Annotated in this window: 52 protein-coding genes and 1 pseudogene (1 of these 53 running past the window's edge); 23 read left to right on the forward strand and 30 right to left on the reverse strand. The window is 72.7% G+C overall.

Translation table 11 applies throughout. The annotated features are described in order from the left end of the window. The 3 genes and pseudogenes from LV78_RS23740 to LV78_RS23750 all read right to left on the reverse strand — a co-directional run. Positions 1 to 221, reverse strand: a pseudogene (locus LV78_RS23740) (IS5/IS1182 family transposase); the annotation flags it as partial. Between the two features lie 766 nt (positions 222 to 987). Then, the gene (locus tag LV78_RS23745; RefSeq protein ID WP_253847828.1) at positions 988 to 3816 is read right to left on the reverse strand and encodes a sacsin N-terminal ATP-binding-like domain-containing protein; all 2829 of its coding nucleotides are present in this window, start codon (positions 3814 to 3816) and stop codon (positions 988 to 990) included. Next, positions 3813 to 4754 carry a DUF3027 domain-containing protein gene (locus tag LV78_RS23750; protein WP_253847829.1) on the reverse strand — a complete coding sequence of 314 codons (942 nt, stop codon included), beginning with the start codon at positions 4752 to 4754 and terminating at the stop codon, positions 3813 to 3815. The genes LV78_RS23745 and LV78_RS23750 overlap by 4 nt, the downstream gene beginning before the upstream one ends. A gap of 78 nt (positions 4755 to 4832) precedes the next feature. On the opposite strand from LV78_RS23750, the gene LV78_RS23755 reads away from it, so the two are divergent. Genes LV78_RS23755 through LV78_RS23765 form a run of 3 tightly spaced genes read left to right on the forward strand, consistent with a single transcriptional unit; the run spans position 4833 to position 7839 of the window. Further along, positions 4833 to 5612 (forward strand): glutaminyl-peptide cyclotransferase, encoded by a 780-nt coding sequence (locus LV78_RS23755; protein WP_253848094.1) that lies wholly within the window; start codon positions 4833 to 4835, stop codon positions 5610 to 5612. Positions 5613 to 5668: 56 nt separating this feature from the next. After that, positions 5669 to 7330 carry an MFS transporter gene (locus LV78_RS23760; RefSeq protein ID WP_253847830.1) on the forward strand — a complete coding sequence of 554 codons (1662 nt, stop codon included), beginning with the start codon at positions 5669 to 5671 and terminating at the stop codon, positions 7328 to 7330. 23 nt (positions 7331 to 7353) lie between these two features. Continuing rightward, positions 7354 to 7839 carry a DUF2771 family protein gene (locus tag LV78_RS23765; RefSeq protein WP_253847831.1) on the forward strand — a complete coding sequence of 162 codons (486 nt, stop codon included), beginning with the start codon at positions 7354 to 7356 and terminating at the stop codon, positions 7837 to 7839. Positions 7840 to 7908: 69 nt separating this feature from the next. Here the strand turns inward: LV78_RS23765 and LV78_RS23770 are convergent, their stop codons facing one another. Then, positions 7909 to 8295: a cold-shock protein gene (locus tag LV78_RS23770; protein ID WP_253848095.1), complete on the reverse strand. Its 387-nt coding sequence runs from the start codon at positions 8293 to 8295 to the stop codon at positions 7909 to 7911. A 137-nt stretch (positions 8296 to 8432) separates the two neighbouring features. On the opposite strand from LV78_RS23770, the gene LV78_RS23775 reads away from it, so the two are divergent. After that, positions 8433 to 8636 carry a hypothetical protein gene (locus LV78_RS23775; protein ID WP_012783110.1) on the forward strand — a complete coding sequence of 68 codons (204 nt, stop codon included), beginning with the start codon at positions 8433 to 8435 and terminating at the stop codon, positions 8634 to 8636. 16 nt (positions 8637 to 8652) lie between these two features. Here the strand turns inward: LV78_RS23775 and LV78_RS23780 are convergent, their stop codons facing one another. Then, a complete protein-coding gene (locus LV78_RS23780) occupies positions 8653 to 9312 on the reverse strand; it encodes an HAD family hydrolase (RefSeq protein WP_253847832.1) in 660 nt (219 codons plus the stop codon). On the opposite strand from LV78_RS23780, the gene LV78_RS40990 reads away from it, so the two are divergent. Further along, the gene (locus LV78_RS40990; RefSeq protein WP_301307233.1) at positions 9299 to 10912 is read left to right on the forward strand and encodes a TetR/AcrR family transcriptional regulator; all 1614 of its coding nucleotides are present in this window, start codon (positions 9299 to 9301) and stop codon (positions 10910 to 10912) included. The two genes, LV78_RS23780 and LV78_RS40990, sit on opposite strands and share 14 nt — an antisense overlap. On the opposite strand, the gene LV78_RS23790 is transcribed toward LV78_RS40990, so the two are convergent. Next, positions 10890 to 11888, reverse strand: a complete 999-nt coding sequence (locus LV78_RS23790) for a Gfo/Idh/MocA family protein (protein WP_253847834.1) — start codon at positions 11886 to 11888, stop codon at positions 10890 to 10892. The two genes, LV78_RS40990 and LV78_RS23790, sit on opposite strands and share 23 nt — an antisense overlap. Positions 11889 to 11920: 32 nt before the next feature. Between LV78_RS23790 and LV78_RS23795 the strand changes: the two genes are divergently transcribed. Further along, positions 11921 to 12295: a YccF domain-containing protein gene (locus tag LV78_RS23795; protein WP_253847835.1), complete on the forward strand. Its 375-nt coding sequence runs from the start codon at positions 11921 to 11923 to the stop codon at positions 12293 to 12295. 33 nt (positions 12296 to 12328) lie between these two features. On the opposite strand, the gene LV78_RS23800 is transcribed toward LV78_RS23795, so the two are convergent. The 4 genes from LV78_RS23800 to LV78_RS23815 all read right to left on the reverse strand — a co-directional run bounded on the left by LV78_RS23800 (position 12329) and on the right by LV78_RS23815 (position 15544). Next, positions 12329 to 13114: a metallophosphoesterase gene (locus tag LV78_RS23800; RefSeq protein WP_253847836.1), complete on the reverse strand. Its 786-nt coding sequence runs from the start codon at positions 13112 to 13114 to the stop codon at positions 12329 to 12331. Between the two features lie 216 nt (positions 13115 to 13330). Beyond that, entirely contained in the window at positions 13331 to 14080 is a 750-nt protein-coding gene (locus LV78_RS23805) for a maleylpyruvate isomerase N-terminal domain-containing protein (RefSeq protein WP_253847837.1), read from the reverse strand. Positions 14081 to 14274: 194 nt separating this feature from the next. Continuing rightward, on the reverse strand, positions 14275 to 15072 hold the full coding sequence (locus LV78_RS23810; protein ID WP_372494988.1) for an HAD-IIA family hydrolase: 798 nt from the start codon (positions 15070 to 15072) through the stop codon (positions 14275 to 14277). Positions 15073 to 15082: 10 nt separating this feature from the next. Beyond that, a complete protein-coding gene (locus LV78_RS23815) occupies positions 15083 to 15544 on the reverse strand; it encodes a MarR family winged helix-turn-helix transcriptional regulator (RefSeq protein WP_253847838.1) in 462 nt (153 codons plus the stop codon). Between the two features lie 104 nt (positions 15545 to 15648). On the opposite strand from LV78_RS23815, the gene moaA reads away from it, so the two are divergent. The 3 genes from moaA (at position 15649) to LV78_RS23830 (ending at position 18006) form a co-directional block, all read left to right on the forward strand. After that, positions 15649 to 16704 carry a GTP 3',8-cyclase MoaA gene (moaA, locus tag LV78_RS23820; protein ID WP_253847839.1) on the forward strand — a complete coding sequence of 352 codons (1056 nt, stop codon included), beginning with the start codon at positions 15649 to 15651 and terminating at the stop codon, positions 16702 to 16704. A gap of 1 nt (position 16705) precedes the next feature. Further along, positions 16706 to 16969 carry a MoaD/ThiS family protein gene (locus tag LV78_RS23825; RefSeq protein WP_253847840.1) on the forward strand — a complete coding sequence of 88 codons (264 nt, stop codon included), beginning with the start codon at positions 16706 to 16708 and terminating at the stop codon, positions 16967 to 16969. A gap of 362 nt (positions 16970 to 17331) precedes the next feature. Beyond that, positions 17332 to 18006 (forward strand): LysM peptidoglycan-binding domain-containing protein, encoded by a 675-nt coding sequence (locus LV78_RS23830; RefSeq protein WP_253847841.1) that lies wholly within the window; start codon positions 17332 to 17334, stop codon positions 18004 to 18006. 747 nt (positions 18007 to 18753) lie between these two features. Here LV78_RS23830 and LV78_RS23835 read toward each other — a convergent pair. The 5 genes from LV78_RS23835 to LV78_RS23855 form a co-directional block, all read right to left on the reverse strand. Then, positions 18754 to 19179, reverse strand: coding sequence for a molybdenum cofactor biosynthesis protein MoaE (locus tag LV78_RS23835; protein ID WP_253847842.1), 426 nt, complete (start codon positions 19177 to 19179; stop codon positions 18754 to 18756). Then, positions 19176 to 19658, reverse strand: a complete 483-nt coding sequence (locus LV78_RS23840) for a MogA/MoaB family molybdenum cofactor biosynthesis protein (RefSeq protein WP_253847843.1) — start codon at positions 19656 to 19658, stop codon at positions 19176 to 19178. Before LV78_RS23840 ends, LV78_RS23835 begins: the two co-directional genes overlap by 4 nt. Beyond that, the gene (gene moaC, locus LV78_RS23845) at positions 19655 to 20128 is read right to left on the reverse strand and encodes a cyclic pyranopterin monophosphate synthase MoaC (protein ID WP_253847844.1); all 474 of its coding nucleotides are present in this window, start codon (positions 20126 to 20128) and stop codon (positions 19655 to 19657) included. The genes LV78_RS23840 and moaC overlap by 4 nt, the downstream gene beginning before the upstream one ends. A 563-nt stretch (positions 20129 to 20691) precedes the next feature. Then, positions 20692 to 22095, reverse strand: coding sequence for an NAD-dependent malic enzyme (locus LV78_RS23850; RefSeq protein WP_253847845.1), 1404 nt, complete (start codon positions 22093 to 22095; stop codon positions 20692 to 20694). 105 nt (positions 22096 to 22200) lie between these two features. Continuing rightward, a complete protein-coding gene (locus LV78_RS23855) occupies positions 22201 to 22386 on the reverse strand; it encodes a hypothetical protein (protein WP_253847846.1) in 186 nt (61 codons plus the stop codon). Between the two features lie 65 nt (positions 22387 to 22451). On the opposite strand from LV78_RS23855, the gene LV78_RS23860 reads away from it, so the two are divergent. Together LV78_RS23860 and LV78_RS23865 are read left to right on the forward strand one after the other, a co-directional pair. Continuing rightward, a complete protein-coding gene (locus tag LV78_RS23860; RefSeq protein WP_253847847.1) occupies positions 22452 to 24695 on the forward strand; it encodes a helicase-associated domain-containing protein in 2244 nt (747 codons plus the stop codon). Positions 24696 to 24811: 116 nt separating this feature from the next. Continuing rightward, complete coding sequence (locus tag LV78_RS23865) at positions 24812 to 26551, forward strand: hypothetical protein (RefSeq protein WP_253847848.1); 1740 nt, start codon at positions 24812 to 24814, stop codon at positions 26549 to 26551. Between the two features lie 88 nt (positions 26552 to 26639). Here the strand turns inward: LV78_RS23865 and LV78_RS23870 are convergent, their stop codons facing one another. Genes LV78_RS23870 through LV78_RS23885 form a run of 4 tightly spaced genes read right to left on the reverse strand, consistent with a single transcriptional unit; the run spans position 26640 to position 31649 of the window. After that, complete coding sequence (locus LV78_RS23870; protein ID WP_012783091.1) at positions 26640 to 27248, reverse strand: GTP-binding protein; 609 nt, start codon at positions 27246 to 27248, stop codon at positions 26640 to 26642. Continuing rightward, entirely contained in the window at positions 27229 to 27984 is a 756-nt protein-coding gene (locus tag LV78_RS23875) for a DUF742 domain-containing protein (RefSeq protein WP_253847849.1), read from the reverse strand. The genes LV78_RS23870 and LV78_RS23875 overlap by 20 nt, the downstream gene beginning before the upstream one ends. 27 nt (positions 27985 to 28011) lie before the next feature. Then, the gene (locus LV78_RS23880) at positions 28012 to 28431 is read right to left on the reverse strand and encodes a roadblock/LC7 domain-containing protein (protein WP_012783089.1); all 420 of its coding nucleotides are present in this window, start codon (positions 28429 to 28431) and stop codon (positions 28012 to 28014) included. After that, positions 28428 to 31649 carry a nitrate- and nitrite sensing domain-containing protein gene (locus tag LV78_RS23885; protein ID WP_253847850.1) on the reverse strand — a complete coding sequence of 1074 codons (3222 nt, stop codon included), beginning with the start codon at positions 31647 to 31649 and terminating at the stop codon, positions 28428 to 28430. Before LV78_RS23885 ends, LV78_RS23880 begins: the two co-directional genes overlap by 4 nt. Before the next feature lie 469 nt (positions 31650 to 32118). On the opposite strand from LV78_RS23885, the gene LV78_RS23890 reads away from it, so the two are divergent. Then, positions 32119 to 33120, forward strand: coding sequence for an ABC transporter substrate-binding protein (locus tag LV78_RS23890; RefSeq protein WP_301307220.1), 1002 nt, complete (start codon positions 32119 to 32121; stop codon positions 33118 to 33120). Between the two features lie 63 nt (positions 33121 to 33183). On the opposite strand, the gene LV78_RS23895 is transcribed toward LV78_RS23890, so the two are convergent. The 3 genes from LV78_RS23895 to LV78_RS23905 all read right to left on the reverse strand — a co-directional run bounded on the left by LV78_RS23895 (position 33184) and on the right by LV78_RS23905 (position 35403). After that, positions 33184 to 34263: an LppU/SCO3897 family protein gene (locus LV78_RS23895; RefSeq protein WP_253847852.1), complete on the reverse strand. Its 1080-nt coding sequence runs from the start codon at positions 34261 to 34263 to the stop codon at positions 33184 to 33186. Between the two features lie 92 nt (positions 34264 to 34355). Beyond that, entirely contained in the window at positions 34356 to 34814 is a 459-nt protein-coding gene (locus LV78_RS23900; protein ID WP_253847853.1) for an LppU/SCO3897 family protein, read from the reverse strand. Between the two features lie 55 nt (positions 34815 to 34869). Beyond that, positions 34870 to 35403: an LppU/SCO3897 family protein gene (locus tag LV78_RS23905; RefSeq protein WP_253847854.1), complete on the reverse strand. Its 534-nt coding sequence runs from the start codon at positions 35401 to 35403 to the stop codon at positions 34870 to 34872. 126 nt (positions 35404 to 35529) lie between these two features. Between LV78_RS23905 and LV78_RS23910 the strand changes: the two genes are divergently transcribed. Then, positions 35530 to 37182: a DNA repair helicase XPB gene (locus LV78_RS23910; protein WP_253847855.1), complete on the forward strand. Its 1653-nt coding sequence runs from the start codon at positions 35530 to 35532 to the stop codon at positions 37180 to 37182. Between the two features lie 210 nt (positions 37183 to 37392). Here LV78_RS23910 and LV78_RS23915 read toward each other — a convergent pair whose 3' ends face one another. Next, entirely contained in the window at positions 37393 to 38331 is a 939-nt protein-coding gene (locus LV78_RS23915; protein WP_253847856.1) for an o-succinylbenzoate synthase, read from the reverse strand. 554 nt (positions 38332 to 38885) lie between these two features. After that, complete coding sequence (locus LV78_RS23920; RefSeq protein WP_253847857.1) at positions 38886 to 39992, reverse strand: XdhC family protein; 1107 nt, start codon at positions 39990 to 39992, stop codon at positions 38886 to 38888. 283 nt (positions 39993 to 40275) lie between these two features. Between LV78_RS23920 and LV78_RS23925 the strand changes: the two genes are divergently transcribed. The 8 genes from LV78_RS23925 to LV78_RS23960 all read left to right on the forward strand — a co-directional run bounded on the left by LV78_RS23925 (position 40276) and on the right by LV78_RS23960 (position 48331). Continuing rightward, positions 40276 to 41514, forward strand: a complete 1239-nt coding sequence (locus LV78_RS23925; RefSeq protein WP_253847858.1) for a DNA cytosine methyltransferase — start codon at positions 40276 to 40278, stop codon at positions 41512 to 41514. A 12-nt stretch (positions 41515 to 41526) separates the two neighbouring features. Beyond that, positions 41527 to 42321 carry a GIY-YIG nuclease family protein gene (locus LV78_RS23930; protein WP_253847859.1) on the forward strand — a complete coding sequence of 265 codons (795 nt, stop codon included), beginning with the start codon at positions 41527 to 41529 and terminating at the stop codon, positions 42319 to 42321. A gap of 7 nt (positions 42322 to 42328) precedes the next feature. Further along, a complete protein-coding gene (locus LV78_RS23935; protein WP_253847860.1) occupies positions 42329 to 42784 on the forward strand; it encodes a very short patch repair endonuclease in 456 nt (151 codons plus the stop codon). A 226-nt stretch (positions 42785 to 43010) separates the two neighbouring features. Continuing rightward, positions 43011 to 43790: a hypothetical protein gene (locus LV78_RS23940; RefSeq protein WP_253847861.1), complete on the forward strand. Its 780-nt coding sequence runs from the start codon at positions 43011 to 43013 to the stop codon at positions 43788 to 43790. 4 nt (positions 43791 to 43794) lie between these two features. Continuing rightward, positions 43795 to 45111: a ParB/RepB/Spo0J family partition protein gene (locus tag LV78_RS23945; protein ID WP_253847862.1), complete on the forward strand. Its 1317-nt coding sequence runs from the start codon at positions 43795 to 43797 to the stop codon at positions 45109 to 45111. Further along, a complete protein-coding gene (locus tag LV78_RS23950; protein WP_253847863.1) occupies positions 45108 to 46991 on the forward strand; it encodes a DEAD/DEAH box helicase in 1884 nt (627 codons plus the stop codon). The genes LV78_RS23945 and LV78_RS23950 overlap by 4 nt, the downstream gene beginning before the upstream one ends. Positions 46992 to 47001: 10 nt before the next feature. Next, the gene (locus LV78_RS23955) at positions 47002 to 47943 is read left to right on the forward strand and encodes a protein NO VEIN domain-containing protein (protein WP_253847864.1); all 942 of its coding nucleotides are present in this window, start codon (positions 47002 to 47004) and stop codon (positions 47941 to 47943) included. Positions 47944 to 48076: 133 nt separating this feature from the next. Beyond that, positions 48077 to 48331 carry a PspC domain-containing protein gene (locus LV78_RS23960; protein ID WP_253847865.1) on the forward strand — a complete coding sequence of 85 codons (255 nt, stop codon included), beginning with the start codon at positions 48077 to 48079 and terminating at the stop codon, positions 48329 to 48331. On the opposite strand, the gene LV78_RS23965 is transcribed toward LV78_RS23960, so the two are convergent. From LV78_RS23965 to LV78_RS23985, 5 genes are all read right to left on the reverse strand, one after another. Then, a complete protein-coding gene (locus tag LV78_RS23965) occupies positions 48332 to 49684 on the reverse strand; it encodes a beta-N-acetylhexosaminidase (protein WP_253847866.1) in 1353 nt (450 codons plus the stop codon). Beyond that, positions 49681 to 50514, reverse strand: coding sequence for a carbohydrate ABC transporter permease (locus LV78_RS23970; RefSeq protein WP_253847867.1), 834 nt, complete (start codon positions 50512 to 50514; stop codon positions 49681 to 49683). The genes LV78_RS23965 and LV78_RS23970 overlap by 4 nt, the downstream gene beginning before the upstream one ends. Further along, positions 50511 to 51422, reverse strand: a complete 912-nt coding sequence (locus LV78_RS23975; protein WP_253847868.1) for a carbohydrate ABC transporter permease — start codon at positions 51420 to 51422, stop codon at positions 50511 to 50513. The genes LV78_RS23970 and LV78_RS23975 overlap by 4 nt, the downstream gene beginning before the upstream one ends. Continuing rightward, entirely contained in the window at positions 51419 to 52693 is a 1275-nt protein-coding gene (locus LV78_RS23980) for an extracellular solute-binding protein (RefSeq protein ID WP_253847869.1), read from the reverse strand. Before LV78_RS23980 ends, LV78_RS23975 begins: the two co-directional genes overlap by 4 nt. A 215-nt stretch (positions 52694 to 52908) precedes the next feature. Continuing rightward, the gene (locus LV78_RS23985) at positions 52909 to 53583 is read right to left on the reverse strand and encodes a copper homeostasis protein CutC (protein ID WP_253847870.1); all 675 of its coding nucleotides are present in this window, start codon (positions 53581 to 53583) and stop codon (positions 52909 to 52911) included. Positions 53584 to 53965: 382 nt separating this feature from the next. Here LV78_RS23985 and LV78_RS23990 point away from each other — a divergent pair, with 382 nt between their 5' ends. Both LV78_RS23990 and LV78_RS23995 read left to right on the forward strand, forming a co-directional pair. Further along, complete coding sequence (locus LV78_RS23990) at positions 53966 to 54571, forward strand: RNA polymerase sigma factor (protein WP_253847871.1); 606 nt, start codon at positions 53966 to 53968, stop codon at positions 54569 to 54571. After that, the gene (locus LV78_RS23995) at positions 54568 to 55062 is read left to right on the forward strand and encodes a carboxypeptidase regulatory-like domain-containing protein (RefSeq protein ID WP_253847872.1); all 495 of its coding nucleotides are present in this window, start codon (positions 54568 to 54570) and stop codon (positions 55060 to 55062) included. The genes LV78_RS23990 and LV78_RS23995 overlap by 4 nt, the downstream gene beginning before the upstream one ends. 1013 nt (positions 55063 to 56075) lie before the next feature. Here the strand turns inward: LV78_RS23995 and groL are convergent. After that, positions 56076 to 57671 carry the 3' portion of a chaperonin GroEL gene (gene groL / locus LV78_RS24000; protein WP_012783072.1) on the reverse strand. Its footprint extends 27 nt past the window's final position, so 1596 of the gene's 1623 nt are visible here — the last part of the coding sequence; the start codon falls outside the window, past its right edge; the stop codon is at positions 56076 to 56078.

A 57671-nucleotide genomic window follows, 5' to 3' on the forward strand; every position in this document is an offset into this window, starting at 1 on the left:
TAGCGGTAGGCGGTGGCGCGGGAGACGCGGTGGTCGCGGGCCAGGCGGGCGGGGTCGGTGTGGTCGCGCAGCCACCGCAGGCCCAACACGGCCTGGTTAAAGCAGGTCAGGGCGCGGGTTCCGGCGCGGGTGCCCCGGCGGTGGCGTTCGGCATTGAGCAGGCGGGCCAGGTGCCTGGCCAGTGCGTGGGGGACGTCGAGGATGGCAGGATGGGGGATCACAGGGAGTCTTTCCTGGACGGGGTCTTCGCAAATCCAGTCCTACCGGAAGGCTCCCTGTGCCATGCCCGCGGGACCTGACCAGCACAGACCTCACTGAGATCACCTCAAGTGTGCTTACCTGAAAGGAGGCCAAACGGAGATGAGGGACCCCGCCCATCGCAGTGGTAAACGGGACCACCGGACCAACGGTCACCGGCCGACAGGGCTTGTGCCCCTCGTTTTTGGAGGTCTGCCCCGCCGGCGAGGCGTGCTCTTCAGCTCTTGACTTTGGGTTTTAAAGCTTGAAAGTCAAAGGGAAAGCACGAAAGCTTAAAGGCGAAACCCAAAAGCTTAAAATCATCGCCTCGCCGGCGGGGCAGGCCTCCAAAAACGAGGGGGACAGGCTCTACCGGCTGGTCGCTGTTCTGGCGGTGGTCCCGTCTAAAGAAAACTACTGCGGTGGTCCGGGTCCCTCGTCTCCGTTTGGCCTCCTTTCAGGTAAGCACACTTGTCAAGACGCCGTACGATTCGGGCGGTCTTCCGAACAATGCGGCGGCATCTTGACAAGCGCGCTTAGGCTTCGCCAGGCCAAACGGAGACGAGGGACGCGGGATTGGGAGGCTGCGGGCTCGCTGCGCTCGCCCCGCAGCCCGCGAGTGCGGTCAGCTCGACAAACCCGACGGCCCTGCGGGCCCCAAGCCCAGGGCTCTAACCGCCCCAGCCGTGCGGCCCCGCCTTCTCGCCCTCCGCCTTCAGCCCCAGCCGTGCGGCCCCGCCCCTCCAGCCCTCACCCCAGCAGAACCGCAGGCGTCGGCTCCGTGATCAGCGCCGCGAACGTGTGCCGGTCCGCCCACCGGCCCGTCACCCACGCCAGCGCCCGCGCCAGCCCCTCCGGGGTGTCCGCCGCGTGGACCACCTCGCCGTCCACCCACCACGGCACCTCGTGCTCCTCGCCCTCGGCGTGGACCACCAGCTCGTCGTGCACCACCACGGTCCCGGTCGGCAGTTCGACGCCCAGCAGGGCGCACGCCCCGCGCACCGCGCCGAGCTCCGCCCACACCACCTCGTCGCCCTCGCTCCGCAGCGCCCCGACGACCTCCTCGGACGCCAGCGGCAGCTCCAGCAGTTCCGCCAGCTCCGCCGCGCCCCCGTCCGCCGCGAGCACCTGCTCGCCGGGCAGGACCGCCAGCAGCCACGGCAGGTCCGGCACGACCACGTCGTCCGCCGACGCCACCGCGCCCGTCAGCACGCGCACGTGCTCCGGCGGCTCGACCGCGCCCTCCCGCACGTCCGGCGCGACCTCCGCCAGGGCCGCGTGCGCCTTCAGCACCAGCGCGTCCGGCACCGCCCGCTCCGCGTCGCCCAGGCGCGCCAGCAGGTCGACGACGTCGTCCTCGTCGTGCACCGCCAGCTCGGCCCGCACCCCGGCCGCCGCCAGGACGTGCGCGGGCAGCTCCGAGTCGACCTGGTCGTACAGGCCCTCCAGCTCCACCGCGCCTGCCAGCCGCCACGTCCTGGGCGCCCGGCCGCCGATCCTGGCGTACCGGGACAGCCACCAGCCGGTGTACCCGTCCCGCTGCGCGACCGCGCGCCACACCTCGGGGTCGGACACCATCAGCTCCAGCGCCCTGGGCCACCGGTCCTCGGCCACCAGGTCCAGGTCCCGCACGCCCACCACCCGCACTGGCGGCTCGTCGGTCGCGTCCCACCAGTCCGCCTCGTCGGCCAGGTCGTGGTCCGGCTCGGTCGGCTCGTCGTCCACCAGCACCGTGAAGCCGTCCGCCGCGCCGACCGCCGACAGCACCTCGCGCGGCCAGTCCGCCGCGAACTCCGCGTCCAGCACGCCGAACGGCGCGTCGTCGGCCAGCACCTCGCGCAGCGGCGCGTCCGGCAGCAGCAGCTCGTCCGCGCGCCGCCACCCGCCACCGGCCTCGGGCAGCGCCAGCTCGCCCAGCCAGGAACGCCCGCCCGCCCGCGCGACCAGGGACAGCACCCCGTGCACCAGGTCCTCGTCCGGGTCCTCGGCGCTGTGCCGCACGGCGTCCCGGACCGCGTCCGAGTCCAGCACCTCGCCCGCCCCTGCCTCCACCGCGCCCAGGCGCAGCAGCAGCGGGTGCACGGCCTCCGGGTGCGCGATGCGCAGCCCGGTCAGGTCGAAGTCGATCGGCTCGTCCAGCATCAGCACGCCGCGCGGCCCGCTGACCAGCCTGCCGTCCGCGAGCGGCACCGGGAGCGACCCGAGCTCCTCGCGCGCCGACGAGTCCACGTCCGCCCACGGCTGGAGCGCGGTGTACACGTCGTGCCACCAGCCCGGCTCGCCGCCGATGCCCGCCAGCGCGGCCACCACCTCGGCCACCGGCATCCTCGGCACGTCCAGCGCGGCCAGCGCCCGCGCGTGCTCGGGCAGCACCAGCTCGGCGTCCAGCAGGCCGGGGACCACGTCCTCCAGCAGGTCGACCAGGTCCTCGGACGGCGAGTCCAGCACCTTCGCCCGCCTCGGCGACGTCCAGCCGCCGTCCGCCTTGGGCAGCCACTCGGCGTCCCGCAGCGCGGCCAGCACGCCCTGCCTCAGCACACCGTCCACTTCGGACAGCGGGAACCCCGGCAGCGGCACCAGCGCGGTCCGCTCCACGGCGGGCAGCGCGGCCACCAGCGCGGGGTAGGCCTTCGCGGCCATCGCCAGCACGTGCTCCACCGCCGGTCCCACCAGCACCCGGCGGCGCGAGGGCTCGACGGGCAGGGTGGCGATCAGGCGCGCGGGCAGGGACAGCTTCTCGTCGGTGGGCGTCGGCGCGTGCAGCACCTCGCCGTCGAGCGCGCCGTCGACCGGGTAGGCCCAGCACGCCGACCACACCGGCCGCGCCTCGACGCCCTGCGCGAAGCGGTCGGGCAGCTCGCCGCCGACCCGGTGCACCAACCAGGTCCGCTCACCGCCCGGACCGGTGATCACGACCCGGTCGCCGCTCTCGGCGCGCTCCCAGGCCTGCCCGCCGACCTCGACCCTGCGCAGCCCCGGCAGGGCGAGCAGCAGGTCGGCGGCCTGCTCGGCGCACTCGCGCAGCAGCGCCTCGCCGTTCCCGGCGGTGAGCGGCAGCCTGACCTCGGTGGCGAAGCCCTCGGGCGGACCGGCCTCGTCGGTCGGCCACACCAGGCGCAGCACGGGCACGTCGCCGCCGCGCTTGGACGCCAGCTCCGGCACGGCCTCGCGGGTCCGCGCGGCGGAGAACGCGACCCCGCCCGAGGTCGACACCACGCGCGGCGCGTCCGTCACCGCCAGCACGGCGGCGAAGCCGACGCCGAACTGGCCGACCGCGTCGGAGTTCTTCGCCGAGGCGCGCAGCGACGCGAGCGCCGCCACGCCGTCGGCGGTCAGCGGCGCGCCGGTGTTGGCCGCGCGGAACTCGCCGTCCACCAGGGACAGCCGCAGCACGCCCGGTTCCGCACCGGCCGCGTCCGCCGCGTTCTGCGCCAGCTCGACCAGCAGCCGGTCGCGGTAACCGCCGAGCCGCAGGTCCTCCTCGGCGTTGGCGTCCTCCCGGAAGCGGGTGGGCGAACCGCGCCAGGCGGCGAGCACCGACTCCCGCAGGGCCCCGGTGCCGAAGTGGTCCGCGCTCACCGGGCTGTCGTCCCGGCGGAAACCCCGGAAGCGTCGGAAACCCCGGAAGCGTCGGCGGCGCCTGCCGCGCCGTCGGCGTCGGAAACCCGCTCGACCCCGTCCACGGCGCCGGGCGTGTCGCCCTCGCCGGCGGCGCCGTCGGCGGCCTCCGCGACGACCTCGTCGGTGGCCTTGGCGGCGGGCTCGTTCACCTCGACCTCCAGCAGCGCGTCGTCGTACACGACGTCCGCCACCGGCACCGCCGAACCGCCCTCCACCTCGACCTCGGAGTGCGCGCCGCACCCGTACTCGACGTGCACCACGTGCCCGTCCGCAGGCGTCAGCTCGTTCCCGCACACCCCGAACGCCGAACCGAGCGCCCCGGCGATGCGCAGGTAGAAACCGCAGGTGCCGCACGCGGCGGGCGCGCTGCGCGCCATCTCGCTGCGCGGCCCGAAGTCGCCGCCGTGCCAGCGCTCGGCCGCGTCCAGCACGCCCTCGCGGGACAGCACGCGCACCCGGCCGAGCCCGACCTCCAGCGCGACCTCCTCGACCGCCGGGTCCTCGGACTCGACGTAGCCGGGCGCGAGCCTGGGGTCGTCGGGGGACGCGGGCAGCAGGTCGCCGACGCCGAGGTCACCGGCGCGGACCCGCTCGTTCCACGGCACCCACTGCGGGGCGACCAGCGCGTCGTTGCCGGGCAGCAGCACGGCCTCGCTGACCGAGACCGGCGAGCCCTCGCCCGCGTAGGCGACCGTGACGGCCCACTGCCAGCCCCGGTAGCCGGCGTGCTCGGCCTCGAAGAAGTGGGTGACCGACGTCTCGTCCTCGGCGAGGAGCCCGACGTGGGCCCCCACGTGCTCCGATCCGGCTTCCTCCTGCGCCGCGTCGCGCGCGAGCCGCACGGCCGCGGGGTCGGCGAGCACTGGCTGGGGCTGCTGAGTCGGCGTGGCGGTCACAGGTGGATTGTGCCGCACGTCTTCGCCGCGCCGCGCACACGTGCCACCCTTTCGGACGTGCGCTGGTTCGCGGTGTCGATGGTCCCGGTCGTGGTGGTGGCGGTGCTGTCGGGCTGCTCGTCCGGCGGAGACGGCGTTCGGTCGACCGAACCCGCTGGACCGTCCACACCGGCCACCGCCAGGCCCGAGGTCCTGGGAGTGGTCCCGCACGACCCCGACGCGTTCACCCAGGGCCTTGAGCTGTCCGGGGACGTGCTCTACGAGGGCACCGGGCTGGAGGGCCGGTCGAGCATCCGCGAGGTCGACCCGGCGACCGGCGAGGTCCGCAGGAAGGTGGACCTGCCGTCCCCGCTGTTCGGCGAGGGGATCACCGTGGCGGGTGAGCGGATCTGGCAGCTCACCTGGCGCGACGGCGTGGCGATCGAGCGGGACCGGGCGTCGCTGGCCGAGGTGCGCCGCGTCCCGTACGAGGGCGAGGGCTGGGGCCTGTGCCTCGACGGCGGGCGGCTGGTGATGAGCGACGGCACCGCCGAGCTGACCTTCCGCGACCCGGCGACGTTCGACGAGCGGGGGCGGGTCGAGGTCACGCGGGGCGGGGAGCCGCTGGCGGACCTCAACGAGCTGGAGTGCGTCGACGGGCGGGTGTGGGCGAACGTGTGGCAGACCGACGAGGTGGTGCGGATCGACCCGGCCACCGGCGCGGTCGACCTGGTGGCGGACCTGTCGTCGCTGCGGCCGGAGGGCGTTCCCGCGTCGGACGTGCTGAACGGGATCGCCTCGGTGCCTGGCTCGGACGAGTTCCTGGTCACCGGCAAGAACTGGCCGAGCATGTTCCGGGTGCGCTTCACCTCGGGCTGACCGGCGCCCCGCCGCGATCCGCGACAGGGCGTGCCCGTTGCGGCAGGATGGTCGGGATGAGCCCGTCCGACGATCGCGATCACGCGCGGGGGGATCACCCGCGAGAGGACGAGACCCGGCCCGCAGCAGGGGGCGCGGGGCGGAAGCGCTCGGGCAGCGCGCCCTGGGAGACCTACGACCCCGACGGCTACGACCGGCGCAGCCGGGAGCGCGGGCGCGGGCGCGCCGAGCGGGACCACTACGACCGCGACGCCTACGACGAGCGGGGCCGGGAGCGGGGCGGCGCGGATCGGGACACCGAACCGACCGACCCCGCCGGACCCCGGCGCACCAAGCCGATGCCCGGCCACGACGCGCGCACCAAGCCCACCCACAAGCCGACCCAGCTGCCCAGGAAGCTGACCGTCACCCGCGTCGCGCTGTACCGGGCGAAGCTGCTGTCCTCGGTGGGCCTCGGCCGGTTGCGCACCGCCGCGAACGCCGACGGCGCCGGGGAGTCCGGGCTGTCCTCGCTCACCTACGCGGTGATGCTGCACCGGGCCGCCGACGCGGCGCTGGCCGTGGCGCTGGCGAACGCGCTGTTCTTCTCCGCCGGGGTGGACGAGTCCAAGACCCGAGCGGGGCTCTTCCTGCTGGTCACCGCCGTCCCGTTCGCGCTGCTCGCCCCGCTGCTCGGCCCGGCGCTGGACCGGCTGCGGCGCGGGCGGCGGTGGGCGCTGGCCGGGTCGGGCGCGCTGCGCGCGGTGGTGGCGGTGGTGCTGGCGCTGCACTTCGACAGCTGGGCGCTGTACCCGCTCGCGCTGGTCGGCGTGCTGCTGTCCGGGTCGTTCGGCGCGCTGCGGGAGGCGATCACCCAGGGGGTGCTGCCGCCCGAGGTCGCGCGGGCCAGGGCCGACCGCCGTCTGGCGGTGTCCGGGCTGGTCGCGGGCGGGGTGTCCGGGTTGGCGGCGATCGGGCTGGTGAACACGTTCGGCTCGCCGGGCGCGCTGTGGCTCGGCGCCGGGTTGTGCGTGGCGAACGCCTGGTGCTGCCTGCGCGTCCCGGCGGGCGCGGAGGTCGCCGAGGGCGGGGCGCCGGACGCGGCGGGCCGGGAGCGCGGGCGACCGCCGCTCGGCCGCGCGGTGGTGGCCGCGCTGTGGGCGAACGGGTCGGTCCTGGTGCTCGCGGGCTTCCTGGTCCCGTTCGCGGCGTTCCTGGCGCGGGCGGAGGTCGAGTACGACCCGCTCCAGCAGCTGCTGCTGCTCGGCGCGGTGGTGGCGGCGGCGGGCGCGGGCAGCCTGCTGGGCGGCGCGGTCGGCGCGCGCCTGCGGGTCGGCTCACCGGACCGGGTGCTGATCGGCTGCGTCGCGGCGGCGCTGGCCTCGGCGGTGGTGGCCGCGGCGCTGCCGGGGCTGGTGCCGGTGGCGGTGGCCGGGCTGGTCGGGGCGGCGGCGGGCTCGGTGGCGGGGACGACCCTGGACGCGGTCGCGCGGGAGGACCCGCCGGAGCGGTCGCGGGCGTCCGCGCTCGTGCGGCCGGAGGCGCTCCCCGGACTGGGCTGGGTGCTCGGCGGCGCGCTGGGCGTGCTGCTGCCCACCGAGCAGTGGATCGGGTTCGCGGTGGTCTCGCTGCTGCTCGCGCTGGGACTGGCCCAGGTGGTGCTGACCGCGCGGGGCAGATCGCTGCTGCCCCGGCGGGGCGGGGACCGGCCGGTCGGGGCCGGGGCGGCGGACGGCTGAGCGCACCACGTAGGCTCGGGGGCGTGCGCCGAGCCGTCGTCCTCACCGCGTTGCCGCTGCTCCTGGCCACCGGCTGCGGTGCTCCCCCGCACCCCGAGGTGACCTTCCACGCCGACGGCAGGACGATCGTGGTCTCCCCCACGCAGTACTGCGACCTGGACTCGGAGAACTGCGACGTGGACCCGGCGGCGGCGGGCGTGCTGCGGGTGCGGCCGGGCAAGGTGGTGCAGATCTCGGTGCCCGCGCAGCTCGCGGACAGCGTGTGGGCGGTGGCGTTCACCTACCGCGACGCGGCCGGGGTGACGCAGGAGCCGATGCGCAGCAAGGTGTTCACGCCGAACAAGCCGCAGCACGCGTACACGCTCCAGCTCCCGAACGACACCGATCAGCTGGAGAGCGTCGAGGTGCAGCAGCTGGGCACCCGCATCGAGGGCAGCACGACCGCAGCCGTGGACTTCGTGGCGCGCGGCACGTGGGTGCTGTCGGTGGACGACCGGAAGCGGGACTGACCGCTCCCCGCGAGACGGCGGAGGCGCCCCCCTCGGGGATGACGCCTCCGGTCGACCAGGGACGCGGGTCTACGGGTCGAGATCCCGCGCGATGGCGCGGACCGCGTCGGCGATCAGCTTTGCGCTCCTGCGCTCGGGGTAGCGGCCCCTGCGCAGCTCGGGCTGCACCCGCAGCTCCAGCAGCTTGATCATGTCCTCGATCACCCCGTGCAGCTCCTCGGCGGGGCGCCTGCGCGCCTCGGCCACCGAGGGCGCCGGGTCGACCAGGCGCACGGACAGGGCCTGCGGCCCCCTGCGGCCCTCGGCCATGCCGAACTCGATGCGCTGACCGGCTTTGAGCGCCTCGACCCCTTCGGGCAGCGCGGACTTCCGCACGTAGACGTCCTCGCCGCCGTCCTGCGTGACGAAGCCGAAGCCCTTCTCCGAGTCGTACCACTTGACCTTGCCGGTCGGCACCGCTCTCACCGTTCCCTTTGCTCCAACATGGCGAACGCGCCCTCGGGCGTGCCCAGGACGCGTTCCACCAGAGTAGCCAGAAGGCCTCGACCGGGGCACCTCCAAAAGCGCGACCCCCGCGCGGCTACCCTCGTGGCATGACGACCGCGAGGATGATGCCGCTGGCAGTGGGCCTGTTCGCGATCGGCGTCGTGGCCCTGGTGGCCATGTTCGCCGTCGGCTCGCCGGGGCTGCCCGGCTGGGTCTTCGCGCTCGGGCTGCTGTGCTCCCCCGCCGGTCTGGCGCTGGGCGTGATCACGGTGATCCGCGACTCGCGGCGCCCCCGCGCGCGCCAGGGCTGACGCCCGCTCCCGGCTCTCAGGCGGTGCGCTCGCCCGCGATCCCGCCTGCGTGCTCGCCCGCGCGGAGCCGGTCGGCGTTCGCGCGCAGCCAGGCGGGGAAGCCGGTCAGGTCGGGCAGGACCACGTCCGCGCCCGCCTCGGTCAGCTCCTCGGCGCCGCACGGACCGGTGACCACGCACAGGGACAGCGCGTCGGCGGCCTTCGCCCCGCGCACGTCGCCGACGTGGTCGCCCACGTACACCGAGGCCCCGTGCAGCTTGAGCGCCTCGGCCTTGCCGGTCGACCACAGCTCGCCGAACAGGTGGTCCACCTCCCAGCCGAACGCGGCCAGGTGCAGCGCCGCGTTCGCCCGGTACTTGCCGGTGACGACGACCGTGGTGCCGCCCAGCTCGCGCACGGCGTCGAGCGACTCGGCCGCGCCGGGCAGCGCGACGGTCGCCGGGATGACGATCTCCGGGTAGAGCGCGCGGAAGCGGGCGACCAGGACGGGGATGTCCTCCTCGGGCACGCCGTAGCCCCGGAAGGAGACGTCAAGGGGCGGGCCGAGGTTGGCGGCGAAGTGCGCGCCGTCGATCGGGTAGCCGCTCTCGGCGCGGACCGCCTCCATCACGGCGGCCATGCCGGGCCTGGGGTCGATGAGGGTCATGTCCAGGTCGAAACCGATGGTCAGCGGCACGGGGGCCACTCTACGGGCCGGACCGCCCCGGCTCGCCCGGCTTGGGAGCGGGGTCACGGCGACCGGGTCCGGGGGCTCCTGGACCGGTGATCGGGGACGGTGCTCGGGGGCGGTGCTCGGGGCCGGTGATCGGACTCGGCCGGTCGACCAACCCGGTAACCGGGTGATCACGTGTCTTTACAAGGGCACCGCGCTCGTGCCAAAACTGTCCGTCGTGACCGAGTTCTCCGGGACCACGCGCCCCGAGGCCACACCAGCGACGGCCCTCCGGCCGCCCGCCGCGCCCGTCCGCGCGGCCACCCCCGCACCCCGCCCGGCGGGCGACCGCCCGGTCCCGGACCGGTGCGGCGTGCCGACCGTCCCCTTAGCCCGCACCGACGCGCGCCCGCTCGACCCCGCGCCCAGCACCGGGCCGGACCGGCCCGAAACCCGCTCCACCGCAGGTCCGCGCCCACCCGAGGGCTCCTCCGCAGCACACCCACGCCGGTCCGAAGGCGCCGCCGCACGCCCGCACGAGGGCTCCCCCACCGCAGACCCGCCCACACCCGCAGGTCCTGCCGCCGCACGCCCGCACCCGCACGCGGGGTCTGCCGACGCACGCCCGCCCCAGGGCTCCCCCGCCGGAGACCGGCCCGCGCCCACAAGCTCCGCGCCCTCGCCCGAGAGCCCGACCGCCGCGCGTCCACACCCGGCCACGGGCCGTGCCGCCGCGCCCCCGCCCCAGGGCTCCCCCGCCGCAGATCGACCCGCGCCCGAAAGCCCCGAAAGCTCTGCGGCAGCGCACCCGCCCTCGCCCGAGGACCCGAACACCGCGCGTCCACACCCGCCTGCGGGTCCCGCCTGCGCGCGCACGCCTGCCGGTCCCGCCCCCACGCACCCGCAGCAGCCCGGTCTCTCCCCCACGACACCCCCGCCCCACCCGGCAGCACCTCCGGGCGCGACCGGCGCCCCCACCGCACCCCGCCCCACCCGCTGGGAACCCGCCACCGCCCCCATCCCGGCGACCCCGACCACCGGCCCCGGCCCGATCATCGACGCCGCCGTCGCGCTGGTCGCCGAGCACGGCGCGCGCGGGCTGCGGGTCGCCGACGTCGCCTCGCGCGCCGGGGTGAGCAGGCAGACCGTCTACAACGAGCACGGCAACAAGCAGCGGCTGGTCGAGGCCGTCGCGCTGGTCAAGACCGCTGAGTTCGTGGACGCCGCCCGCGCCTGCCTGGCCCGCTCGCCGGGCGCGGTGGAGGGGGTCGCGGAGGCCGTGCGGCAGGTGCACGCGCTCACCCGGCTCGACCCGCTGGCCCGCTCGGTCCTCACCGGCACCGACGCCGACGACATGCTGCCGATGCTCACCACGCGCGGCGGCTGGGTGCTCGACCTCGTGGCGCCCGCCATCGGCGAGCACCTGGCCAGGCACCGGCCGGACCTGCCGCCCGCGCGGATCGCGTTCGCGGCGGACGTGCTGACCCGGCTGGCGCTCAGCCACCTGCTGACCCCCGACCACGGCCCCGACCGCGCGGTCGACCGGGCGGCCGACTGCGCCGTCGAGGCCGTGACGGTGGTCGCGGCGGCCCTGCTGGGGCCTAGCCCGCAGCGGGCGGGGTGACGTCCCTGGCGGGCGCGGGGTAGTGGACGCCGAGCTGCGCGACGCCCTCGGCCAGCACGCGCGCGATGGACAGCGAGTCAGCCCAGGACATGTCCGGGCTCTCGGTGTCACCGGCGCGCACCCGGTCGGCCACCTCGCGCAGCTGCGGCACGTACCCGGAGCCCTCCAGCTCGGCGGTGCGCTCCACGTCGTTGATCACGACGCGGGTCGGGCAGTGCGCGGGCTGGTGCAGGTCGATGCGGCCCTTCGTGCCGAACACCGTCGCGTACGAGCCGGGCGAGGTGGTCAACGTGGAGGTGAGCAGCGCCTGCGCGCCGCTCTCGTAGCCGAGCAGCAGCGCGGCCTCTGCGTCCACCCCGGACGGGGCGAGGGAGCCGGTGACCTGGATGGTCCTCGGGTCGCCGAGCAGCATCTGGGCGATCGAGACCGGGTACAGGCCGAGGTCCATCAGGGACCCGCCGCCGAGCTCCAGGTTCCACAGCCGGTGCTCGGGCTCGAACGGGAGGGCGAAGCCGAAGTCGGCGCGCACGCTGCGCACGTCGCCGATCTCGCCGTCCGCGACGGCCGCGCGGACCTGGCGGATGAGCGGGTTGAACCTGGTCCAGATGGCCTCCATGAGGAACAGGCCGCGCTCGCGGGCCAGCTCGACCAGCTCGCGGGTGTCCTCGACGGTGAGCGTCATGGGCTTCTCGCACAGCACGTGCTTGCCCGCTTCGAGGGCGAGGCGGGCGGCGGAGCGGTGCTGGGCGTGCGGCGTGGCGACGTAGACGACGTCCACGTCGGGGTCCGCGACCAGCTCCTCAACGCTCCCGTACGCGCGCGGGATGCCGTGCTTGGCGGCGAACTCCTCGGCCCGTTCGAGCTTGCGGGAGGAGACCGCGAGGGCTTCGGAGCCCTCCAGCGCGAGCAGGTCTGCGGTGACGACGTCGGCGATGCCACCCGTGGCGACGATTCCCCAGCGAACTGTTTTCAGCACGATGGGTGAGCTTAATCGGGCAGGATGGTGGTATGCGCCTCGTGCTCAACCTCATCTGGCTGGTGATCAGCGGCTTCTGGCTCGCGGTCGGTTACGCGTTCGCGGGGGTGATCTGCTGCATCTTCATCATCACGATCCCCTGGGGGCTCGCCTCGTTCCGCATCGCGAACTACGCGCTGTGGCCGTTCGGCCGGGACGTGGTCGACCGGCACGACGCCGGGGCCGCCTCGCTCCTGGGCAACATCATCTGGATCGTCGTCGCCGGGTGGTGGCTGGCGCTCGGGCACATCGTGACCGGAGCCCTGCTGTGCGTCACGATCATCGGCATCCCGATGGGCATCGCGAACTTCAAGCTCATCCCGGTGTCGCTGATGCCGCTGGGCAAGGTCATCGTCGACCGCCCCTGATCCCCGATCCCCCGCTGGGGCAGGTCGCCTGCCTCAGCGCAGCTCGACCACCAGGCACGGCCCGCCGCTGTACAGGCCCGCGTCGACCGCGAGGACCCGGTCGTCCGCGTACCGCAGCGGGCCGTCGACCTCCTCGGGCATGACGCCGAGCTGGTCGGCGAAGACGCTGTGCCCGTGCACGATCTCCGTGCCGCCCATGAGCTTGAGCAGCTCGCCCGCGACGACCCCGCCCTCGGGGCCCCGGAACGCGTAGCGGGTGGTCATCTTGCGCCAGCACTCCCACCACTGCGGCAGGTCGTCGCCGGTGAGGATCGCGCGCACCGCCTCGTTGACCTCCTCCACGGTGCCGCCCCACTCCAGGTAGGCGAGCGTGTCGGAGTGCATCAGCAGGTGGTCGTCCACCAGGTGCACGACCTCGCGGCTGGTCAGCCACTCGATGTGCTCGGGGGTGAGCCGCTCCTGGTCGCTGCGCAGGCCGCCGTTGAGGTTCCAGCTCTTGGCGAAGCTGCGCGGGGTGGGCGCGCCGGGCACGTCCTCGTCGCCGAAGCGGTGCATCCCGAGCAGCAGCACCTCGTGGTTGCCGACCAGCGAGTCGACCCGCCCGCCGCTCTCGCCCGCCTGCGCGGAGAGCCGCATGACGAGGTCGATGACGCCGATCCCGTCGGGACCGCGGTCGACGAAGTCGCCGAGGAACCACAGCTCCGCGTCACCGCCGCTCCAGTCCCCGGAGTCGTCCACGAGGCCTGCCGCGTTGAGCGCGCGGGTGAGTTCGGCGAGGTGGCCGTGCACGTCGCCGACCACGTAAAGCTGGCGTTCCACACAGCGACGATATGCGACGGCGCGGGGTGGTGCGGGCAAGTCGATCAGATGACCTCCACGACCGCCCCGCCGGTCTCCCCCGCAGGGGTGATCAACTGCGCGGGCGCTGCTCCGCGCCGCGCGGCGCTACCCACGCTCCCGGCCAGGCGAAACCCGAGGGCGCGGTGGCGAAGGACACAGGGCGGCGGAGGTCACGGCGGGCCGGGCCGGACGCCGTCAGCCCAGGCGGGAGGCGGTGATCGCGGCGCGCACCAGCTCGCCGTCCCCCTCGACCACCAGCCGGTCCGGCGCCACCCGCCGCCACAGCGCCAGGTGCAGCAGCTCGGCCGTCCCGGACAGCGCGCCACCGGCCCCTCCACCCGCGCGGACCCGGTCGGCCTCGGCGGCGTCGAGCAACCGGAGCCCGTCGCCCGCCGACCCGATCAGCCAGGTCCGGCCGGTGTCGACGGCCCGCAGCTCCACCACGCCCGGTCGCGCGAGGTCGCCGCCCAGGAGGCGCTCGGCGAACTCGGCCACCCCGTCCTCGGCCAGCTCGGGGGACGCGGTCACCGGCTCGCCGACCGCCGCGCAGGCGTCGTGGCGGTGCACCACCAGCTCGTGCGCCACCCTGCGCAGCACCTCGGTCGCCGGGGTCCGCCCGGTCGGCGACCACCAGGCCCACACCGGCGCGTCGTCCCCGACCCGCCCGGCCGCGTCGCGCAGGCGCGCGGACGCGAGCCACAGGCCGTCCGGCCCCTCGCCGTCGAACAGCTCGCCGACCTCGCGGCGCACCTCGTCGACTTCGGGCGCGGCGCCACCGGCGGGCAGCGCCGCCGCCCACCACAGCTGCACCTCGGCGACGTGGCGGACCAGGTCGCCCACCACCCAACCGGGACAGGCGGGCACGGGCGCGTCGAACCGCCCGCGCGCCGCCGCCTCGAGACCGTCGCCGTGCTCAGCCACCGCTGCCCGCAGATCGATGCCCACACCGGGACGGTAGCGGTGGCACTTCACCCGACCAGGTGGTTCGGCAGCGCGCGCACCGGACGGCGCAGCGCCGCTGCCGCGCTCGGGTCGGCGGGTCGGCGGGTCGCGGCGGACCGCCCGGCCTCCAGCCCGGCTCAGCCTGGTCCGGCTCGGCCCAGCCCAGCCCAGTCCGGCCCAGCCCAGTCCGGCCCGGCTCAGCCCAGCTCGCCGAACGGGTCCGCCGAGTGCCCCACCAGGTCCGCGATGGACTTCAGCACCCGCGTCGGCCGGTACGGGTACAGCTCGGCCGTCGACTCCGCCGAGATGCCGCTGAGCACCAGGATCGTCCGCAGCCCGGCCTCCAGCCCGGCGCGCACGTCGGTGTCCATCCGGTCGCCGATCATGAGCGTGTTCTCCGAGTGCGCGCCCAGCGCCCGCAGCGCCGACCTCATCATCAGCGAGTTCGGCTTGCCCACGTAGTACGGCTCGCGCCCGGTGGCCCGCTCGATCAGCGCCGCGACCGCGCCGGTCGCGGGCAGCGAGCCCTCGCGCGAGGGACCGGTGGCGTCCGGGTTGGTGGCGATGAACTTCGCGCCCTCCTCGACCAGCCGGATCGCCTTGGTGATGGCGGTGAAGCTGTAGGTGCGGGTCTCGCCGAGCACCACGTAGTCGGGGTCGCGGTCGGTCAGCACGTAGCCGACCTCGTGCAGCGCCGTGGTCAGCCCGGCCTCGCCGATGACGAACGCCGAGCCGCCGGGGCGCTGCGAGTCCAGGAACCGGGCGGTGGCCAGCGCGGACGTCCAGATCGCCGTCTCCGGCACCTCCAGCCCGGTCCGCGACAGCCGGGCGCGCAGGTCCCTGGGCGTGTAGATGGAGTTGTTCGTCAGCACGAGGAAGGGGATCCCGGCCGCGGTCAGCTCGGCGACGAACTCACCGGAACCGGGGATCGGGTGCTCCTCGTGCACCAGCACGCCGTCCATGTCCATGAGGTAGTTCCAGCCCATGGCGGCCATGATCCCAGGATCAGGCGTCGGCCACGCGACCGCGGATCGTCTCCAGCAGGGCGAGCTGGTAGCGCTCGACCACCGCGCGCTCCTCGCGGGTGAACCCGCGCAGGGTGGCCTCCAGCACCTCGACGCCGTCCCGGAACAGCGCGGCGACCTCGCCCGCCCTCGGCCCGGACACCTCCACGAGCACCTTGCGCCGGTCGTGCGGGTCGCGGACGCGGCGCACGTAGCCCGCGCGCTCCAAGCGGTCGATGACGCCGGTCACCGCGCCGGTGGACAGGCCGGAGAGCTCCGCTATCCGACCGGCGGTGACCGGGGCGTCGGTGGCGAGCGCGAGGCCGAGGCACTTCTCGTCCGTCGTGGACAGGCCCATCCGCTCCGCCGCCCTGCCGTGCAGCAGCGCGGTGAGCGCGCCCGTCTCCCGCGCGTGCGCGCTGAACCGCTCCAGTTCCTCGGCGGGGACGTCGTGCTCGCTCATGCGGAGGAATTTAGCCCCCGTCCAGGCAGGCAGAACGACCGCTCTGCCGGTTATGCCCGTTACACCGGGCCGTCCCGGCGAGTGAGCCCATTACCCTGGTCGGGGTGACGGCAGTCGACTTGGGACTACCCGTCGTGCGCAGTGCCCCCCACGTCACCGCACGTCCGGAGTCCCCCGCGCTCATCGACCGGTTCGGTCGGGTGGCGACCGACCTCAGGGTCTCGCTCACCGACAAGTGCAACCTGCGCTGCACCTACTGCATGCCCGCCGAGGGCCTGGACTGGTTGCGCAAGCCCGAGCTCCTCTCCGACGAGGAGCTGGTCAGGGTCATCGGGATCGCGGTGACCCGGCTCGGCGTGACCGACGTCCGGTTCACCGGCGGCGAACCGCTGCTCCGCAAGGGGCTGGAGGGCGTGCTGGCGGCGACCTCGGCGCTGGAGCCGAAGCCCCGCGTGTCGATGACGACCAACGGCATCTCGCTCGCGGCGCGCGCGGCCGGGCTGAGGGCGGCGGGGCTGGACCGGGTGAACGTGTCGCTGGACACGCTGGACCGCGAGCGGTTCCGCGAGCTGACCCGGCGGGACCGGCTGCCCGACGTGCTGGAGGGGCTCGCGGCGGCGCGCGCGGCCGGGCTGGAGCCCGTGAAGATCAACTCGGTGCTGATGCGCGGGGTGAACGACGACGAGGCGGTGACCCTGCTGGAGTTCGCCGTCGAGCACGGCTACCAGCTGCGGTTCATCGAGCAGATGCCGCTCGACCCGCAGCACGGCTGGGACCGGTCGGAGATGGTGACCGCGCGGGAGATCCTGGACGCGCTGGGGACCCGGTTCGACCTGGCCCCGGTGCCGGTGCGCGGCGCCGCGCCCGCCGAGCGGTGGGTGGTCGACGGCGGGCCGTCGGTGGTGGGCGTGATCGCGGCGGTGACCCGGCCGTTCTGCGGGGCCTGCGACCGGACCCGGCTGACCGCCGACGGGCAGGTGCGCAACTGCCTGTTCAGCGGCGCGGAGACCGACCTGCGGGCGCTGCTGCGCTCGGGGGCCTCGGACGAGGAGATCGCCGAGCGGTGGCGGGGCAACGCCTGGGCCAAGGCCGAGGGGCACGGGATCGACGGGGACGGGTTCGCGCAGCCGGACCGCCCCATGAGCGCTATCGGAGGATGACGTGGTCGAGCTGACCGTCCGCTACTTCGCGGGGGCGCGCGCCGCCGCCGGGGTGCCCGCCGAGACCCTGGCGGTGCCGGGCGAGGTGTCCGGGACGACCGTGGCGCACGTGCTCGACGTCGTGCGCGCGAAGCACGGCGCGAACCTGACCCGCGTGCTGGCGGCGTCGAGCTTCCTGCTGGACGGGGTCGCGGTCCGGGACCACGCCGCAGCGGTGTCCGCAGGGGCCGAGCTGGACGTGCTGCCCCCGTTCGCGGGCGGTTGATCACTGGCCCGAAGAGGTGACCCATGACTCACCGACGGTAATTGATATCGCCAAATCTCGGAATGGAAACGGGACGGTAACGTACGTCCTGAGCTGCGGTTATCACCGGGTCGACCCGGCCTCGTGAAACGTTACAGTGACTGCCGTCACAGTCCAGAACGTTTGGCGAGCCGGTCCACGGCTACGTACGGTCGCTTCTCGGTTGGCCCCGACCAACCAGCGAGACCCGGGAGACCGCGCCTGAACCCCGTCCTGCGGCCCCCGGCACACACCCCGAGCGAGAGACATCCGCCGGGCGGGGGCGGGGGACACCGGGCCCGAATCCGGAGTCCCCAGTGGCAGGGCAGCGGGCTGAGAGGCAGATGGCGGTTTACCGAGGCAAGCACCGTTTCCAGTCCCTCCGCGCCAACGCGGCCGTTCGCGGCATCGCGAAGGTGGCCGTGGCGGGCGTCATCGTCGGCGCCCCGCTGGCCATGGCGGGCACGGCGTCCGCGCAGGGCTCCGGCGTGAACTGGGACGCCGTCGCGGCGTGCGAGAGCGGCGGCAACTGGAGCATCAACACCGGCAACGGGTACTACGGCGGCCTGCAGTTCAGCCCGTCGACCTGGAGCAGCCACGGCGGTTCCGGGATGGCCCACCAGGCCTCCAGGGCCGAGCAGATCCGGGTGGCCGAGAACGTCATGAAGACCCAGGGCATCGGCGCCTGGCCCGTCTGCGGCCCCAAGGGCCTCGGCGGCGGCGCGGCCCCCGCGCGCACCGCGCCCGCGCCCCAGCAGGCGGCGCCCGCGCCCCAGAAGCAGTCGACGCCGCAGAAGCGCGCGACGGCCCCCGTGCAGCAGCAGGCGGCCCCCGTGGTCGTGGCGCTGCCCCAGAGCAACCCGAACGGCGACTACGAGATCAAGGCCGGGGACACCCTGTCGACGATCGCCTCGGAGCTGAAGGTCGAGGGCGGGTGGACCAAGCTGCACGAGCTGAACAAGCAGTTCATCCCGAACGCCGACCTGATCATGACCGGCATGAAGATCGCCACCAAGTGATCGCTCCCCGCTCGCGCGGAGCGCGGGCGGGGAACCGGCCGGTGGTGAAGCCGAGGCGAGCAGACCCGGCAGGCCGACCGGCACCGCAGGCCCGCTGACGGCGGCCTGACGAAGTCGTGGAACCCCCGACGCCCCTCCCCTCAGGAGGCGTCGGGGGTTCCTGCGTGTCGGGGGGGACTCGCAGCGCCGGGGGACTCGCGCTGCCGGGGGACTCGCGCTGCCGGGGGACTCGGGTTGGCGGGGACTCGGGTTGGCGGGGTGTCACGTTGGCGGGGCCTCTCGCGCTGCCGGGGCTCCCGCGCCGCAGGGGTCGTCGCACTGCCAGGTCGTCGCACTGCCGGGCTTCTCGCACCACCGGGGGTGTGTCGCGCTGCTGGCGTTCTTGCGCCGCCGGGTGTCGTCGCACGGCCTGGGTTCCCGCGCTGCCGGGGTTCTCGCGCGTTCCGCTCAGCTCGTCCGGCGCGCGGCCGTTCCCAGGGGTGCGCCCACCGAGCGGGAGACCCCCGCCCAGGGCGCACCCGGTCCCCACCGCACACCCCGCACGTGAACCGCGTCGCGAGCGCGACCTCGGCGAGATCCCCCGAGGCCGCGCTCTTGGCGCGCCTGCGGGCCGCTCAGCCCCGCTCGGGGCCCATCGGGCTCAGCAGGTTCAGCCAGCCCACCGGGCTCAGCCGGCCACCGAGCCCAGCCAGCCCACCGGGCCCAGCCAGCCCACCGGGCCCAGCCGGCTCAGCCAGCCCTCCGGGCTCAGGGGCAGTTGACCCACTCGTCGCTGCCGTCCGCGAAGACCTGCCGCTTCCACACCGGGAGCCTGCGCTTCACCTCGTCCACCAGCTCCGAGCACACCGCGAACGCCGCGCCCCGGTGCGCCGCCGAGACGGCCACCGCCAGCGCCACGTCCCCGATCGCCAGCGGACCCACCCGGTGCGACACCGCCACCGCGCGGACGCCCTCGAAGCGCCCGGCCACGTCCGCCACCACCTCGGCCACGACGTCGCCCGCGCTCGGGTGCCCGTGGTACTCCAGCTCCCGCACCGACCGCCCGTGGTCGTGGTCGCGCACGACGCCCGAGAACGTCACCACCGCCCCCGCCGACGCGTGCTCCACGAGTTTCGCGTGCTCGTCGACCGAGATCGGGTCCTCGGTCACGGCCGCCCGCAGCACCTCGGTCACCGGTGATCACCTCCACCAACCTGCTCGACCGCGTGCTCCAGCACGGCGTCGAGCACCGCCAAACCGTCCTTCACCCCGCCGGTGGACCCCGGCAGGTTCACCACCAGTGTGCGTCCGGCGACCCCCGCGACGCCGCGCGAGAGGACCGAACCGGGCACGGCGGGCCAGCCCGACATCCGGATGGCGTCGGCCAGTCCGGGGACCTCGAAGTCCAGCACCGACCGGGTCGCCTCGGGCGTGCGGTCGGTCGGGCTGATGCCGGTGCCGCCGGTCGTGACCACCACCGCGACCCCGTCCGCGACCGCCGCGCGCAGCGCCTCGGCCACCGGCTCGCCGTCCGGCACCACCACCGGCTCGGGCACGTCGTAGCCGCGCTCGCGCAGCCACCCGACGATCAGCGGCCCGCCCCGGTCGGCGTACACCCCGGCCGAGGCCCGGTTGGACGCCGTCACCACGCGGGCCGTCCTCGGCGCGCTCACGCGGGGCGCTCCCACAGGCCGGTCTTGCCGCCCTCCTTGCGCTCGACCCGCACCGCGTCCATGCTCGCGGCCGGGTCGACGGCCTTCACCATGTCGTGCAGCGCGAGCCCGGCGACGGACACGGCGGTCAGCGCCTCCATCTCCACCCCGGTCCGGTCGGCGGTGCGCACGGTCGCGGTGACCCGCACCTCGGCCTCGCCCAGCTCCAGGTCGACCTTGACGCTCGACAGCGCGATCGGGTGGCACAGCGGCACCAGGTCCGAGGTGCGCTTGGCGGCCATGATCCCGGCGATGCGGGCGGTGGCCAGCGCGTCGCCCTTGGGCAGGTCGTCGGCGGCCAGCAGCCGCACGACCTCGGCCGTGGTGCGCAGCACCCCGGTGGCCACGGCGGTGCGGGCGGTGGCCGGCTTGTCGGTGACGTCGACCATGCGCGCCGCGCCGCTCGCATCGATGTGGGTGAACTGGCTCATGGCCCGATGCTAGGCAACACCACCCGCGCACCCCGCCACCGACCTGCCCTCCGGGCCCACGCGCCCCCGGACCGGTCGACACCGGACGGGGGGACCACCGCCCCGCGCCGTCCACTTCGGACCCCGGACAGCCGAACCCGCAGGCAACCGGGACACGGCCCCGCCGAGCGCTCCAGGCCCGAACGCGCACAGCCAAGACCCTGCCCCGCCGAGCTCACCGGGCGGGAACGCGCACCACAGGGCCACCACCGGGCACCGGGCCGCCCGACCGCACCGGGCCGAACGCACCGCGCAGGCACGCGCGCCGCCGGGACACTGCCCCACCGGGCACGCCGGGCGGAAACGCGCGTCGCCGAGCCTCAAGCCGCCAGACCGCGCGCCCCAACCACACACCCCCGACCACGCGTCGCCAAGCCGCAGGCCCTCCGACCGCGCCGCCCCGACCGCGCGTCGCCCCCTCGGGCCGCCCGACCGCACCGCCCCCGAAACGCACACCGCCGGGACGCCCTCAGGCGCCCCGGCGACGTGATCGCGCGGACCGGGCGGGACCCGGTCGGTCGAGCTCAGATCTTCTCGGCCGCCTTCAGCTCGGCCGCGACCTTGCGCACGGCCTCCGCCACGGCGGGCGCGACCGTGGTGTCGAACACGCTCGGCACGATGAACGACGCGTTCAACCGCTCCCCGTCCACCACGTCCGCGATCGCCGTGGCGGCGGCCAGCAGCATCTCGTCGGTGATGGTGTTGGCGTTCGCGTCGAGCAGCCCCCGGAACACACCGGGGAACGCCAGGACGTTGTTGATCTGGTTCGGGAAGTCGCTGCGCCCGGTGGCCACGACGGCGGCGTGCTTCTGCGCCTCCATCGGGTCGATCTCCGGGTCCGGGTTGGCCAGCGCGAACACGATCGCGTCGCTGTTCATGGTCGCGACCTGCTCGGCCCCGAACAGGTTCGGCGCGGAGACGCCGATGAACACGTCCGCGCCCACGAGCGCGTCGTGCAGCCTGCCGGAGACGTTCTCCTTGTTCGTGGTCTCCGCGATGGACGCCAGGTTCGGGTCCATGCCCGGCCGGTCCCGGTGGACGATGCCGTCCACGTCGACCGCGACGACGTCGCCGGGGGTCTGCTTCAGCAGCAGGCGGATGATCGCCGAGCCCGCCGCGCCGACGCCGCAGACCACGATCTTGCACTCCGAGATGTCCTTGCCGACCACGCGCAGCGCGTTGCGCAGCGCGCCGACGACGACGATCGCCGTGCCGTGCTGGTCGTCGTGGAACACCGGGATGTCGAGCTTCTCCCGCAGCCGGGCCTCGATCTCGAAGCAGCGCGGCGCGGCGATGTCCTCCAGGTTGATGCCGCCGTACACCGGGGCGATCAGCTCGACGGCGCGGATGATCTCCTCGGTGTCCTGGGTGTCCAGGCAGACCGGCCAGGCGTCGACGCCCGCGAACTTCTTGAACAGCGCGGCCTTGCCCTCCATCACGGGCAGCGCGGCGGCGGGGCCGAGGTTGCCGAGGCCCAGCACGGCGGAGCCGTCCGTGACGACCGCCACGGTGTTGCGCTTGATGGTGAGGCGGCGGGCGTCCTCGGGGTTCTCCGCGATCGCCTGGCACACGCGGGCGACGCCGGGCGTGTAGGCGCGGGAGAGGTCGTCGCGGTTGCGCAGCGGCACCTTCGACGAGATCTCGATCTTGCCGCCGAGGTGGACCAGGAAGGTCCGGTCGGAGACCTTGCGCACGACGATCCCCGGCAGCTGCTCCAGGGTGTCGGTGATGTCCTTGGCGTGGTTCGCGGACAGCGCGTTGCAGGTGAGGTCGATGATCACCCGGTCGTTGTGGGACTCCACGACGTCGAACGCGGTGATGACGCCACCAGCCCGGCCGACGGCGGAGGTCAGGTCTCCCGCAGCGCTCGCCGAGGGCGGCGCCTCCAGGCGAACGGTGATCGAGTAACCAGGGCCGGGGACCGGCATCGGGAATCCTCCGAGTTCGGGGCTGCTCAAACTGGTGAGCGAGAGTAGTCCCGACCGGTTTCCGGAACGCGCGCGGCTCGCGTTCGCCGCGCGCGAACCGGCCTTCTAGCGGTTGATCGTGGTGCTCGGGTGGTGGTAGCCGAGCTCCTCCAGCGGCTGGGGGAACGCGGTGCCGCCGAACGGGGACAGCGCGCCCTGCATGTCGCTGGCCAGCTCGCTCACGGCGTGCTTGTGGCCGGCGGGCGCCTCCGGCCATTGGGGGTCGATTCGCTCCGGGCGGGCCTTGGCCACGATTCCTCCTCGGTGGTGCCTACGTCGTGGTCAAGTGTGCCCCACCGGCATATACCGTGGTGAAGATGTCCGGCACCACACTCGCCGACTGGCTGCGCGCCCAGGACGACAAGGTCCTGGTCGCGCTGCTGCGCGCACGCCCCGACCTGGCCACTCCCCCGCCCGCCGACACCTCGGTCCTGGCCACCCGGCTGGGGTCCCGCTCCTCGGTCGCGCGGGCCTGCGAGGACCTGGACTCACTGGCGCTGACCGCGCTGGAGGCGCTGCTGGTGCTGGACGCCGACCGCGCCCCGGTCCCGATCTCCGCGCTGCGCGCCCTGGTCAAGCCGCACAAGGTCACCGCCGCCCGACCGGTGGCGCTGCTGCGCTCGCGCGGGCTGCTGTGGGGGCCGGACTCGGCGCTGCGCGTCCCGGCCGCCGCCCGCGACGCGGTGTCGCCGTTCCCGTGCGGCCTCGGCCGCTCGGTGCCCGCGCTGGCGGGCGCGGACCTGTCCGGGCTGGACGAGGGCGAGGCGCGGGTGCTGGCCGCGCTCGCGACCGGCCGCCCGACCGGCCAGACCAAGGACGCCGCGCACGTGGTGTCGCTGGAGCGGGCGACCAGCCCCATCCAGAAGCTGCTCGCGCGCGGCCTGCTGGTGCGCCGCGACCAGTCCACCGTGGAGCTGCCCCGCGAGGTGGGGCTGGCCGTGCGCGGCGACCGGCCGCTCGGGGACGTGGTCGCCGAGGAGCCCGCGCTGCGCACCCGGGCGCTCGACCCCGGTCGGGTGGACGGCACCGGCGCGGGCGCGGTGCTGGAGCTGGTCAGGCACGTCGAGGGCCTGATCGGGGCCTGGTCGCAGGAGCCGCCCGCCGTGCTGCGCTCCGGCGGGCTGGGCGTGCGCGAGCTGCGCAAGCTGGCCAAGGACCTGGACGTCACCGAGGAGCGGGCCGCGCTGCTGGTGGAGCTGGCGGTGTCCTCGGGCCTGGTCGGCGACAGCGCGGGCCTGGAGCCGGAGTGGGTGCCGACCGCGCAGGCCGACCCGTGGCTGGCCGCCGGGCCTGAGCAGCGCTGGGCGGTGCTCGCGCAGGCGTGGCTGGAGCTGGGCAGGCTGCCGGGGCTGGTCGGCGGGCGCGACGACCGCGACCGGCTGCTGAACCCGCTCGCCCCCGAGCTGGCCAGGGCCGCCGCGCCCAAGGACCGCAGGCGGGTGCTGGAGGCGCTGGCCGAGCTGGAGCCGGGCACCGCCGCCCCCGACGTCGCCGGGCTGGCCGCGACGCTGGCCTGGCGGGCGCCCCGGCGCGGCGGCAGGCTGCGCGACGAGCTGGTGCGCTGGACCGTCGAGGAGGGCACGGCGCTGGGCGTGCTCGCGCTCGGCGCGGTGACCGGCGCCGGTCGCGCGCTGCTCACCGAGGGCGCGGTCGCTGCGGCGAAGCGGCTGGCCGACGCGCTGCCCGACCCGGTCGACCACGTGCTCGTGCAGGCCGACCTGACCGTGGTGGCCCCCGGCAGGCTGGAGCCGGAGCTGGCCGAGGAGATGGCGCTGGTCGCCGACGTCGAGTCGGCCGGGCACGCCACCGTCTACCGGGTGGACGAGCGGACCGTGCGGCGCGCGCTCGACTCCGGGCGCACCGCCGACGACCTGCACGAGCTGTTCCGCTCCCGCTCCCGCACGCCGGTCCCGCAGTCGCTGACCTACCTGGTGGACGACACCGCCCGCAAGCACGGGCGGCTGCGCGGCGGCCCGGCTGGTTCGTTCCTGCGCTGCGACGACCCGGTGCTGGTCGCCGAGGTGCTCGCGCACCCCGCGTCGGACGCGCTGGAGCTGCGCCGGATCGCGCCGACCGTGCTGGTCTCGCCGCTGCCGCTGGCCGAGGTGCTGGCCGGGCTGCGCGGCGCGGGCTTCGCGCCGGTCGCCGAGGACGCGGGCGGCCAGGTGGTCGACCTGCGCGCGGGCGGGCGGCGGATCACCGGCAGGGGCAAGCGGAAGTCGCCACCCCCTCCGGTGGCCTCGTCCGAGCAGCTCGCCGAGCTCGTCAGGCAGCTCCGAGCGGGTGACCGGGCGGCCACGACTACCGCGGGTGCACGGGTGACGGTTCCAGGGAACCTCGGATCGGGGCCGTCGGTGACCTTGGCGGTGCTCCAGCAGGCCGCCCGCGAGGGGGGCGAGGTGCTGGTGGACTTCGTGGACGGGCACGGCACGGCCGCGAGCCGGGTGATAAAGCCGCAGGTGGTGGGTGGTGGTGTGCTGGAAGGGGTGGACGTCGGCTACGGAGAGGTGCGGCGCTTCCCGCTGCACCGGATCACCTCGGTGGCGATCGTCCAGAAGTGACAGTCAGTCATCCCTGATCGACGGAACTTGATCACCCTCCGGTGATCGCCAATACCTCTAGCGTCTGAACGGGCGTTCCCGTGCGCCCAAACAGACCATTCATGAGGAGTAATCGCATGGCGATCTTCCGAAGGGGAGCGCTCGTGCTCGCGGTTGCCGCCGCGACATGTGCCTTCTCCGCCGGCAACGCCCTGGCCACCCCCGTCGCCCCTGAGGCGCCGACCGGGGCCGAGCGGACCGGTTCCACCGAGCGCCTGCTCGACCTGGACGGGGACATCGACCTGTCCCTGTCGCTCGGTGGCGACGACCACTGGTGCCACTGGTGGACCCTGGACGACCTGCAGGACGTGCTCGGCAACGGGTCCCTGTGGTCCGTCGGCGACCTGGAAGACCTGCTCGACGGCGCGACGGTCGTGATCGACCCGTCCGACCTGGACGACCTGCTCGACCAGACCCACGCGGTGGTGAACGTGGGCGACCTGCTCGGCGGCAACGACCTGCTGGGCGACATCGACCTCGACGTCGACGCCGTGCTCGGCTCCGACGGCGGCCTGCTCGACCTGGACGACCTGCTCGGCGACGGTGACGGCCTGCTGGGCGACCTGCTCGGCGACGTGAACCTCGACGCGGACGTCGACCTCGACCTCGGCGACGGGAACGACGGCCTCCTGGGCGACCTGCTCGGCGACGGGAACGACGGCCTGCTGGGCGACCTGCTCGGCGACGTCGACCTCGACGCGGTCGTGGACCTGGACCTCGACGGCGGGCACCACGGCCTCCTCGGCGGCCTGCTCGGCGGCCACGGCGGTCTGCTCGACCTGGGCGACCTGCTGGACATCGACCTCGACGCGGACGTCGACGCCGACCTGAACATCGGTGGCGGCGACGACGGCGTGATCGTGCTCCCCGGCACGGGCTCCGGCCTGCCGAGCCTGCCCGGCGTCAGCGGCGGTGACAGCACCAGCGGTGGCGACACCGCGCCCGGCACCGTCGTGCCCGGCGCCGTCACCGGCCTGCCCGGCACCGTGACCGAGCTGCCCGGCACCGTCACCGACACCGTCGAGGACGTGACCGACGCGGTCGGCGGCATCGGCGAGGTCGCCGGTGACGCGGGCGAGGTCGCGGGCGACCTGACCGACACCGCGGCCGACATCGTGTCCGGCGCGGGCGACATCGTCGACACCGCCACCACCGGCGTGCAGGACGTGCTCTCGGGCGCGAGCAACGCCGTGAGCAGCGCGACCGACCTGGCGAGCAACATCGCCCAGGCCGCGACCAACCCGATCACCTCGATCGCGGGCTCGAACCCGGCCACCGCGCCGACCCTGCCCGCCGTCACCGCGCCGACCGCCCCGGTCGCGTCCACCCCGCTCGGCACCGTGACGAGCGCCGTCGGCTCGGCCCTGGGCTCGGTCAAGCCCGTCACCGCCACCGTGTCCGGCAGCGGCTCGCTGACCGGCTCGCTGACCGGCGGCGACTCCAAGGAGGGCGTCCCCGCCCAGCAGCAGCCGGTGGAGCAGGCCGTCGAGGCCGTGCAGCCCGCCGTCGCCGAGGTCGCGCCCGCCGCGACCGACATCGTCATGACCACCACCGCGGCCCCGATGGCCGAGGCGCAGGAGGACGTCACCGAGGTCGCCTCCGACGGCAGGCTGAGCGCCGCCGAGTGGCTGTGGCTGATCCACCACCACGACAACGACGGTCTGCTGGGCGACCTGCTCGACGACCTGCTGGGCCTCGACCTGGACATCGACGCCGACGTCGACCTCGACCTCGGTGGCCACGGCCACGGCGGTCTGCTGGGTCTGGGCGGCCACCACGGCGGCCTGCTCGGCGGGCTGCTGCACATCGGCGGCTGATCGAGCCGTCAGGAAGCGCTAGAACCGCCAGAACGCTGAAGGGCGGCTCCCCAGTGGGGAGCCGCCCTTCAGGCCGTCAGGAGCCGGTTCAGCCCGCGCGAACGGACATCCACTGGCGCATCGCGTGCTCGACCAGCGTGATGAGCGTCTGCTTGGTCGACTGCCGGTTGCGGGCGTCGCAGGTGACGATCGGGACCGACTGGTCGATCGTCAGAGCCTCGCGGACGTCCTCGATGCGGTGGTGGAGCAGACCGTCGAAGCAGTTGACCCCGACGACGTACGGCAGTTGCCGGTCGTCGAAGAAGTCGATCGAAGCGAACGCGTCGGCCAGCCTGCGGGTGTCGACCAGCACGATGGCGCCGATGGCGCCCCGCACGAGGTCGTCCCACATGAACCAGAAGCGGTGCTGACCGGGCGTACCGAACAGGTACAGGATCAGGTCGCTGTCCAACGAGACTCGGCCGAAGTCCATCGCGACCGTGGTGGTGACCTTGTTGGGCGTTGCGGAGAGGTCGTCGACCCCCGCACTGGCCTCCGTCATCACCGCCTCGGTGGTCAGCGGCACGATCTCCGACACGGAGCCGACGAACGTCGTCTTGCCCACGCCGAAGCCGCCGGCCACCACGATCTTCGCGGAGGTCGTAGGCTTCCGTGCGCCTTCTGCGGCGGCGTTGGGGCTAGAGCCTGCGAAGCCCACTGAGCACCCTCTCAAGGAAATCGATGGACGGCTTGTCCCCCACAACCATGCCGCCCTGGTGAATCAAAACCAAACCCATGCTGGCCATGTCGCCGATGAGCACTCGCGCCACGCCCAGCGGAAGCCGGAGCAGCGCGGCGACCTCGGCCACCGACCTGGTGTCGGTGCACAGCCCGCAGATCGAGCGGTGCTCGGGGAGCACCGCCGCGTCACGTTCGAGTCCTCGTTCGCTGGTGGAGATCAGCGCCTCGATCGCCAGGTCGTAGTCGGGCCGGGTTCGGCCGCCGGTCCGGGTGTACGGGCGGACCAACGAGCCTGATTCGGCCGCCGGGTGCTCCTCCTGCCGCACGACCGGCTGAGGTCCGGTTGTGTACGGGAGCTGCTCCGGCACGCTCTCGGGCAAGCCGTGGGCACCGAACAGGTCGGCACCCGGACCTCCGAACAGGCCGCTGCCGTACCCGTCGATGTCGAATCGGTTGGGAACGTCGTCGTAGTCGTACGACGAGTCTTCAACCTCACGCTGAGCCATATCGCCTTGCCCCTGCTCTGTTCCTTCGTCCCGTGCTCTTCGGGCCTGCTCCGCCCTGCCGTCCCACGGGCCGGGTGCGTCCTCGGCTTCCTCGTCCTGTGCGGGATGAGCATCCGGCTCCACGAACCGGAATCCGCCGGTCGCCCATTCCTGGTAGTTGAAGTTCCTACCGAAGGCACGGCCGTCAGCGCCAGATCGTTCAGCCATTTACTCACCCCCACGATCTCATGAGGTCTACCGCCGAACCACGCCCTGGAGCTGCGCGCGCAGCTCCGGGGTGAGCTGCTGGCCGACTCGCTCGACCAGCAGGGTCATCTCGTAGGCGACCAGACCGATGTCGCAGTTCGGGGCTGCGAGCACCGCGAGGCAGGAGCCGTCGCTGATGGACATCAGGAACAGGTAGCCCCGCTCCATCTCCACCACGGTCTGGTTCACCGTGCCCGCCTCGAAGCACCTGGCGGCGCCTGTGGTGAGGCTCACCAGGCCAGAGGCCACAGCGGAGAGCTGCTCGGCGCGGTCCCTCGGCAGTCCCTGGGAGCCGGCGAGCAGAAGCCCGTCCGCCGACACCACAACGGAATGCGCGACGCCGGGAACCCGACGCACGAAGTCGGTGATAAGCCAACCAAAGCTTCCTGGCTGAGCTGCGGTCGTCACTCCTGCTCCTCGTCTTGCCGGCTCGACATGTCACCAGCGTAAGCGTCGATCAGCGCGTGCCGCCCCCGACGGACGCCCTGCTGAAGACTGGACATGCGTCCACGAATGACATCTGCCGATCGTGGTGGCAGCGGGGGCTGCTGCGGTTGCTGCGTCGCGCCCGCGAGGGGCGCGGCGCTGCCCGGCACAAGCTGAGCCTTGGGCTTCCGCTTCGGAAGCCCTGCCTGCGTCGTGGCGTCGGGGGTGCTGCTGAGCAGGGACTGCGCGGCCTGCCAGCCCTCGTCCGCGGGCGACTGCCAGACGGACGCGGGGCTCGCCTTTGCCGCCGGTTCGGCCTGGACGGCCTCCGGCTCGCTCACCCTGCTCGTCTCCAGTGTGCGCTTGGACATGTTGCTCTGCGAACCGGGCTGCCTCTTGGGCAGACCGTTCTCGATGTTGCTGCTCGGGGCGGCGGCTTCCGGGGCCTGCTCCGACACCGGGCGTGGCTTGCGCGTGGGCAGAGGGGCCTCCTCCCGCTGGGGTTCCGGCTGCACATCCTGCCGCGCGGGGCGCGGAGCGGGTGCGGCCGGGGCGGGCGGAACGGCCTGGGTGGTCGACGCGGAGGTCTCGCTGCCCACCGACTGGAACCACTGGGACAGGACCGCCTCGTAGATCGGGAGGCGCTCCGTCGGGGTGTCGTCCACCACGGGCCGCGCGGGCGCGGACGCCCTCGGGGCGCTGCTGCGCTGGAAGACGACGGGTTCCGGCTCGGGCTCGGGCTCCGGCTCAGGCTCCGGTTCCGGCAGCGGCGCGGCGAACGGCGCGAACGCGTCCACCGAGTCGTTCACGGCCGGGAACTGGGTGGTCTGGTAGCCGTGCTCGTGCTCGGCGACCGGGGCGTCGCGGTCCTCGTAGGCGGTGAAGAGGGTGGGCGAGCCGAACGTGCCCGTGGGCTCGTTCTGCGCGTCCCGCGCCACCGCTGGGGCCTGCGGCTCCTCGACCATGGGCAGCCAGGACGCCTGGGAGATCTCCGCGGAGGTCTCCTGCGGCACCTCGGCCCGGTAGGGCGCGCGGGTCGCGTCGGCGTCCACGTCGGTCGACATGAAGCTGACCGCCGGGTAGCTGGACTCCTCGTCGTGCCTGGTCGTCACGCCCGCCGTGCCGTTGCCGCCGCCGAAGGCGCCCGCGATGCCGCTGGCGCGCTGGGCGGTGTTCGGGCTCGGGAAGGCGCTCGGTGCCGGTGCGCTGGTCGAGCCGATCAGGTCGGCGCCCATCGGGTGGGCGGTCTGACCGGCCGAGGTGACCAGCGCCTCGGGGACGGTGACGAGCGCGGTGGTGCCGCCCTCGATGTCCTCGTTGCCCCGCAGCCTGACCTTGACGTCGTGCCGCTTGGCCAGCCGCGCGACCACGTACAGGCCCATGCGGCGGGAGACGGCGACGTCCACGTCCGGCGGGTTGGCCAGCCGCTCGTTGGCGTCGCGCAGGTCCTGCTCGCTCATGCCGACGCCGCGGTCCTGGATCTCGATGGCCAGCTCGCCCTTGCGGGTGCGGGCCGTGCGCACGGTGACCTTGGTCACCGGGTCCGAGAAGGCGGTCGCGTTGTCGAGCAGCTCCGCGATCAGGTGCACGAGGTCGTTGACCGCGCGGCCCTGGACGGTGAGCTCCGGGGTCTGGCCGACCTGGACCCTGGCGTACTGCTCGACCTCGGACACCGCGGCGCCGAGGACCTCGGCGACGGGGACCGGGCGGGTGAGCCGCCGGGACAGGTCGGTGCCCGAGAGCACCAGCAGGTTCTCGCTGTTGCGGCGCATTCGCGTCGCGAGGTGGTCCAGCTCGAACAGGCTGGCGAGCTGGTCCGGGTCCTGCTCGTCCTGCTCCAGCCGGTCGATCAGGTTCAGCTGGCGCTCGACGAGCGCCTGCGACCGGCGGGACAGGTTGACGAACATCGCGTTGACGTTGTCGCGGAGCATCGCCTGCTCGGCGGCCAGTCGGACCGCCTCGCCGTGCACCGCGTCGAACGCCCGCGCCACCTGGCCGACCTCTTCGCGCGTGGTGATGGGCACCGGAGCGATGGCGGTCTTGGCGGCTTCCTGCGGGTTCGGGTCGGCGAGGATCTTCTCGACCGCCTCCGGCAGGCCCTTGTCCGCCACGTCGAGCGCCGTGCGGCGCAGCAGGCGCAGCGGGTTGAGGATCGAGCGCGCGACGAACAGCGCCATGACGAGCGCCATGAGCAGGGCGCCGAGCACGATGCCGGAGTCGTAGAACGCGGCGGCGCGAGCCTCGCCGGTGCGCTCGTCGCTCAGCCTCTGCAGCTGCTCGATCAGCATGACCTCCACCTGGCGGGTCTTGTTGACCGTCAGGGTGGAGGACACGTCCCAGCCCTTGGGGCTGAGGTCGCCGAACCCGTTGGTGGAGCCGGCGAGGTTGAGCGCCGTCTCCTTCATGTTGTTGGCCGTGTCGATGATGAGACCGGTGACGGTGTCGTCGTAGATCTTGGCCTGGTCGGGCGTCGCGGACTTGCGGAAGTCGTTGCGCGCCGCCTCCAGCTCGGCGTCCACGGCCAGGAGGCCGCGCTCCTGGTTGGCCGCGAAGCTGCCGCGCTGGAAGACGTCGAACAGGACGCCGCGCTTCTGCGACTCCTGCTCCTTGATGCGGGCCATGGCGTTCGTGGCCAGGTGGAGCCGTGCCACCTCCGGGTCGTCGATGCCACCGATGGCCTGCTCACCCAGGTCCAGGAGGCTCTCGACGGAGTCCGAGTAGGCGCGCATGACCGCTTCGGACGGGTACTCCGTCTCGCGGACCGCGCTGCGGAGGCTGTTCAGCCGGGTGAGCTGCTCGGCCGTGCCGCGGAACCGCTCGACCGTCTCCGGGGCCAAGTCCCCGCTCAGGTCGATGATCTTGCTCTTCAGCGTTTCGACGGCGGCGTTGACCCGGTCCATCTGCCGGTCCAGCGCGATGCTCTCGATCTGCTTGCTCGACGCCACATACCACGTGCTGAGGTCGCGCTCGCGCTGGAGCTGGTGCACCAGGTCCGCGACCGCGGTCTCCAACTGAACCTGGTTGGCCAGTCGACTGAACTGGGTGGCGTTCGCCAGGTCGGACTGCACCCGCAGGCCGCCGAGGGCGAGCGCCGCCACGGTCGGGATGAGAAGGACAGCCCCCAGCTTGGTGGGCAGGCGCCAGTTCTGCAGCCGCCACGAAGCGCTGCGCGCTTCCCCCTGCCGAACGCCTGTCGTCAACCCGGTTCCCGTTGATTCAGTCACAGTTCCATCACGCAGCGCAGCCAGTCCGTCACCCATTTCAGGGCTTTCGGTACGTGGTGGTTTCCCCACGCCTGACTGGCCGGAACCTCTCTCTCGTCGGGCCACCCTGGGCTTCCTCTTCCAGCAGCAGTGTTCCTCGGCCTCTCCCCAGGACCGAAGCATGGACTCGAAATCGGGCCGAATTGCAGCACATAGGTGGTAGCCCTGGCTAGGCACCCCGCCCCGGCGCCGTCCGCTCCGCACAACTCGCGGTGCAGTGCCACAGAGGCGGATGGTAGTGCCAGCCCCCTACCCTACGGAAGCCTTCGGAAGCACTCACCGTATCGGGTTGGGGCTGTCTTTTCATACCTACGGGTGGTTACCATCCACGAACGTCGACGTTCGTCGACCCAATTCCGTAGATCAAAATAGACCCGTTCCAGAGGTCAACCACCAACGAGGTGCCATGCCTACCCCAGCGCGTGTTCTCCGTCGCGCCGCAGCGTTGATCGTCTGCGCAACGACCCTGTCGGCTTGCGGACTGCTGCCGGGTACCTCCGGGGACGAGACACCCGCTCTCGAGCGCAACACGCTCAGGATCGGGGTCCTGCCCGTGGTCGACGTCGCTCCGCTCAAGCTCGCGCTCAACAACAAGCTCTTCGAGCGCGCCGGGCTCCAGGTCCAGCTGGTGGACGTGAGCAGCGAAGACGAAGGCCTCAAGCAGCTCGACAGCACGCTGGACATCACGTGGGGCAGCCACGTGAAGCTGTTCAGCAAGGTCGCGGAGGGCACCGAGCTCCAGATCCAGGGCGAGGCCTACCAGGCCGGGACGAACTCGATGGCCCTGGTCACCACGAACGCCCAGTACGACAGCGCGGAGAAGATCAAGGCGAAGGCCGCGACCAGGAAGCCGAAGATCGCGGTGGACAGCACGAAGGACCTCGGCGCCCTGACGACGACGTCGGTGCTCCAGACCGCGGGCGTCCAGCAGTCCAGCGTGGACCTGGTCACCATGCCGTTCGCGCAGATGGTCAACGACCTGAAGGCGGACAAGGTCCAGGCCGCGTGGATGATGGAGCCCTACATCACCAAGGCCCAGCGCGAGGTCGGCGCCCGCGTCATCACCGACACCGCGACCGGCCCCACCCAGGACTTCCCCATGTCGGGCTACGCGTCGAGCAAGAAGTTCGCCGACGCCAACCCGCAGACCCTCAAGCTGTTCCGCTCGCTCCTGCAGGAGGCCCAGCAGGCCGCGTCGGACGACAAGCTGGCCGTGCAGGACGTCCTGACCAGCTACATCGACGTCGACCAGCAGACCGCGGCGCTCGTGTCGATCGGCACCTTCCCGGTGTCGCTCAACTCGGTGCGGCTCCAGCGCGTCGCGGACATGATGGACACCGCCGACGTGCTGGTGGGCAAGCTGGACGTGCAGGTCCTGCTGCCCGAGGGAACGGCCAGCACCGGCTGAGCCCGTTTCCCCGCGAGATCCCGCCGAGGAGCCCTTCCCGCTGTCCGGAAGGGCTCCTTTGCTTTACGGGTCGGTGATGCAGAGGGTGGTCGGCGGCGTCGGGTAGAGGCGTGGGTTCTCGTCGAATTCGCAGACGAGTTCGTCAACCGTGCCCGAGTGCGCCTTTGCGACCTTGTACGTCGCCCCGGAGCCGCAGCGGACCTTTGTGGTCTTGCCGACGGCGATGCCGCCTTCCTCCTTGAAGCAATCACCGTCCGTGGCGTTCAGCATCAGACAAAGCCGAAAACCCCTGTTGCCCGCCCCTCCTCGGATGTACTCGTCGTAATCACCGGGCGGGCAGCGATCGGTCTCGGGGAGGTTCACGGCGACGCGGTAGGCGGCGTCACCGGCGGCGCAGTCGACCATTTCCACGTCGGCGCTGTCGCGGCTGACCTCGTTCACCTTGAGGCAGTCGCCCACCTCGGCGTCGGCCACGGCGGCGCGGCGGTCCCCGCCGCCGAAGGACAGGGCGACGACGGCGGCGAGGGGCACCGCGGCGGCCAGCGCGAGCACGGCCTTGGTGCGGCCCGCCAGGCCGCGCCTGGGGGCGACCACCGGGTCGTGGGGGTGTTGTTCCTGGTCAGCCTGCCCCCAGGGCTGCCGGTAGCGGACCTCGGGCGCGGGCAGGCTTCCGGAACCGAGCGGTTGGACGAGCACCGGGTAACCCTGGGAATCGTCGAACGGCGGTGGCGCCGACGGTTCGCGGCCCTGGAAATCGGGAAAGCGCGAAGGGCCCCGCTGACCTGGGAATTCCGATTGAGTGGAAATCGCGCCATTCACTGTGAACGCGGATTGGTCCGGCGCGGAACCGGTGAAGCCGAACTGCGCGAGACCGCTCGGCGGGGTCTCGGGCTCGGACCTCGGGTCGGTCTGCGGGTCGGTCTGCGGGGCGGCCCACGGGTCGATCCGCGCGTCGGGCGGGTCGTCCGGGAGCCGGTCGGAGCCGGTTCGCGCACCCCAGGGGGTGTCCTGGGAGGGGAAGGCGGGCTGAGCGGCCCGCTGAGGTGGGTCGACGGCCGGTCCGGGGTCTGACGGCCGCCGCTCGGGCTCCGGCCGCCAGGAGGGCTGCCAGGGGTCTTGCGGGCCTTCTGGGGGCGTGGTCACCGGGTCGTCCTCTCGCGGGGCGGACCCGGAGAACGTATCCCCGACCGGGCGGGGTGGCACGCCTCGCCGGACGGCGCGCGCGCCCGCGTCCGCTACCGCGCGTCGGCGGCGCGAGTTACGCAGAACGCGATCGAGCGGTCGCCGAGGGTGAGCGGATCACCCTCTTCGCACGGAAATGTGCTGTTTGCCACTTTCAGGACTTTGACCGCCCCAAACGTGTCGCATGTCACTCGGACGAGGCCCATCTGGAGGTCGTCCCGGTAGCAGTGGCCCGCCACGAGGTTGGGTCCGAGGCACACCGCGCCGCCCGCCGTGGGCCGCGCGTGGGAACCGGGGCAGGCGTCCGCGACCTCGGCCACGCCGAGCACGCGCGCGTTCGCCTGCTCCGCCCCGCAGTCCTGGGCCGCGTAGCCGGGGGCGTCCGCCGTGCCGACGAAGCTCGCGCAGTCGCCCGCGCTGGGCAGGTCCTCACCCGCCGTGGGGGCGGCCAGCAGCCAGCCCCCGGCCAGGACCAGCGCCGCCGCGCCGATCAGCCATCCGCTCTCTCTCATGGACGGGGCATCGGCACAATCCCTCGGCGCGGTTGAGCGGGTTCACCCCTACCGGTTACAGGTCGGCCGGGACGACGCAGAACGTGATGGGCGGCTCGGGGTAGGACATGCCCGCGCCGTCGGGGCAGCCGGAGGTGTCGGTGGAGCCCTCGATGACCTTGGTCACCTTGATCGTCGCCTCGCCGGTGCAGCCGGACCTCACCAGGCCGCCGAAGCCCCGGTCGTCCGGGCCGTAGCAGGCGCCCTCGACCATGTTCGGCAGCAGGCAGAGCGTGCTGGAGCCCGAGCCGCGCGCCTCGGTGTAGACGCCCTCCTCGGGGCAGGGCGCGTCGGCGCCGTCCACGACCTTGCCGACCCGGAAGTTGGCCAGGTCCGCGCCGCAGTCGTCCGGGGTGACCGCGAGCTTGTCGCCGTCCGCACCGGTGATCCGGACGCACTCGCCCGCCGCCGTCCCGGAGCCGGTGAGGGCGTAGACCGCGTACCCGGCGATGGCCAGCACGACCACCGCCACGGCCGCGATGACGATGACCTTGCGGTTGGGCGCGGGCTTGCCGCCGCCGGTGTCGTTCCTGGCGTCGTCGCTGCTCATGACCACCTCGGGTGTCGCTGCGCGACCTCGCTGGCCACGGCGCGGGACAGCGTACTTGCGCCCGGCGCGCACACTGGGGGGAACGCCCGCACCCCACACGCACCCGAACCGAGGAGGAGCGCGCCCGTGACCGACGGCCCCCTGATCGTCCAGTCGGACAAGACCCTGCTGCTGGAGGTCGACCACCCGGCGGCCGACGAGGCGCGGGCGGCCATCGCGCCGTTCGCCGAGCTGGAGCGGGCCCCCGAGCACGTGCACACGTACCGCGTGACGCCGCTGGCGCTGTGGAACGCGCGGGCCGCCGGGCACGACGCCGAGCAGGTCGTGGACGCGCTGGTGCGGTTCTCCCGCTACCCGGTGCCGCAGCCGCTGCTGGTGGACGTGGTCGACGTCATGGGGCGCTACGGCAGGCTCCAGCTCACCACGCACCCCGCGCACGGCCTGGTGCTCCAGTCGCTCGACCGGGCGGTGCTGGAGGAGGTGCTGCGGCACAAGAAGATCAAGCCGATGTTCGGCGCGCGGATCGACGACGACACGGTCGTGGTTCACCCGAGCGAGCGAGGCAGGCTCAAGCAGCTGCTGCTCAAGGCGAGCTGGCCCGCCGAGGACCTCGCCGGGTACGTGGACGGCGAGGCGCACCCGATCGACCTGGTCGAGGAGGGCTGGCGGCTGCGGGACTACCAGCGGCTGGCCGCGCAGGCGTTCTGGGCGGGCGGGTCCGGGGTCGTGGTGCTGCCCTGCGGGGCGGGCAAGACGATGGTCGGCGCGGCGGCGATGGCCGAGGCCGGGGCGACCACGCTGATCCTGGTGACGAACACGGTCGCCGGGCGGCAGTGGAAGCGGGAGCTGATCGCGCGGACCTCGCTGACCGAGGACGAGATCGGCGAGTACTCGGGCGAGCGCAAGGAGATCCGCCCGGTGACGATCGCCACCTACCAGGTGATCACCCGGAAGTCGAAGGGCGAGTACAAGCACCTGGAGCTGTTCGACTCGCGGGACTGGGGCCTGATCGTCTACGACGAGGTGCACCTGCTGCCCGCGCCGGTGTTCCGGATGACCGCCGACCTCCAGTCCCGGCGGAGGCTCGGGCTGACGGCGACGCTGGTGCGCGAGGACGGGCAGGAGGGGGAGGTGTTCTCCCTGATCGGGCCCAAGCGGTTCGACGTGCCGTGGCGGGACATCGAGGCGCAGGGCTGGATCGCGCCCGCCGAGTGCACCGAGGTCAGGGTGACGCTGACCGACGCCGAGCGGCTCGGGTACGCGACGGCCGAGCCCGAGGAGCGGTACAAGCTTTGCTCGACGGCGCGGACGAAGCTGCCGGTGGTGAAGGCGGTGCTGGACAAGCACCCCGGCGAGCCCGCGCTGGTGATCGGCGCGTACCTGGACCAGCTGGAGGAGCTGGGCGAGGCGCTGGGGGCCCCGGTGGTGCAGGGGGCGACGAAGAACAAGGAGCGCGAGGAGCTGTTCGACGCGTTCCGGCGCGGGGAGATCAGCACGCTGGTGGTGTCGAAGGTCGCGAACTTCTCGATCGACCTGCCGGAGGCGTCGGTGGCGGTGCAGGTGTCGGGGACGTTCGGGTCGCGGCAGGAGGAGGCGCAGCGGTTGGGGCGGTTGCTGCGGCCGAAGGCGGACGGGCGGCAGGCGCACTTCTACTCGGTGGTCTCGCGGGACACGCTGGACACCGATTACGCGGCGCACCGGCAGCGGTTCCTTGCGGAGCAGGGATACGCGTACCGGATCGTCGACGCGGATGATCTTCTGGGGCCGAAGATCGGTTGATCTTCACCCGTTTAGCGGGGTGACGGCGACTGAACAGGCTAGTTCTTCGCGGATTTCGCCGGATTCGCGCGCGATTGCGTGTTCGGGCGTCAACGGGGTGTCGCGGATTGGCCGGGTGATCGTTTTCCGGGGGCGTGGCGGAACTCGATCACCCGGCGGGTGGTTTTCCGGGTGGGTTCGAGCGATTCGCGGTCGGTTCCCGGTCGGTTCTCAGCCGCGCAGCCGCTCGACCCGCGCCAGGCGCTCCCGCCACCGCAGGGTGGTCTCCCGGTCGGCGGCGAACTCCTCGGCGCGGTCCGGGAGCGGGGGCGTCGCCGGGACCGGCAGCCAGCCGTCGACGGGGACGAGCGAGCCGGTGGCGACGTCGCCGTCCAGCAGGGGCAGGGTGCCGAGGCCGCAGGCGAAGTCCAGCTCGGGCAGCGCGCCCGCGAGCGCGAGCCCGGCCGCCATGCCGACCGACGTCTCCACCGCCGACGACACCACGCACGGCAGCCCGCACGCCTCGGCCACCCGCAGCGCCCGCCGGACCCCGCCCAGCGGGGCGACCTTGATCACCGCCACGTCGGCGGCGCCCGCGACCGCGACCCGCAGGGGGTCCTCGGCGCGCCGGATGGACTCGTCGGCCGCGACGCGCACGTCCACCCGGCGGCGCACGGCGGCCAGCTCCTCGACCGTGCGGCAGGGCTGCTCGACGTACTCCAGCCCGCCGGCGGCGCGGTCGAGCGCGCGGATGGCGGCGACGGCGGTGTCCACGTCCCAGGCGGCGTTGGCGTCGACCCGCACGGCGCCACCGGGCCCGAGCGCGTCCCGGACCGCGGCGACCCGTTCGAGGTCCTCGCCGAGCGGCGCGCCGGGGTCGGCGACCTTGACCTTGGCGGTGCCGCACCCGGAGGCGGCGACGAGGGCGTGCGCCCGCTCGGGCGACACGACGGGCACGGTGCAGTTCACCGCGACCCGCTCGCGCACCGGCGCGGGCCAGCCGACCTCGGCCGCCTCGACGGCGCAGTCGAGCCAGGGAGCGCACTCGGCGTCGGAGTAGTCGAGGAAGGCGCAGAACTCCCCCCACCCGCGCTCCCCCTCCAGCAGCACGCCCTCGCGGACGGTGATGCCGCGGAACCGGGTGCGCATGGGGATCGAGTAGACGAACACCAGGCGATGCTAGATCGGGAGGGGCGGGGGCGAGGGGGCGACGTCCGGCCGCGTGGTCGCCGAACAGCTGGGCAGCCACTCGTCGCGGGGCAGCCGCACCGGGCGGAGGCGCGCCAGGCGGCCCATCACACGACCAACCACCACCAGGCTGGCGGTCAGCTGCCAGCGGCTGGCGGCTGGCAGCTGGCGGCTGGCGGTCGGCGGCTGGCGGCTGGCGGCTGGCGGCTGGCCACCACGCGGCCAGCCCGCAGCTCACCACCGCCCGGCCAGTCCCGCAGCCGAGCACCACCAGGCCGCCCTGTCCTCGTTCCCAGGTCGCTCCAGCGGCTCACCCCGAACTGCCAACTGTTGACAATCAACAGTTGGCAGTTATATCCGCGCACTCGGCCTGAACTGCTCGTCCAGCCCTGAGCGGGCCAGCGCAGCCCTGTCCATCCCGGTCACACGCGGTCCAGCCCCGCCCATCCCGGTCCAGCGCAGCAGCGTTCGCGGTTCCGCGCGCACTGCTCCCCTCACCGCCTCTCACCGCTCCTCATCGCCACCGCATCCCCCGCTCACCGGTGGATCGCCCCCTCCGTCACCGTCAACCGCGCGCCCCCGCCGCCCCACCGGAGCGAGATCATCTCCGCCGCGATCGACACCGCCGTCTCCTCCGGCGTCCGCGCCCCCAGGTCCAGCCCGATCGGCGACGACAGCCGCTCCAGCTCCGCTTCCCCCACCCCCGCCGCCCGCAGCCGCTCGACCCGGTCGCGGTGCGCCCGGCGCGAGCCCATCGCGCCCACGTACCCCAGGTCCAGCCGCAGGGCCACCTCCAGCAGGGGCACGTCGAACTTCGGGTCGTGCGTCAGCACCGCCACCGCCGTGCGCCGGTCGACCCGCCCCGCCGCCGCCTCGGCGGCCAGGTAGCGGTGCGGCCAGTCGACGACCACCTCGTCCGCCTGCGGGAAGCGGGCCGCGGTGGCGAAGACCGGGCGGGCGTCGCAGACGGTCACGCGGTAGCCAAGGAACGCGCCGAGGCGGGCCATCGCGGCGGCGAAGTCGATCGCGCCGAACACCAGCAGCCTCGGCGGCGGCTCGAAGGAGTTCACGAACACCGCCAGGCCCTCGCCCCGCCGCTGCCCGTCCGGCCCGTACCGCAGGACGCCGCTGCGCCCCGCCGCGAGCAGCCCGCGCGCGTCGTCGGCCACGGCGTCGTCCACCCGCGCCGACCCGAGCCCGCCCGCCACCCGGTCCGGCCACACCACCAGCCGGGCGCCGACGCGGTCCGGGTGCTCCACGACCGTCGCCACGGCCACCGCCTCCCCGGCCCGCACCGAAGCGTCGACCAGCGGCAGCTCGGGGAACCCGACCGCCGACACCGCCTCCACGTACACGTCGATGATCCCGCCGCAGGTGAGCCCGACGTCGAACGCGTCGTCGTCGCTGACCCCGAACCGCCGCAGCACCGGAACCCCGTCCCCGACGACCCCCAGCGCCAGCTCGTGCACCGCCCCCTCGACGCACCCGCCGGACACGCTGCCCACGGCGCTCCCGTCCGCGCCGACGAGCATCGCCGCACCGGGCGGCCGTGGCGCCGAGCTGAACGTGGCGACCACCGTCCCCACCCCGACGACCTCACCACCGGCGACCCGCTTGACCAGGTCGGGGAGCACGTCGCGCACAGCCGACCTCCTGGTTCAGCCCGCCAAGTGCACCTCTTTATGCCACATGCTCACCGGTCGACCCCAGAGCGGCGAAAAAGCTCGTGCGCGTGAAACCGAAGTCACCTGATGTGAGCTGAGGAACGCGCAAGCGAACTGCCAGCCTCGACACTGCTGCGCCGACGCGGACTCGCGGAAGACCCCGAAGCTCGCCGCAGTGTGCCCGTTGTCACCCCAAAGGCCGGAATCGAACATCAGTGCGACTGGTTGCGAGACAAACAGATGCGGAGGAGGTAGGTTCCACGTGGTGCGCACCGTGCCGAAGCCCTCTCCGGAGGAGCAGCCCTCGCTCATGAGGATCGGCCCTGCGGCCGCGGAGTTCTTCGCAGGCATCGGCCTGGCCAGGCTCGGGCTCGAGAAGGCCGGCTTCCGGGTTTCGTGGTCGAACGACATCGAGCCCGCCAAAGAGCAGATGTACCAGCGGAACTTCGACGACGCCCCCGGCGAGCACCAGTTCGCGCTCAAGGACATCAACGAGGTCAACGGGGAGCACCTGCCGGAACGGATGGACCTGGCCTGGGCGTCCTCCCCTTGCGTCGACGTCTCGCTGGCCGGTGCCCGCCAGGGTCTGGAAGGCGCGCGGTCGTCGACTTTCTTCCAGTTCACCAGGATCCTGGGCGAGTTGCCGGAGGAATCCCGCCCTCGGGTGATGACGTTGGAAAACGTCATCGGCCTCGCGACGAGCAACAACGGCCTGGACCTGGCAGCCGCGATCTCCGCGCTGAACGACCTCGGTTATTCCGCTGACGTCATCACGCTCGACGCCCGCTGGTTCGTCCCCCAATCGCGACCCCGGTTGTTCGTGGTGGGCCTGCTGGGCGAACCCGAGGGCGTTCTGGACGAGAACGCCGACGAGCCCAACCCGATGCTGCGCCCGCCCTGGTTGCAGCGGGTCCCCAAGACCTACCTGGGAAAGCCGCTCAGAACGCACCGCTTCAAGCTCCCGGACATCACGCCGCCGAAGAACCTCTCGCTCTCCACCGTGGTCGACCCGGCAGACTCCGAAGAGGTGCTCTGGTGGGACGAGGCGCGGGTCGACTCCTTCAAGGCGCAGCTCTCCCCCATTCAGGAAAAACGGCTCGCCGCCCTTCTCGCGGGGAAGAAGACCGTTCACCGAACGGCTTACCGCCGGACCCGGCAGGGCAAGCCGCAATGGGAGATCCGCCCCGACGACATCGCAGGCTGCCTGCGCACGGCCCGCGGCGGTTCCTCCAAGCAAGCGCTGGTGGAAGCGGGTAACGGGCTTCTCCGAATTCGTTGGATGACGTCCAACGAGTACGCCCGCCTGATGGGAGCCGACGGCTACCAACTGCAGGGCATCAAACCGAACCAAGCGCTCTTCGGGTTCGGTGACGCGGTGTGCGTTCCTGCCGTCGCATGGTTGGCCCAGCACTACTTGAGGCCGTTCGCCAAGTCCGACAGGCCGTCGCAGAGGGCTTCCGCAGCGCGGCAGAAAAGCGCAGCGCCCAACCCGCTCGTGTGACACCCTGGGCGCGTGCCGCTCCCACCTTCAAGGAAGAGCCTTCCCACGCAGCAGGTCCGCGAGTTCCTGGACCTGCTCGACGAGGCATTGGCCGAGAAAGACGACCAAGGCCGCAAGTGGGCCGACGCCCGATGGGGTTGTTACGCGTTCTACGACTACGACGGCGAGCCCATCTACGTCGGTCAGACGAACGAGCAGCTCCGAGTGCGCATTCGCCGTCACCTGAGCAATCAGCGGACCGATGCCGTGGCCATGCGCATCCTGGACGTCTTCGAGGTGGCCGAACTGGAAGTTTGGCCGCTGTGGGAGTACGAGAAGATCGAAGCGTCCCAGAAGAGCACGGCCAAAGAGCACCTCAATCAGATCGAGTACAGCGCTTACATCCGCGCGATCGAGAAGAGCAAGTTCAAGGCCATCCTGAACGAGAAGATCCCTACCCAGTCCGACCTGCTGGCCGATCTCCCCACGTCGAGGCGCTTCACCCTCATCAGCGAGCAGACCAGGGCCGAGCGGGGACACCCTGATGTGCGCATCGCGCGGCGCGCGGAGACGATCTCCCGGCTTGCCGCCGTGGCGCACGAGCGTGGCGAGGTCTCCCTCGGACTGCGTAGGGTTCTGGTGATCCAGGCGGCCCGCCTCGCCCACCTCGCCGCCACCCGGTTGGCGTTCGCCATGGGCCACGACGCGCCGAAGCCCGAGCACATCCACGTCAGCGGTCTCGTGGGAGACGTGCGCAAGTCGGATCCCGAAGAGGAAACCGCCGACGCGGAGAACAAGCAGCTCAGCCTCCACGATGACGAGGAGTAGGTCGGGCATGGCGGAAGACTCCTGGGCCACTTCCAGCGCAACGCGCAAATCCATGCAGGCCAACAAGAGCCGCGACACGAAACCGGAACTCCTGCTGCGCCGGGCATTGCACGCCATGGGCCTCAGGTACCGGGTCTGCGCCCGTCCGCTGCCGGACGTGCGGAGAACCGCGGACATCGTGTTCCGCAGCGCCAAGGTCGCGGTCGAGGTGCGCGGTTGCTTCTGGCACGGATGCCCGGAGCATTACCGAGCCCCGACCGCCAACAGCGGTTACTGGGCGCAGAAAGTGGAGCGGAACATGGCCAGGGACGCCGACACCGCCCACCGGTTGACCGAGGCGGGTTGGTCGTTGACCGTCGTGTGGGAGCACGAAGACCTGGCCGCAGCAGCGGAGATCATTGCCGCCCACGTGCGCGAACGCCGCGTGAGCAGTCCGGTCGGAGATAACCCGGCAGGCGGTTGAGCTGCGGACGAACCGCCGCAAGAGGATTGCAGAAGAGGCCGTCTTCACACCCTGAGTGACCACCCCTTACATGCTGTTAGTGTGTATCGCCAGCAGGGGCGGGAGAACAAAGAATAGCCCATTCGGGGGAATTGATGACGGCTATCATGCACGTGACGTCATGGGTGTAGAAGAAGCGGCTCCTTGCCGCCATGCCGGAGCACCGCCCAAAGAGGTGGTGGAGCGGGTGTCGGCCATCATCATGGGGCTGGCAGCAGAAGATGTGACGCTGCAACGGCTCGGCGTCACAGCCGACGAGTACCAGAACGCCCTGCTGCCAGCGATCGAATCGATCCGTGGCAGGTTGAGTGCCAGCAACTCGCAGCGCCGCGAGTTCCTGAAGTCGATTTTCCGGGAGATGCTGGCAGCGGGCGTCATCACCGACCTCGCCTTGCCCGAGTACGGCGACGACACCGTCTACCGCCTGTCCGTCAAGGGCATGGGGGACGTCGCCATCATCCAGAAGGGCTGCCCGGACGGCGCGCACAGCAGCGTTCGCTGGGAGGTTCCCGATTGGGCCTCGGAAACCTACCTGTGGTGGCTCTGCCCGAACTTGAAGGAGCACCCCGGTTGGCACATCAACAGGGGGGTCAGCCGCATACGCCAGCGCTTCCTGACCGACCGGCCGGGTGATCTCGACGGCGTGATCTTCCACAACGAGACCTGCGGAACGGCGGAGCGGGTCTGCCCCAAGGCGGACAGGTCGAGATCGATCAACGGCGTCTCCATCCCGCCCCCTTGCGTCTACGTCATGCCCGATCGCGCCCCCTCTGCGCCCGACGAGTGGAACTGGCAGGGCGATCTGACCCGCCGCTTCCCCGCCGTGCTGCTCAGCTTCTTCGGCGTCAACGCTGAAACGGCGCCCGCCTACACCGGTCACGTGGGTTTCCAGCGCCGGGCAGGCTCCACGCGCACCGCCATCACATCCCGCTTCGGCCCAGGCCGACTGACCGCCCACAGGAGCTGAAGCCATGCCGAACCCCGTGCTCGACCAGGACAGAGTGGCCTTCCTCAAGTCCCGCACCAAGACCGGCTCGGTCAGCGTTCCCGCTTGGCCCAGGCCGGACAAGGAGCTGCCGAAGGTCGTGGTGCAGGTGGACTGGGTCCGCTTCTCGACCATGAACCACCGGACCACGGTCGAGCAGCTCCGCGAGAAGCACCGGACGGGCAACCCCCACCTGTTCGACGCGGACCCGCTCGGTCATGAGGCCCAGCAGTCCCAGTACCGGATCCTGGCTGCGCAGGAGGGGTTCGAGCCGCTCAAGGAGGACCTCAAGGAACGGGGCCAGCAGGAACCGGCGATCATCACCGCCGAAGGCGTGCTGATCAACGGCAACCGGCGGACCGCAGCCCTGCGAGCCCTCTACCAGGACGACAACCACCTGAAGTCCCAGTACGTGCACTGCCTGGTGCTGCCGGAGGACGCGAACGAGAACGAGCTCGTCGACCTGGAGGCGGAGCTCCAGATCGCCAGGGACTTCAGGGAGAGCTACTCCTGGATCAACGAGGCGTTCCTGATCGAGGAGCTGTACAACCGGGAGGGCAGGGACCTCAAGCGCGTGGCCGCGCGGATGCACCGCAGCGTCAGCCACGTGCAGTCGACGTACGAGAAGCTCCTGCAGGTGCACCAGATCGTGGACATGTCGAACGGGGCTCGGCTGCACGTCGACTTCACCGACAACGAGTCCGCCTTCACCGAGCTCACCAGGCACATCAAGGGCAAGCCCCCAGCTGAGGCGAACAGCGTGCGGTCCGTCTACCACCTGGGCACCCTGGCCAACGTCCAGTACCGCAAGCTTCGCAACCTGCAGCGCCCTGACGCCTCGCAGCAGGTCTGGCAGGAAATCAGCAAGGACGACGCCCTCAAACCGCTTCTGCAGGTCGTCGCCGAGGAGACGGACGGCTCGGAGTCCGACGATCCGCTGGACGACGTCCTCGGTTCTCCGCCCGACGCGATTCCGACCGACGCGCTGCTCTCCTTCCTCGCGCAGCGGAGGCCCGAGGAGTCCATCGCGCTCGCCGACGGCAGCAAGGTGCTGGTGCGCGACGCGCTGGGCAGCGTGCAGAGCGCGATCAGCGTGGTCGCCGACGACCTCGGCGAGGACCACAAGGACCAAACCGCCGCGCAGGTCCCGCTCAAGCAGGTCGAGAGGGCTCTGGCCAACCTGGGCAAGGCGCTGGCCGCACTGCCGAAGGCCCGCGCCTACCCGTCGTGGGACGAAGCCGATTTCGCCGCCAAGCTCGATTCGGCGGACGCGCTGCTCAGGCAGCTGAGGGATGACTCTTGATCCGGTTCGAGCTCCACCAGCTGGACAGGCCGGTCGTGCTCGTCGAGGCGCAGCAGGGCGCGGACTCCGGGGCGTGGGCGAGGCTCCAGGAGGCCTTCGCCCGCGGCGTGGTGGACGGCTCGCCCAAGCGGATGCACGTCCGGGTCGACGTGTTCTTCGCAGAGCTGCACGCCGTCCGGGACGCGGGCAAGCTGTTCCGCGCGAAGTTCGACTACGGCCCGAACCTGCGGGAGCACCTGGGGCGGCTGAGTCAAGACCGCAAGGCCCGTGAAGCTGTCCTGCTCACACGCGACACGCCTGACCTGCCCGCGCTCGCCGACGAGCTGCGGGCGGCCGGTTTTCTTCGGGAGCTGAAGCCCTTCCAGCTGGAGAACCTGGCGACGATCACGGCTCTTCCCCACGGCGCCGACTTCTCAGTGCCGGGAGCGGGCAAGACGACCGTCGCGCTGGCGAACTTCGCCCTGGCGCGCGCACGCGGCCAGGTCGACCGCCTCGTGGTGATCGCCCCCATCGCCGCCTTCCAGTCCTGGAAGGAGGACAGCGCGGTGTGCCTGAGCCCCGCGCCCGCGGTGGTCGTGCACGGGGGCCCCAACTCCTTCGTGCCGGACGAGGCCGACATCGTCCTGACGAACTACAACCGCGTCGCGTCCGACTACGACCGCGTCCGGGACCTGATCACCCAGCGCGCCACGCAGGTCGTCCTCGACGAGGCGCACCGGATCAAGCGGGGCGACTCCGGGGTGCACGGGCGCGCGGTGCTGGACCTGGCGTACGCGGCGGACCGGCGCGACGTCCTCACCGGGACGCCCGCCCCCCAGGGCGCGTACGACCTGATCGCGCTGGTGCGGTTCCTCTACCCCGGCCAGGACCAGCAGATCCTGCCGCCGAGCGTGTACAGCGAGCGCGACGGCCGCGAGGACCACGTGCTGCGCGACGCGCACGCGGCGGTCGCGCGCTACTTCGTGCGCACCCCCAAGTCGGGGCTCGGACTGCCTCCGACCGAGTTCGAGGTCGTCTCCAAGCCCATGGGGCCGATCCAGAAGGCGATCTACGAAGCCCTGCTGGGCCGGTACCGGGGAACCCTGAGCCTGGACAAGCTGTCCCGCCGCGAGTTCGTCCGGCTCGGCCGGATCATGATGTACCTGCTGGAAGCGGCGACGAACCCGATGCTGCTGGTGGCGGGTTCGGACGAGGACGACGAGTCCGGCTTCGAGCACCCCCCGCTGCCGCTGAACGGCGACGAGCGCATCTCCGAGCTCCTGAACCGCTACCGGGAGTACGAGACGCCGTGGAAGTACGAGCACGTGCGCGACATCGTCTCCGACGCGGCCTCGCGCGGGGAGAAGGTCATCGTCTGGTCGACGTTCATCAAGAACCTCCACGCCCTGTCCGCGCTCTTGTCCGACCACTCCCCGGCCATGGTCCACGGCGGGGTCCCACCCGTGGACAGCGCGCCTGCGGGCGCCAGAACGCGGGAGGGGGAGCTCGACCGGTTCCGCGACGACCCCGAGTGCCACGTGCTCCTGGCCAACCCCGCCGCCTGCGGTGAGGGGGTCAGCCTGCACCACTGGTGCCACCACGCGGTCTACCTGGACCGGACGTTCAACGCGGGCCACTACCTGCAGAGCCAGGACCGCATCCACCGCTTGGGGCTGGCCGAGGGCGTGACCACCAAGTTCACCCTGCTGCTGAGCCGGGACAGCATCGACGAGGTGGTCAACACCAGGCTCCGCGAGAAGGTGACCGCGCTGGCGACCCTGATGGACGATCCCGGACTGGTGCAGGTCGCGCTCCCGGAGCCGGACGCGGACCACAGCGCGCCGCCCGCCACCGAGGACGACGTGCACTCGATCACCAAGCACGTCCAGTCAGGAGGCTGAGGTGCTTCCCGTGCACGGTTTCGCCTACGGGATCTTCCTGCTCGCCAGGGCCGCTCGCCTCAAGCGGCGGGCTTCCGTCGAGGAGTGGGTCGAAGCGGCGCGGACGCCGCGAACCCACCTCGCAGCCGCGGTCGACCTGGCGGTCCCCGCGGAGTGGTTGATCAAGTCCGGCCTCGTCCGCGTGGAGGGTGGGCGCATCGCCCTCGCTCCGAAGCTGGTCCCGCTGTCCGAGTCGGCCAGCAGACCCGCCCTGCTCGGGATAGCGCGGGTCGTCCTCACGACCTCGCCGCCACCATGGTTGAACCTCGCGGTGTCCTCCACCGAGGTGGCGCGGGAGTACATCCCCAGTGGGGACGCGCGGGCGCTCCAGTGGCTCGAACCCGACCTGGAGAAGATCCTGATCGACGTCCGGGACGCCGCCAGGCGGCAGGACAGCACGTTCGAGGAGGCGCTCGGGCTGGCCGCCGAGCTGTTCGTGCTGGGATCCCTGGAGCGGTCAGGCGCAGACGTCCTGCACGTCTCCAGGATCTCGGACAGCTACGGCTACGACCTGGAGGCCCAGGAGGGGGAGCGCTCCTCGCGGATCGAGGTCAAGGCCGCTGGTTCCACCACGCGGGGGACCTTCCACCTGTCGCGCAACGAGTTCGACAAGTGCAGGCGCCACGGGTCCCAGTGGAGGCTCGTCCAGGTCGTCTTCACCAGCGAGGCGCTGGTCGCCGACCGCATCACCCCCGCGCACGTCTTCGGCGTCTTCGAGCTCTCCTCGGCAGCTCTCATCGCGACCGTTCCCCCCGACTCCGACCTGCCGGGATTCCGGTGGACGGAGTCCGCGCTGGTGACACCGCCGAAGTCCGCGTGGCGGGCTGCGGGCATCACCCCGGCCGAGGGCTTCTCCGTGCCGGGGCTCGCCGAGCTGGCGCACCGGTCCCGCAGGCAGCAGGGCGACGGCTGACGCCGGGCGCGCTCGCTCGGGCACGTCGCGGAGCGGCCCTGACCTCCCTTCCCCGACCCCGAGCCCTGGGCTCCGGGGGAAGTCAGGGTCCGACCCCGATGGCAACGTCCCACCCGGCGGGCATTCTTGAGCCATGACGAACAACGCTCTCAACGACGCCGCCGCCAAGCTCGGCGAGGCCACCGCCCAGGCCACCACCAAGGTCAAGCAGTTCCGCCGCAGCCGCACCGACCGCATGGTCGCGGGCGTGTGCGGTGGCGCGGCGAAGATGCTCGGCATCGACGCCGCCCTGCTCCGCATCCTGCTCGTCGCCGCCACGCTGTTCGGCGTGGGCGCCGGCGCGATCCTCTACCTCGCCGCGTGGGTCCTCGTGCCCGAGGAGGCGTGATCAGCGCGGGTGACCGGGCACCCCTGGTAGGCGCTGCCACGGCAGCGGTCCGCCCGGCGGCCGGTACTCGACGCCGAGCGCGGCGAGCCTGGGCAGGTGCGCGTCCAGCCTCGCCGCGAACCCGGCCCCGTCCACCGGGGCCGGGTTCCACACCGCCTCCGCGAACGCCGAGAGCCTCGGGAACGCGGCGTAGTCCAGGCGCCTCGGGGTGTCCAGGTGCTCGGTCCAGATGTTCGCCTGCGCGCCGAGCACCCCGGCCACCGGCCGGTAGGCGCGCACGTCCTCGGTGGTGAGGACGGTGCCCACCGGGATCGGCTCGTCCGCGTCCTCGGACTGGCGGTAGTCCAGGTACGCGTGCCGCTCCGGGCAGGCGACCACGTCCAGCCCGCGCTCCAGCGCCCGCAGCGCCGCCTCCTCCGAGCGCCACGCCGCGATGACCGTCTCCTCCGGCAGGCCGTCGACGTCCAGCAGCTCGTCCCAGCCGTGCGGCCTCCGGCCGCGCGCGACCAGGTGCTCCGCGATCAGGCGGACGAACCTGCCGTCGCCGCCAGGCGCCTCGTCACCGCCAAGGCCGACCACCTCGCCGGGGAACACCTCCAGCAGCTCGTCGAACACCGCGCGGTAGAAGTCCACTGTGGACTCGCGACCGTTGAGCACGCGCGGGTTCACGCCCCAGTCGGTCCACACGCCGCCGCCGTCGACGCCCAGCTCCGGGTACGCCGCGATGGCCGCCTGCGAGTGCCCCGGCACGTCGATCTCGGGCACCACGACGACGTGCCGCGCCGCCGCGTACGCCACGACCTCGCGCAGGTCGTCGCGCGTGTAGTACCCGCCGTGCGGCCTCCCGGTGCTCAGCCCGCCGCGCCGGTCGCCCCACCGCGAGTCCGGCCGCCAGCCGCCGACCTCGTGCAGCCTCGGGAAGCGCTCGGACTCGACCCGCCAGCCCTGGTCGTCGGTCAGGTGCAGGTGCAGCACGTTGAGCTTGTGCGCGGCCAGCAGGTCCACGTACCGCAGCAAATCGTGCTTGGGCAGGAAGTGCCGCGCCACGTCGATCATGCAGCCGCGCCACCGGTGCTGCGGGTGGTCGACGATCTCGCACACCGGCACCGGCCCGTCGGGGCGGATCGGCGCGGCCCGGAACGCGTCGGGGCCGCGCAGCTGGCGCAGGGTCTGGTGGGCGTGGAACTCGCCGGCGTCGTCGGACGCGTCGACGTGGATGCCGCCTGCGGAGATGGAGATCCGGTAGCCCTCGGGTGGTCCTGGCGCGCGCCGCACGACCGGCGCCGACCACGGCACGGTCCCCTCGCCCCGGACCACGGACGCGGGCTCGGGCAGCAGCAGCGGCGGCGTCACGACTTCACCGCCCCGGCCAGGCCGCCGACGAGGTTGCGCCGCACCAGCACGAAGAACACCAGCACCGGCAAGGTCATCAGGGTGGAACCGGCCATGATCGCCCCCCAGTCGTTCTGATCGGGCCGCACGAACACCTGGAGCGCGAGCGGCAGGGTCTGGTTCTCCTCTGCGGAGATGATGAACGTCTTGGCGAACAGGAAGTCGTTCCAGGCGTGGATGAACGACAGCGCGCTGGTCGCCACCAGTCCGGGGGCCACCAGCGGGAACAGCACCCGCCACAGGAACCTGGTCCTGGACGCGCCGTCCAGCGTCGCCGCCTCCTCCAGCTCGACCGGCACGGCCGCGACGAAGCCGCGCAGCATCCAGATCGCGAACGGCAGGCTGAACGCCAGGTGCACCAGCACGAGCGAGCCGAGGTGGTTGAGCCCGAGCACGGGCACGGCCGTCCCCACCTCGCGCACCAGGAAGAACAGCGGGATGGTCAGCGCCTCCACCGGGACCATCTGCACCACCAGCAGCATCACCAGCATCGTGGTGCGGCCCCTGAAGCGGAACCGGGTGAGCGCGGTGGCGGCCAGGAACGACACCAGCAGGCTCAGCAGCACCACCGCGACCGCGACGACGAGGCTGTTGGCCAGGTAGCGGCCGAAGCTCTCGACGGTGAGGGCGCGGGTGAAGCTGTCCAGGGTCGGGGCGAGCGTCCACGGCCTCGGCTCGGCCGACACCACCTCGGCGGCGGGCTTGAACGCGGTGAGCACCATCCAGTACAGCGGGAACGCGACGACGACCGACGCGGCGACCGCGACCGCCTCCCAGACCCAGCGCCTCACAGCGGCTCACCTCCCCGGCGCAGCGCCCGCAGGTAGCCCGCGGTGAGCAGGAGCAGCAGCGCGGTGGTGACGACGCCGATCGCCGCGCCCATGCCGTACTCGGAGGCGGCGAACGCCTGCTGGTAGGCGTGCACGGCGAGCACCAGGTTGCGGCCCGCGATGCCGCCGCCGCTGGTCATCACGTAGACCTGGGTGAAGACCTTGAAGTCCCAGATGACCGACTGGATGGTGACGATCACCAGCAGCGGGCGGAGCAGGGGCAGCACCACGCTGCGGGCGGTGCGCCAGGTGGAGGCGCCGTCGAGCGCGGCGGCCTCCAGGACCTCGCCGGGGATCGAGCGGATGCCCGCGTAGAGGGTGAGCATGACGAACGGGAACGAGCACCAGACCACCTCGGCGGCGACCACGCCGAACGCGGTCCACTTCCCGTACAGCCACGGGAAGTCCCGCGCGCCCTCGACGCCGAGCGCGGTGAGGGCCTCGTTGACGAAGCCGAAGCTCGCGTCGAACAGGAACAGCCAGATCGTGGAGCCCGCGACGGCCGGGGTGGACCAGGCGCCGAGCGCGGTCAGGAACAGCAGGGCCCTGGCCCACGGGCGGACCCTGGTGGCGACGACGGCGAGCGCCGCGCCGACCAGCAGGGTGCCGCCGACGCAGACCGCCGCGAACCCGGCGGTCTGGCCGAGGACGGACCAGAACCTGCTGTCCTGCAAGAGCTTCGCGTAGTTGCCCAGGCCGAGGAAGGTGAGCGGGGCTCCGCCGCTGACCTGCTCCTGGCCGTAGTCGAACAGGGAGATGACGACGAGCTGGTAGACCGGGTAGCCGAGCAGGCCGACCAGGACCAGCAGCGCGGGCGCGAGGAAGGCGAGGGCGGTCCGGGCGTCGCGGCGTCCGCTGTGGACGGTCATGAGCCGAAGGCGTCGTTCATCCTGGCCGCCGCGTCGGCCGCCGCCGCCTCCAGGTCCTTGGCGCCGGTGGCGACCTCCTGGATGAGGGTGGGCAGCACGCCCTGCGCGTCGACCTTGGCCCAGTCCGGGGTCGCGGGGACGAACCGGGTGCCCGCCTCCAGGGTCCGGGTGAACGGCTCCAGGGCGGGGTTCGCGGCGGCGACCTCGGCCTGCACGTCGGTGAACGTGGGCAGGTTGCCCATCGCGTCGAACATCTCGCGCTGGTAGCGCTTGCCGCCGAGGAGCTGGACGAACTCGGTGGCGAGGGTGCGGCGCTGGGTGCCCTTGAGGACGCCGAGGAGGTTGCCGCCCGCGAACGCCGGGGCGATCGAGCCGGGGGTCTCGCCGGGCAGGGGGACGACGGCGTACTCGCCCGCGGCGGCGGAGTCGTCCACGGACTTCCGGTTGAAGTCGCCACCGATGACCATGGCGGCCTTGCCCGCGCGGAACGCCTCGACGCTGGCGTCGCCGCCGTTGGCCGCGCACTGGGAGGGCGGGCAGATGTCGTCGGCGAGCAGCTCGGTGTAGCGGCGCAGCCCGGCGAGGGACTCGGGGGTGGTGAGGGCGGAGGTGTGCGCGCCGTTCTGCTCGCGCGCGACGTCGCCGCCCGCCGCCCAGAGGAACGGGAGGGCGCCGTAGGTGTACTTGCCGCCCGCCGAGATGCCGAGGAGGTCGGGCCTGGCGGCGCGGATCGCGCGGGCGGTGGGGGCGAGGTCGGCCAGGGTGGCCGGGGGCTGGAGGCCCAGCTCGCGGAAGACGTCGGTGCGGTAGTAGAGGGCGCGGACGCCGACGTACCAGGGCAGGCCGTAGAGCTGGCCGTCGACCTCGCCGGTCTCGACGATCTGCGGGGACAGGTCGGCGGCGTCGGGCCAGCCGCCGAGGTCGAGCGGGGCGAAGCCGCCGCCCGCGACGTAGCCCGCGAGGTCGGTGTTGCCGAACTCGGCGACGTCGGGGGCGCTGGCGGGGTCGCTGAAGGCGGCCTTGAAGCGCTCGGCGCGGCTGGCGACCTGGATGTGCTGGACGTCGACGGTGACGCCATCGTGCGCGGCCTCGAACTCGGCGACGGCGCGGGCGACGACGGCTTCCTTGGGCGCTCTGTTGACCTCGTCGAACAGCCACACCCGGAGCTGCCCGACGCGCTCGTCGCCGCCCTCGGGGGCGGGACCGGACTGGACCGGCGCGCAGCCGGTGAGGAGCAGTGCCGTCGTGGCGGCGGCGACCAGGAAGCGCATCCGACAACCCCTTCTCCGACACGTTGCGCTCTGTGCAACGCGTGTTTCATGGGAAGCAACGGGGATGCTAGGGGCGAACGGCGGGGAGGTCTAGACCAGATTGGCGGGGTGAGGGGGCGGAGGCTTCGGGGCGGGGAGGTCGGCGCCCCGACGAGGAGGCGGGGCGAGGAGGCGGGGCGCCGCTGTTGTCGACGTGGCGGCGCCCCCTTGCCCGGTCACCCCCGCGCGTCCGCCACCAGCTCGGCCCACTCCCGGACCAGCGGCGCGGACACCGGCCCGTCCCAGCCCTGCGCGCGGACCGCGCCGCCCACGTGGAACGACGTCACGCCCGCCCGCGCCAGTCCCGGCACGTGCTCGCGCTTCAGCCCGCCGCCCACCAGCAGGCGCACGCCGTCCGCCGCCTGCCGCGCCGCGAGGCGCTCCAGCACGGGGACGCCCGCCGCCACGCCCCGCGCGCTGCCCGCCGCCAGCACGGTGTCGCAGCCGAGCCCGACCGCGACCGGCCAGGCCGCTTCCGGGTCGGTCGCGTTGTCGAGCGCGCGGTGGAACGTCCAGGCGCAGCCCTCCAGCTCCGCCAGCAGGTCCGCGCACGCCTCCCGGTCGACCGCTCCCCCGCCGCCGAGGAAGCCGAGCACGAACTCGCTCGCGCCCGCCTCCCGCAGCCGGGCCGCCGCGCGCCGCAGGGCGGGCAGGTCGGCGGGCGCGAAGCCCGGCGCGTCGCGCAGCATCACGCGCACCGGCAGGTCCGTCGTGGACAGCACGTCGCGGAGCAGCTCGACGGGCGGGGTCAGGCCGTCCGACGCCATGTCCGCCACCAGCTCCAGGCGGTCCGCGCCACCCGACTGGGCAGCAGCCGCGTCCGCCGGGGTCAGGGCGATGATCTCCAACATGGTCTAGACCATAGGTCCTGGCGCAAGGAACGGCGGGGCGCGCCCGTGGGAAAACTGTGGACAAGAGCCCGACAGCACCGCTGAACTGCGGGAAGTTCACTCGAAAGGGTGGACGGAGCACTGTGGATGAAAAGGGACGTATCCAGCTCGGAACCACCCGCTCCTTAACTGGTGACCGCAGGTGGTCGCCGAGGGGGGAGATGCCTGAGGGGGGAGATGAGGTGCGGGACCGGTCGACTTCGAGGGGTGTCTGCCGGGCCGCGCCCGCTGCGGCGGTGGTCCGCGCTGCCAGGGGGGCAGTGCGGGCCGCCCCGCCGTTCCGGGGGCCGGGGTGTGTGACGATCGGACCGGGCTGGGGGCAGTGCGAGGAGGAGGTGGCGGCGTGGGTGAGCTGCGCATGACCGGTGAACGCCCACCGTGGGAGGGGCTCGACGGCGCGGATCGGCACGAGGTCTGCTTCGTGGCCGCCCGCTCGGGTGATCGCCGGGCGTTGAACGTGCTCATCGACGACCTGACCCCGCTGGTCTGGCACGTGGCACGGGGGCACGGCCTGGAGCGGAGCACAGCCGAGGACGTCGTCCAGACCGTGTGGCTGGCGCTGCTGCGCAACCTGGCGCAGATCGCCCAGCCCAGGGCGCTGGCCGGGTGGCTGGTGGTCACGACGCGCCGCGAGGCGCAGCGGACCTGGACGCCCAACCGGCGCGAGACCTCGCTGTCCGACGAGATGGCGGAGCAGCAGGAGAGCTACTTGGGACTGCCCGAGGACGCCGCGCTGGTCGACGATCGCGACCAGCGCTTGTGGCGCGCCTTCGGCAAGCTGTCGCAGCGGTGCCAGGAGCTGCTGCGGCTCACCGTCCTCGCCGGGCGGGCGGAGTACCGCGCGGTGGCGGATGCAATGTCCATGCCCCGCGGCAGCATCGGCCCCACCAGGGGTCGGTGCTTGAGCACGCTGCGGGGTCATCTCGAAGCGGAAGGAGGATCGCGGTGAACAACGACATCGATCCGCGCGATGACCACAGAGGGAACAACGAGGACACCGCAGTCCTCGCCGAGCTGCGGCGACTGGTGTACGAGCTGGACCCGCCACCCGCCAGCCTGGTGGAGCGCGTCCAGTTCGCCGTGGCGCTGGAGGATTTGGACGTCGAGGTCGCCCGCTGGGAGCGGTCCGCGCCGCTCAGCGGGGTCAGGGGCGTCGGGCAGCAGGGGACGATCACGTTCACGGTCGACGACCTGACCCTGATGGTGAACTTCACGTCCATGGGGGCCAGGCACCGGATCGACGGGTGGCTGGTGCCCGCCGGGGAGCACACGGTGGAGGTCAGGGTCGCGGACCACGGCTCGACCACGACCAAGGCCGACGACGTGGGCCGGTTCGTGGTGTCGGACGTGCCCGCCGGGACCACGCAGATCGTCGTGCACCTGGTCGACCGCTCGGGCGTGGCGGGGAAGACCGTCGTCACGCCGACGATCGTCTTGTAGCCGGGGAGGGACTGAACCGCGGTCGGGGGGCCGACGGACAGCGGGCAGTGGGCAACGGGCAACGGGCAGTGCGTGGTGAGTGGTGAGCGGCGCGTGGCGCGTGCCGGACAGCGGGCGACGGGGCGGGGCACGACTGGCGGGGCACGACGAGCAGGGCGCGGCGAGCAGGGCAGCAGGGCAGGACACCGGTCAAAGGAAGCGCCTCGTCAAAGAGCGGCGGGCGCTCCGACTGGACCGGCGTCGGGGGTTGGTCGGTGGCGGTCTTCAGCGATGACGTCCCTCCTGGACCGCCGGTGGTCGAGCACACCGGACCGGTGGGTTTCCCGGCCGGTCGGAAAGCGCTTTCCGCAACGGTGGAACGTGGACCGGGCAGACCGGCGACGAGGCGCGAGAACACGAGGCAGGAGCCGCAGGGCTGAGGCGCGGGACGGGACCGCTGGGCATGACGCGGGACGGGGAGTGCGCCCATCCAGCGCGAGGCGTGCGACGCGAACCGCAGGGCGTGGGGCGCAAGGTCGTGGGGCGCGCGCGCGAGGCGTGAGCCGCAAGGTGTGGGGGCGGGGAGTGCAGGGCTGAGGCGCGGGGCGGGGGGCGTGCGGCACCCGCCGTGAGGCGTGTGCGCGAGGCGTTCGGCGTGAGCCGTGGGCGCGTGGCGTTCGGCATCCCGTGTGAGGCGTGTGCGCGAGGCGTTCGGCGCGAGCCGCGGAGCGCGGCATCCGGCACGGGGCATCCCCCGCGAGGCGTGAGCGCGGGGCATCCCCCGCGAGGCGTGAGCGCGAGGCATTCAGCGCGAGCCGTGGAGCGCGGCATCCGGCGCGGGCATCCGGCACGAGGCGTGGGCGCGGGGCGTTCAACGCGAGCTGCGAGGCGTGCGACATCCGGTGCGCGGCGTGAGCTGGAAGCGCGTGCCGCGCCCGTCGCCGCCGCCCACAACGCCGGAGTGCCCGGCCCGCCGAGGCGGACCGGGCACTCCGGTGGTCTGGCTGATGTGCTTCCGGTTTCCCGTGGGGAACTCAGAAGTCCATGCCGCCGGCGTCGGGCATGGCCGGAGCCGCGCCCGCCTTCTCCGGCTTGTCGGCCACGACGGCCTCGGTGGTGAGGAACAGCGCGGCGATCGAGGCGGCGTTCTGCAGCGCGGAACGGGTCACCTTGGTCGGGTCCGGGACGCCCGCGGCGAGCAGGTCCTCGTACACGCCGGTGGCGGCGTTGAGGCCGTGGCCGACGGGGAGGCCCTTGACCTTCTCCACCACGACGCCGCCCTCGAGGCCGGCGTTCACGGCGATCTGCTTCAGCGGGGCCTCGACGGCCACCTTGACGATGTTGGCGCCGGTCGCCTCGTCGCCCTCGAGCTTCAGGCCCGCGAAGGCGGCCTCGGCGGCCTGGAGCAGCGCGACGCCACCACCGGCGACGATGCCCTCCTCGACGGCGGCCTTGGCGTTGCGCACCGCGTCCTCGATGCGGTGCTTGCGCTCCTTGAGCTCGACCTCGGTGGCGGCGCCTGCCTTGATGACCGCGACACCACCGGCGAGCTTGGCCAGGCGCTCCTGGAGCTTCTCGCGGTCGTAGTCCGAGTCCGACTTCTCGATCTCGGCGCGGATCTGGTTGACGCGGCCCTGGATCTGCTCGGCGTCACCGGAGCCCTCGACCACGGTGGTCTCGTCCTTGGTGACGACGACCTTGCGGGCCTTGCCCAGCAGGGACAGGTCCGCGGTGTCCAGCTTGAGGCCGACGTCCTCGGTGATGACCTGGCCGCCGGTCAGGATCGCGATGTCCTGCAGGATGGCCTTGCGGCGGTCGCCGAAGCCGGGCGCCTTGACGGCGACGGACTTGAAGGTGCCGCGGATCTTGTTGACCACCAGGGTCGCCAGGGCCTCGCCCTCGACGTCCTCGGAGATGATCAGCAGCGGCTTGCCGCTCTGCATGACCTTCTCGAGCAGCGGCAGCAGGTCCTTGACCGAGGCGATCTTGGAGCCGTAGAGGAGGATGTACGGGTCCTCCAGCACGGCCTCCTGGCGCTCCGGGTCGGAGACGAAGTAGCCGGAGATGTAGCCCTTGTCGAAGCGCATGCCCTCGGTGAGCTCGAGCTCGAGCCCGAGAGCGTTGCTCTCCTCGACGGTGATGACGCCTTCCTTGCCGACCTTGTCCATGGCCTCGGCGATGAGCTCGCCGATGGTCGAGTCGCCCGCGGAGATGGACGCCGTGGCGGCGATCTGCTCCTTGGTCTCGACCTCCTTGGCGGTCTTCAGCAGCTGCTCCGTGACGGCCTCGACGGCCTTCTCGATGCCGCGCTTGAGGCCCAGCGGGTTGGCGCCTGCGGCCACGTTGCGCAGGCCCTCGCGGACCAGGGCCTGGGCGAGCACGGTGGCGGTCGTGGTGCCGTCACCCGCGACGTCGTCGGTCTTCTTCGCCACTTCCTTGACGAGCTCGGCCCCGATCTTCTCCCACGGGTCCTCGAGCTCGATCTCCTTGGCGATGGAGACGCCGTCGTTGGTGATCGTCGGCGCACCCCACTTCTTCTCGAGCACGACGTTGCGGCCCTTGGGACCCAGCGTCACCTTGACGGCGTCCGCGAGGATGTTCATGCCTCGCTCAAGACCGCGGCGGGCATC

Source organism: Actinosynnema pretiosum (assembly GCF_024171695.1).
GTDB classification, from domain to species: Bacteria; Actinomycetota; Actinomycetes; order Mycobacteriales; family Pseudonocardiaceae; genus Actinosynnema; species Actinosynnema pretiosum.

Bases quoted from the DNA above. Each gene is read 5' to 3' on its own strand.
- LV78_RS23755 (WP_253848094.1), top strand. From the start codon at position 4,833: ATGGTCCCGGTCGTGGTGGTGGCGGTGCTGTCGGGCTGCTCGTCCGGC.
- LV78_RS23760 (WP_253847830.1), top strand. From the start codon at position 5,669: ATGAGCCCGTCCGACGATCGCGATCACGCGCGGGGGGATCACCCGCGA.
- LV78_RS23775 (WP_012783110.1), top strand. From the start codon at position 8,433: ATGACGACCGCGAGGATGATGCCGCTGGCAGTGGGCCTGTTCGCGATC.
- LV78_RS40990 (WP_301307233.1), top strand. From the start codon at position 9,299: ATGGTCAGCGGCACGGGGGCCACTCTACGGGCCGGACCGCCCCGGCTC.
- LV78_RS23795 (WP_253847835.1), top strand. From the start codon at position 11,921: ATGCGCCTCGTGCTCAACCTCATCTGGCTGGTGATCAGCGGCTTCTGG.
- LV78_RS23810 (WP_372494988.1), bottom strand. From the start codon at position 15,072: ATGGCCGCCATGGGCTGGAACTACCTCATGGACATGGACGGCGTGCTG.
- LV78_RS23815 (WP_253847838.1), bottom strand. From the start codon at position 15,544: ATGAGCGAGCACGACGTCCCCGCCGAGGAACTGGAGCGGTTCAGCGCG.
- LV78_RS23830 (WP_253847841.1), top strand. From the start codon at position 17,332: ATGGCGGTTTACCGAGGCAAGCACCGTTTCCAGTCCCTCCGCGCCAAC.
- moaC (WP_253847844.1), bottom strand. From the start codon at position 20,128: ATGAGCCAGTTCACCCACATCGATGCGAGCGGCGCGGCGCGCATGGTC.
- LV78_RS23850 (WP_253847845.1), bottom strand. From the start codon at position 22,095: ATGCCGGTCCCCGGCCCTGGTTACTCGATCACCGTTCGCCTGGAGGCG.
- LV78_RS23860 (WP_253847847.1), top strand. From the start codon at position 22,452: ATGTCCGGCACCACACTCGCCGACTGGCTGCGCGCCCAGGACGACAAG.
- LV78_RS23865 (WP_253847848.1), top strand. From the start codon at position 24,812: ATGGCGATCTTCCGAAGGGGAGCGCTCGTGCTCGCGGTTGCCGCCGCG.
- LV78_RS23875 (WP_253847849.1), bottom strand. From the start codon at position 27,984: ATGGCTGAACGATCTGGCGCTGACGGCCGTGCCTTCGGTAGGAACTTC.
- LV78_RS23890 (WP_301307220.1), top strand. From the start codon at position 32,119: ATGCCTACCCCAGCGCGTGTTCTCCGTCGCGCCGCAGCGTTGATCGTC.
- LV78_RS23900 (WP_253847853.1), bottom strand. From the start codon at position 34,814: ATGAGAGAGAGCGGATGGCTGATCGGCGCGGCGGCGCTGGTCCTGGCC.
- LV78_RS23905 (WP_253847854.1), bottom strand. From the start codon at position 35,403: ATGAGCAGCGACGACGCCAGGAACGACACCGGCGGCGGCAAGCCCGCG.
- LV78_RS23935 (WP_253847860.1), top strand. From the start codon at position 42,329: ATGGCGGAAGACTCCTGGGCCACTTCCAGCGCAACGCGCAAATCCATG.
- LV78_RS23945 (WP_253847862.1), top strand. From the start codon at position 43,795: ATGCCGAACCCCGTGCTCGACCAGGACAGAGTGGCCTTCCTCAAGTCC.
- LV78_RS23960 (WP_253847865.1), top strand. From the start codon at position 48,077: ATGACGAACAACGCTCTCAACGACGCCGCCGCCAAGCTCGGCGAGGCC.
- LV78_RS23975 (WP_253847868.1), bottom strand. From the start codon at position 51,422: ATGACCGTCCACAGCGGACGCCGCGACGCCCGGACCGCCCTCGCCTTC.
- LV78_RS23980 (WP_253847869.1), bottom strand. From the start codon at position 52,693: ATGCGCTTCCTGGTCGCCGCCGCCACGACGGCACTGCTCCTCACCGGC.
- LV78_RS23985 (WP_253847870.1), bottom strand. From the start codon at position 53,583: ATGTTGGAGATCATCGCCCTGACCCCGGCGGACGCGGCTGCTGCCCAG.